The following is a 56,858-nucleotide window of genomic DNA, read 5'->3' as shown; positions in this document are numbered from 1 at the left end:
ATGACACCGCCGCCCAGGATGATGGCGGACTTCGGCACGCGGTCCAGGACCAGGGCGTGGTCGGAGGAGATGATGCGGTTGCCGTCGATCTCCAGGCCCGGCAGGGACTTCGGCACGGAGCCGGTCGCCAGCAGGATGTGGCGGCCCTGGATCCGCTGGCCGTTCACGTCGACGGAGGTGGGGGAGGACAGCCGGCCCTCACCCTCGATGTACGTCACCTTGCGCGAGGCGATCAGACCCTGCAGACCCTTGTACAGGCCCGAGATGACCTCGTCCTTGTACTTGTGGACGGCCGGGACGTCGATGCCCTCGAAGGAGGCCTTGACGCCGAACTGCTCGCTCTCGCGGGCCTGGTCGGCGATCTCGCCCGCGTGGAGCAGAGCCTTGGTGGGGATGCAACCCTTGTGCAGGCAGGTGCCGCCGACCTTGTCCTTCTCGATCAGGGCGACGTCCAGGCCCAGCTGAGCCCCGCGCAGGGCCGCGGCGTAACCACCGCTACCACCGCCGAGGATCACTAGGTCGAAAACGGTGCTGGCGTCGTTCGCCACGTCACGTCCTCCATGCATGTGCGCCGTGCGCCGGTCGGCGATGACCGGCAGGCGGCTGGTGTCCGGCCGCTTGATGCTTCGGCCCTTCGGTGGGGGCCCTGTCCTGCCGGGCTCCATCTTTGCACTTGTCGGACGGGATCGAGACGCCGGGCCGGTGTGTGAGACGTCCCACGTTCGGCACCCGAAGGGGCGCGGGGAACCGGACGGCCGGCCCCCCGCGCCCCGAACCGGGCCCGCGGGCGCCCTCAGCCGAGGTCGCCCTCGGCCGTGAGCTCGGCCAGCCGGACCAGCGTTCGCACCGCGGAGCCCGTGCCGCCCTTCGGGGTGTACCCGAACGGGCCGCCCTCGTTGAACGCCGGCCCGGCGATGTCCAGGTGCGCCCAGGTGATGCCCTCGCCCACGAACTCGCGCAGGAACAGGCCGGCCACCAGCCCGCCGCCCCAGCGCTCGCCCATGTTCGCGATGTCGGCCACCTGCGAGTCCATGCCCTTGCGCAGGTGCTCCGGCAGCGGCATCGGCCAGGCCGGCTCGCCGACCTCCTCGGCCGCCTCGTGCACCGCGGAGCGGAACGCCTCGTCGTTGGCCATGACACCGAACGTCCGGGTACCGAGCGCCAGCATCATCGCGCCGGTCAGCGTGGCGACGTCCACGATCGCGTCCGGGTTCTCCTGCGAGGCCGCCCACAGCGCGTCGGCGAGCACCAGCCGGCCCTCGGCGTCGGTGTTGAGCACCTCGACCGTCTTGCCGCTGTACATGCGCAGCACGTCACCCGGGCGGACGGCGGAGCCGGACGGCATGTTCTCGGCCAGCGCCAGCCAGCCGGTGACGTCGACCTCCAGGCCGAGCCGGGCGGCGGCGACGACCGCGGCGAACACGGCGGCGGCACCGCTCATGTCGCACTTCATCGTCTCGTTGTGCCCGGCCGGCTTCAGGGAGATGCCGCCCGAGTCGTAGGTGATGCCCTTGCCGACGAACGCCAGGTGCTTGTCCGCCTTCGGGTGCTTGTACGACAGCTTGACCAGGCGCGGGGTGGCCGCCGAGCCGCCGCCGACGCCGAGGATGCCGCCGTAGCCGCCCTTGACCAGGGCCTTGTCGTCGAGCACCTGCACCTTGATGCCGTGCTCCTTGGCCGCGGTCTGCGCGAGCGCGGCGAAGGCGGCGGGGGTGAGGTCGTTCGGCGGCATGTTGACCAGGTCGCGGGCGCGGTTCAGCTCCTCGCTGACCGCGACCGCGCGGGCGAGCGCGCCCTTGTGGGCGGCGTCGCGCGGCTTGCCGCCGAGCAGCGCGGCCTCGGCCAGCGGCGCCTTGCCGTTCTTGGCCTTGGCGTTCTTGGCGTCCTGGGCGCCGCCCTTGTAGGCGTCGAAGGAGTAGGCGCCGAGCAGGACGCCCTCGCCGATGGCGCCGATCGCGCCGGGGCCGTCCACGGGCAGCGCGAACGCGGCCTTCCGGGACCCGGAGAGCGCGCGGGCGGCCACACCGGCGGCCTTGCGCAGCGCCTCGGCGTCGTAACCGGCGTCCTCGTCCGCGGGCTCCGCGCCCAGGCCCACCGCCACCACGAGCGGGGCCTTGAAGCCGGCCGGCGCGGGCAGCTTCGTCAGCTCGCCCTCGGCACCCGAGGCACCGAGGGTCTCCAGGACGCCGGCCAGCTTGCCGTCGTACGCCTTGTCCACGGCCTCGGCGCCCGGCGCGACGACGGGCCCCTGGGCACCCTTGGCGACACCGATCACGATCGCGTCGGCCCGCAGGCCGGGCGCCGCGGCGGTGCTGAGAGTCAGAGCAGTCACGGTGGTGAGTTCTCGCTTCCGATGTGAAGTTGCAGTGGCCGAAATGGGGTGGGTCGACCGGGCCCGACAGCCGACCCTAGGTCCAGGCCTGGGGACAGGTGGCAACCGGGGCCTTCACCCTGTCGGCGAACACCCGGGACGAGCCTACGCGCGTGGGTGCGGTCGATCATTCCTTCGGGTGGTCCCCCGCGTGTGGCGTCGCGACCGGGCCGGGCTGCCCGCCGCATGTCAGCGGCCCAGCGAGAGCACCACGAGCGCGGCCGTCGCCGCCGTCTCCGCGAGCGCGCCGAACACGTCGCCGGTGACCCCGCCGAACCGGCGTACGCACCGCCGCAGCAGCGGTTCGGCGACCGCGAGCGCGGCGGCCACCGCGAGGGCGGTGCGCGCGCCGTCGTACCAGCCGAGGCAGGCGCCCGCCGCCCCGGCCGCCGCCGTCACCGCGGCCGCGGCCCCCAGCGCGGCGGGCACCGGCACCACCCCGGCCACGGCCGCGCCCAGCCCCTCCGGGCGGGCGGCCGGCACGGTGGTGCGGGCGGCCAGGGTGAGCGCCAGCCGGGCGGTGACCGCCGAGACCACGGCCGCCAGGGCGCCCCGCGCCCAGGAGCCGCCGTAGAGCTGGGCCAGTACGGCCACCTGGGCCAGCAGCACCAGGACGAGGGTGAGCACTCCGAACGGTCCGATGTCCGACTGCTTCATGATGCGCAGCGCGTCCTCGGCGGGCTTGCCGCTGCCCAGCCCGTCGGCGGTGTCGGCCAGCCCGTCCAGGTGCAGTCCGCGGGTCAGCGCGGCGGGTACGGCGACCGAGGCGACGGCGGCGAGCGGCGCACCGGCGCCGAGCAGGAGCAGCAGCAGGCCGAGCCCGGCCGCGCAGCCGCCGACGACCAGCCCGGCCAGCGGGGCGCACAGCATCCCGCCGCGCGCCGCCGCCCGGTCCCACCGGCGCACCCGCACGGGCAGCACGGTGAGCGTCCCGAAGGCGAACCGCAGACCGTCGGAGACGGAGGACGGGGGAGAGGCGGGCGGCGGGGACGACGAGGAGGACGAAGAGGACGAGGGGGACGAAGACGAGGACGAGGAGGACGACGTGGACACCGGCGCAGGGTACCGGTCGGTTCCGGACCCCCGGGGCGGATGGGCGGGCGGTCCGGGCCCCGGGCCATGTGAGCGGGCGGTCTCGGCTGCCGGGGCGCGCGGGTGGATGGTTCGGGTGGTGCCGGGCCCTCTCGGGCCGCGCGGGCCGGTGGTTCCGGGTCCCGGGGGCGCGTCGGTGGGCGGTTCGGGATGCCGGGCTGCGCCGGCGGGCGGTGTCGGACCCCCGGGCTGCGCGGCCGGGTGGCCTTCCGGGGCCCCGCGCCATCCGGGCGGGCCGGGCAACCGTCCGGCGAGCGGGCTTCGGGCCCGGGCCGGTGGCGGGTGCGTCCCTCGCCCGGTCGGCTCCTCCGGCCTTCCCGCTTGGCCGGTCTTCCGGTGACGGGCCCGGAGCCGGCCTCAGGTCCGGACCGGTGGGGTGCCCGGGTCCCGGCCGGGCCGGCCGGCCGGGCCGCGGTGCGGGCGGGGGCGGTCCGGGTCGCGGTGCCGCAGGGCCGCCAGCAGGCACAGCAGGCCCACCGCGGTGAGCGCGGCCAGGTGTTCCTTGCCCGCCAGGTTCTCCTTCAGCAGCACCTCGGCGACCATCGCCAGGGTCACCGCGCCCGCCGTCGCGTAGGCGCCGTACCGCCAGCCCACGTACACCGCGAGTCCCACGACCGCCGCCGACGGGCCGGTGTCCACCACCTGCGCGTCGGTCCAAGGCAGCCCGAACGGGGCGTGCGCGCCGAGGGTGACGCCGAGGCGCGCGTACAGGGTCCCGGCGAGCGTGGCGGCGTAGGCGATGGCCAGCGTCCGCCACCGGCCCAGGCACAGCTCCGCGATCCCGAACACCAGCAGGATCTGCGCCAGCGCCCCCCACACCGGCAGGTCCGGCGCGGGCACGAACAGCGACAGCGGGGTGCGCAGCAGGGCCGGCCACAGCGGGTCGTCGGCCCGTACGGCGCCCAGGTTCCGCACCAACGGGTCTCCCCACGGCTGGTTCTGCGCGTAGTGGAGGAACGCCGTCAGGCCCACCGCGGCCGCGGTCAGCGGCAGCGCGGACGGCCCCCGCCGGCGCAGCGGGCCGCGCACCGCGGCGTACAGCGGGCCCCACTCGGCCCGGGCCCAGCGGGCGAGCGTTCTCCTCATGTGCTCCTCATCCCCGTACGGTCGTCGGTGCGTCGCGCAGCTGCCTCCGGCGCGGCCACCCGGGCGGTCCCGGCGCCTCCAGGAACCCCTCCGCGCGGGCCGAGGCGAGGCCGATGCGCGGCAGGTCGGCGGTCTTCTCGAAGAGCAGGAACCGCGGTTCCCAGATGGGCCGGTACTTGGCGTTGGCGCGGTACAGCGACTCGATCTGCCACCAGCGGGAGAAGAAGGCGAGCAGCGACCGCCACAGCCTCAGCACCGGCCCGGCGCCGAGGCGCGCGCCACGTTCGAAGACCGAGCGGAACATCGCGAAGTTGAGCGAGACCTGCGTGATGCCGATCTCGCGGGCGCGCCGCAGCAGCTCGATGACCATGAACTCCATCAGCCCGTTGGCGTGGCCGTCGACGTCCCGTTCCCGCCGCATGAGGTCCAGCGACAGCCCGTGCGGGCCCCACGGCACGAAGGACAGCAGCGCCCGCAGCCGCCCCTCGGCGTCCACGCACTCCAGCATCACGCACCGGCCGTCGCGGGAGTCCCCGAGCCGGCCCAGCGCCATGCTGAAGCCGCGCTCGGTCGCGCCGTCCCGCCAGTCGTCGGCGCGCTCGACGAGGTACGCCATCTCGGCCGCCGGGATGTCCTCGTGGCGCCGGACGCGCACCCGGTACCCGGCCCGCCGCATCCGGTTGTACGCCTGCCGGACGGTGCGCATGGCCCGCCCCTCCAGCGTGAACCCGTCGACCTCCACGACCGCCTCGTCCCCGAGTTCCAGCGCGTCCAGGCCGTGCCGGGCGTAGACCGTGCCGGCCTCCTCGCTCGCGCCCATCACCGCCGGGATCCAGCCGTGCGCCCGCGCCTCGGCCAGCCACGGCGCGATCGCCCCCGGCCAGGCCTCCGGGTCCCCGAGCGGATCCCCGGACGCCAGGCTCACCCCGCCGACGACGCGGTAGGCGACGGCGGCCTTCCCGGTCGGGGACCACACGACGCTCTTCTCCCGGCGCAGCGCGAAGTAGCCGAGGGAGTCCCTTTCACCGTGCCGCTCCAGCAGTTCCCGCAGCCGTTTCTCGTCGTCCTCGGTGAGCGGGTCGACGGCGCGCCGGGAGCGGAAGGCGGCGTACAGCACGGCCAGGAGCAGGGCGGTGCTGAGCACGTTGACGGTCACGTTCGCCCAGTTGGGCGGGTCGAGGCCGGGGAAGCGGGACTCCTCGGCGGCCACCGACACCAGTCGCAGGGTGCCGTAGTACCAGCGTTCGGGGAACGTCGAGCGGGCCGCGTCCGGCGCCTGGTTGGTGACCGTCACCAGCAGCCCGGCCAGCAGGCTCGCGGCCAGGCCGCCGCCGACGGCCACGGTCGCCGCGAGCCGGGGGTTGGAGCGGTCGCCCTTGGCGTAGAACTCCCGGCGGCCGATGAGCAGCGCGACCGTGAAGGCGGCCGTCAGCGCCAGGGAGACCCAGTTCTGGGCGTACCGGCGGATCTCCGGGAAGGTCATGGCGAACGCGAGCAGGGCCAGGAAGAGCCCGCTCAGCACCAGGTTCAGGATCCAGGCGGCCCGTTTGCGGCGGCGCATGGTGATGGCCAGGAAGGCGGTGAACACACCGGAGGCGAAGCCGGCCGTCAGCAGGTAGGGCGTGAAGAAGTCGTCCTGGTTGTGCCGGCGCACGTCCTGGCCGAGCGAGACCCACACCGCGCTGAGGAAGTTGACGAACGCGACGGTCCGCAGATACCAGACGGCGCACGCGGCGGCCCGCCGGGAAGCCCCGGCGGCCCACCGCGCCTCCGCGCGCCGCGCCAGGACGATTCGGGCGTCTCCCATAAAGGGTGATCATATGGGCGCGATTGCGGTAAATCGCACTTTTCGCGCCCCTGTCCGCCCGTGGCAGCGGCGGCGGCATCAGTCCATGGACTGTTCCTTCTCCGCCGTCTCCTCCGCCGGCTCCTCCGCCGGCTCCTTCTCGGGCAGCTCCGCGGCCAGCGCGGCGGCGGCCCGCACCAGCGGCAGCGCCAGCAGCGCGCCCACGCCCTCGCCGACCTTCACCCCCTGCTCCAGCAGCGGCTCCAGGGCCATCCGGTCCAGCGCCTTGGCCTGTCCCGGCTCCCCGCTCGCGTGCCCGGCCAGCCACCAGTCCGGCGCCCGGAAGGCGATCCGCTGGGCGACCAGCGCGCACGCGGTGGCCACGACCCCGTCGAGGATCACCGGCAGCCTGCGCACCGCGCACTGCAACAGGAACCCGGTCATCGCCGCCAGATCCGCCCCGCCCACGGCCGCCAGCAGCTGGAGCTGGTCGCCGAGCACCGGCCGGGCCCGCCGGAGCGCGTCCCGGATCGCCGCGCACTTGCGCATCCACGTCAGGTCGTCGATCGCGAGCCCGCCGCGCCCGGTCACCACGGACGCGTCGGTGCCGCACAGCGCGGCGATCAGCACCGCCGCCGGCGTGGTCCCGCCCACGCTGACATCGCCGAGAACCACCAGATCGGTGCCCGAGTCGGCCTCCTCGTCGGCGACCGCGACCCCGGCCCGCAGCGCGGCCTCGGTCTCCTCCAGGGTGAGCGCGTCCTCGACGTCGATACGGCCGCTGCCGCGCCGTACCCGGTGCCGCACCACATCCGGCGGGAAGGCGTCCAGCGGGCAGTCCAGGGCCATGTCCACGACCCGTACCGGCACCTCCAGCCGGCGGGCGAGCACCGAGACGGGGCTCGCGCCCTCCAGCACCGCCCGCACCAGCTGTTCCGCGCCGCCCGCCGGCCGCGCGGAGACACCCAGCCGGGCGACACCGTGGTCACCGGCGAAGAGCACCACCCGCGGCCGTTCGACCGGCCGCACCGGCACCTCGCCCCGCGCGGCGGCCAGCCACTCGCCCAGCTCGTCGAGGCGGCCCAGCGCCCCGGGCGGCACGATCTGGCGCTCCCGCCGGGTCTCGGCGTCACGGCGTACGCCCCCGTCCGGGCGCTCGATCAGATCGGTGAAATCGTCCAGATTAAGGCTGCTCATTCGCCGAACAGTACCGCCCGGCCGCGAACCGCCCGGCGCCACATCGCCACCACACCCCCACGATGTCTTTGCACCTCGGATCGGCATCCCATACGTTCCGCTTTGCCGCGGAATGTCGCACAGGGAGCCGCCCATGCCGACCACGCCCCTCACCCCGCAGTTCACCACCCCCTACGACCCCTTCCTGGAGCCGCGCCGCGAGGACTGCCCCTGGTGCGGCTCCCGGCGCCTGCGCACTCGGCTGCGCGCCCCCGACCCGCTGCGCCACCGGGCCGGCACCTTCACCGTCGACGCCTGCGGCGACTGCGGCCACGCCTTCCAGAACCCCCGGCTCGGCGCGGAGGGACTCGCCTTCTTCCACCGGGACTCCTACGAGCGGCAGCTGGAGGAGCTCGCCGCCCGGGTGCTGTCCGCCCGCGCGGTCCGGCGCCGGCACCGGGACACCGCCTGGCGCCTGTCGGCCCTCGGCGAACCCGAGAGCTGGCTGGACGTCGGCACCGGGCACGCCCGCTTTCCCGAGGCGGCGAAGGAGTTCTTCCCGTACACCAGCTTCGACGGGCTCGACCCCACGGCGCGGGTCGAACAGGCGCTGCTGGAGGGCCGGGTGGAGGAGGCGCACCGCGGCTATCTGACGACCCCCGGGATGGCGGCCCGGCTGCGCGCCCGCTACGACGTGGTCACCATGTTCCGCCATCTGGAGCACACCCCCGACCCGCGCGCCGAACTCCGCGCCGCGCTGACCGTGCTGCGTCCCGGCGGCCACCTGGTCGTCGAAGTCCCGGACCCGGCGTGCGTGTTCGCCGCGCTGCTGGGCCGGTGGTGGTTCCCCTACGGGCAGCCGCGCCATCTGCACCTGGTGCCGCGGGCCAACCTGTGCGCGGAGCTGGCCGGCCTGGGCTGCGCGATCCTCGTCGTGGACCGCAAGGCCCCGCACATCCCCTACGACCTGTCGGCGGCCGTCGCCCTGTCCCTGGCCCACGCCCACCCGGCGCTCCACCTGGCCGCCGCGCCGGCGCTGGCGCTGGCCTCGGCCGTGGATCGCGGGGGCGCTCCGCTGTTCCGGCGGACCCGGTTCTCCAACGCGTACCGGGTGGTGGTGCGGAAGGACAGGGGGTAGCAGGGCCCGCCTCACCCCCGCAGCACCACCGCCTGGCCCGCCACCACCAGGACCACCTGTTCGCACTCGTTCGCGAACGCCGCGTTCACCCGGCCGAGTTCGTCGCGGTAGCGGCGGCCGGAGGGGGTCGCGGGGACGATGCCCGAGCCGACCTCGTTGGACACCGCGACCACGGTCCGCCGGGTGGCGCGCACCGCGTCGGTCAGCTCCCGTACGCGCTCCCGCAGCAGCTTCTCGCCCCCGCCCGCCCACTCCGCGTCGTCCCACGCCCCCACGGAATCCATCACGTCCGTCAGCCACAGCGACAGGCAGTCGATCAGCACCGGCGGCCCGTCCTCGGCCAGCAGCGGCACCAGGTCGGTGGTCTCCGCCGTACGCCACGACCCCGGCCGCCGCTCCCGGTGCGCGGCCACCCGTGCCGCCCACTCGGTGTCCCCGCCGCGCGTGCCGCCCGTCGCCACGTACAGCACGTCCGGGAACGTCTCCAGCCGCCGCTCCGCCTCCACCGACTTGCCCGAGCGGGCCCCGCCCAGCACCAGCGTCCGGCGCGGCACGTCCGGCACCTCCTCGTACGCCCCGACCACCAGCGTCGTACCGTCCGGCACCGCCCGCGCCCCGGCCGCCGCGAGCCGGCGCCGCAGCTCCGGGCCGGCCGGCACATCGTGGTCCAGGTGGACGGCGACCACGTCGGTCGTGGGGCCCGCCGAGCCCACCGCCCGGAGCCGGGCGAGCGCGTCCGGGCGGCCCACGACGTCCGCGAGGACCATGTCGTAGGACTGCGCGGTGGCCTGCTCCAGACCGGCCGGTGCCGCGCCCGGCGGCAGGTACAGCAGCCGCTCCCCCTCCGGCCCGGTCACCGCGTACCCGGTGCCGCCCGCGTCCATCGCCACCGCCCGCACCCGATGCCCCGTCAGCAGCGCCAGCTCCCGCCCGTCCGGGACCCGGCCGGGCTGCGGCAGCCCGGCCGGCACCTCCACCGCCGGGCCGTCGTGCGGATGCGACAGCAGCACCTGCCGTACCCCGCCGAGCGAATGCCCGGCGCGCGCCGCCGCGAACGCCGCGCCCGGCGTGAGGTCGAGCAGCAGCGCGTCGTCCACGAGCACCGCGGTCGCGGCCCGCGCGTTCGGCCCTAGCGCGCTCGCGCAGACGGCGCAGGAACAGTCGGGACGAGGCAGTCCGGCGGGGGCACCGGTACCGAGCAGAGTGATTTCCACGGACCGATTTTCGCCCCTCCCGGTGGGTCTTGCGCTTCCGGCTAGGCTGCCAGCAGGTGTTGGAACGAAGGAGGCCTGTATGACGGCATGGACGTGGCGGTTCGAGAAGGCCGACGGGACGGAGGTCCAGCCCGCCGTCCGGCCCGAGGAGTTCACCACGCAGGGCGATGCCGAGTCCTGGATCGGCGAGAACTGGAAGGCGCTGCTGGAGGGCGGGGCCGACCAGGTGCGGCTGTTCGAGGAGGGGACCGAGATCTACGGGCCGATGAGCCTGCGCGCCGACGCCCCGGCCTGACCGGACCGGCACGGGCGGTGGGGAGGGGCCCGCTCTCCCGGAAGGGCCACGCTCTGCCGGAGGGGCCCGCTTCGCTGCAGGGGCCCTCTCCTCACTGCTCGCCCAGCGTCACCTGTGCCGTGCGCTCGTCGCCGTCGCGCAGGTACGTCACCGTCGTCCGCCGGCCCGGCCGGGCCGTGGCCAGCGCCTCGGCGAGCGAGGTGATGGTGGAGATCCGCCGGCCGCCCAGCCTGGTGAGGATGTCACCGGGCCTGAGCCCCGCCCGGTCGGCGGCGCCGCCGGGGCGGGCGGTGACCACCGCCACCCCGACCGGCTGGTAGCGGTCGTCGACGACGGTCCGCGCGGTGATGTCGAGGGCCGCCCGCCCGGAGTCGACGACCTTGCCCTCCTTGACGATCTGGTCGGCGACCGTCTTCACCATCGTCGCCGGGATGGCGAACCCGATGCCCGGCGCCGCGCCGCCGCCGAGGCTCTGGTCGACGGCCGCCAGCGTCGGGATGCCGATCACCCGCCCGTCCAGGTCGACCAGGGCGCCGCCGCTGTTGCCCGGGTTGATCGCGGCCGAGGTCTGCACCATGTTGGCGATGGTCGCGCCCGTGCCGCCGCCCGAGTCGCCCTCGCTGACGGTCCGCCCGGTCGCCGAGACGATGCCCTGGGTCACGCTGGACGACAGCCCCAGCGGCGACCCCATGGCCAGCACGATCTGGCCCACCGCCACCTTCCCGGAGTCCCCGAACACCGCCGGCCGCAGCCCGTCCGGCACCTTTTCCAGCCGGATCACGGCGAGATCCTGCTCGGGGTAGGAGTAGACCAGGCGCGCGGTGAGCGGCTCCTCGTTGTTGGCCGTGGTCACCTGGAACGTCGTCTCCGAGCCGACCACGTGCGCGTTGGTGACGATGTGCCCGTCGCCGTCGTACACCACCCCGGAGCCCAGGTCCCGGCTCGCCTGGATCTGCACGACCGAGGGCAGCACCTCCTTGATGACGCGCAGATACCGGCTCTGCAGATCGTCCGCGGCCATCGGCACGGCCGCCCCGGGGCTCGCCGGGGTGTCCCGCCCGGCCGGGGCGGCGGGGGTGGTGCAGCCGGCGGCGAGGGCCGCGCAGCACGCCAGCGCGGCGGCGAGGACGGCGGTACGGGGGGAACGCGCGCGGATACGGGAAGCGTCCATGTCCCGAGTGTCACCGCACGGTGATCAGCCGTCCCGTGCGCTTGCCCCGAACGGGCTCAGCCCCGTACCCCGCACAGATGCAGCAGCGCCGCCACCCCGCGGTAGGGGTCCGTGCGCCCGGCCCGCTCCTCGACCGCGAGCAGCGTCGGCAGGTCCTGGGGCAGCGCCGCGTTGTGCGCCGCCGTGTCCGTGAACACCCGCACGCCGTACCAGGCCTGCAACGGGGCGGCGATCCCGGCGAGCGTGGCGGTCAGCGCGGACAGCCGGTCGGCGCGCACGTCCAGGCCCAGCCGGTTGCGGTAGGTGGTGGTGTCGAAGGCGGCGAGGGCGCCCGCCCAGTCACCGCCGAGGCCCGGCCGCATGGCGAGCGCGTCGCCGTTGCGCACCAGCAGGGAGAGCAGGCCACCGGGGGCGAGCATCCGGGCCAGGCCCGCCACCAGCGGATCGGGGTCCTCCACGTACATCAGTACGGCGTGGCACAGCACCACGTCGAAGCTGCCGGGCCGGAAGTGCACCCCGGTGTCCCGGCCGTCGCCCTGCACCAGCCGCACCCGCTGCCGGATGCCCTCCGGCTCCAGGGCCAGGTTCGCGCGGGCGGCGGCGATCATCCTGGGGTCCCGTTCGACCCCGGTCACCTCGTGGCCGAGCCGGGCCAGCCGAAGCGCCTGCGCGCCCTGGCCCATCCCCACGTCGAGCACCCGCAGCCGCCGCCCGACCGGGAACCGCCCGGCTATCTGTTCGTCCAGCTGCCGGGTCACCAGCTCCTGGGACACGAGGTCGCGCAGCCCGCCCAGCTCGTGCGGCCGGGCCGGCGACGTCCCCCCGGTGAACGCGTCGGCGCTCAGGGCCGCTCTCCGCGCTTGACCCGCGGCTTCGGCAGGCGCAGCCGGCGCATCTGGAGGGACCGCATCAGCGCGTAGGCGACCGCGCCGCGGGTGTTCTCGTCCGGGAAGCGCTCCGCGAGCCGCTTCTTCAGCCGGAAGCCGCTCACCGCCGCGTCCAGCACGATCAGCACGATCACGATCAGCCACAGCAGCAGCGCGAGACTCTGGATCGCCCCGACCCGCACCACGCTCAGCACCAGGATGACCACGGCGAGCGGCAGGAAGAACTCCGCCACGTTGAACCGCGAGTCGACCCAGTCCCGGGCGAACCGGCGGACCGGGCCCTTGTCCCGGGCGGGCAGATAGCGCTCGTCCCCGTTGGCGAGCGCCTGGCGCTGCCGTTCCAGGGCCTGCCGCCGCTCCTCGCGCTGGCGCTTCGCGGCCTCCTTGCGGTTCGTCGGCGTATGGGCGACGCTGCGGCGCTGGGTACGGGCCTCACTGCGCTTGGGCGTGGGCCTGCCCTTGGGGGCCTGCGGGTCACGGGGCTGCTTGGAGTCGGTCACCGCCGCCTTGGTGGCGGGGGCCTTCTCTTCCTTGGCACGGCTACGGAACACAAATCCCAAGGGTAAGGGCTGCACCGGCATGGACCCAGCCCGGTGGGGAACGATCCGGCAACGCCGTACGTCTGGAGAGGACAGAGGGAGACACGGGGAGACACGGGAAGACACGGAAAGGGCGGAGGGGGACCGGGGAGTGGGATCACCTACTCCTTGAGCCGGAGCGGAGCGGTCCGCAGTCGTCCTCGGGGAGGAGCGCATCGCCCCGCGAACAGTGCGGTAATGGAGACAGGGCCCGTACTGTGGGTCTTGTCGCAGGATCGGTGAGCTGGAGTCCGTCAGAAGGGGGCGCGCGAAGCCCATGAGCGGTGTCATGAAGCGTATGGGGATGATCTTCCGCGCGAAGGCGAACAAGGCCCTGGACCGGGCCGAGGACCCGCGCGAGACCCTCGACTACTCGTACCAGAAGCAGCTGGAACTGCTGCAGAAGGTGCGGCGCGGCGTCGCCGACGTGGCGACCAGCCGCAAGCGCCTGGAGCTCCAGCTCGGCCAGCTCCAGCAGCAGTCCGCCAAGCTGGAGGACCAGGGCCGCAAGGCGCTCGCGCTCGGCCGGGAGGACCTGGCCCGCGAGGCGCTGTCCCGCAAGGCCGCGCTCCAGCAGCAGGTCACCGATCTGGAGACGCAGCACGCCACCCTCCAGGGCGAGGAGGAGAAGCTGACCCTGGCGGCCCAGCGCCTCCAGGCCAAGGTGGACGCCTTCCGCACGAAGAAGGAGACCCTGAAGGCCACCTACACCGCCGCCCAGGCCCAGACCCGCATCGGCGAGGCGTTCTCCGGCATCTCCGAGGAGATGGGCGACGTCGGCCTCGCCATCCAGCGCGCCGAGGACAAGACCGCCCAGATGCAGGCCCGGGCCGGCGCCATCGACGAGCTGCTCGCCTCCGGCGCCCTGGACGACCCCTCCGGGATGCGCAAGGACGACATCCAGGCCGAGCTGGACCGGCTCTCCGGTGGTACGGATGTAGAGCTGGAACTGCAGCGCATGAAGGCCGAGCTGGCCGGAGGCGCCCCGCAGCAGGCCATCGAGGGCGGCGCCGGTCAGGGGCAGTCCCAGCAGCAGCCGCAGGACACCCCGCGCTTCGACAAGCAGTAGCCGGCGCCGGGGCCCGAGCCGAGGAGGCCGACATGATCGTACGGATCATGGGGGAGGGCCAGGTGCGGGTGGAAGACGCCCACCTCGCCGAACTGAACAGGCTGGACGACGAACTGCTCGCCGAGATGGAGAGCGGCGACGAGGACGGCTTCCGCCGCACGCTCACCGCGCTGCTGGACGCCGTCCGCCGCCTCGGCACCCCGCTTCCGGACGATGCGCTGGAACCGTCCGACCTGATCCTGCCGTCGCCGGACGCGACCCTGGAGGAGGTCCGGGAACTCCTGACCGACGACGGCCTCATCCCGGGTTGACCGGGTCCGGCCGGGGCTAGGACGTGTACCGGGTCTCCAGGTACCGGGTGTACTCGCTCCTCTCCAGGTGCCCGTCGCCGTCGGCGTCGATCTCCATGAACTCCGCCAGGGCCTCCTGAGCGGGCAGTCCCTTGGCCTGCTGCCACGCCAGCCACTCGGTCACCGAGACCTTGCCGTCACCGTCCTCGTCGGACATCTCCAGCACGGCCACCTCGAAGGGGACGGCGGTCCGCTCCAGGAACTCGGGGCGCCGGTAGGCGGTGACGAACTCGCGGGCCGAGACCGTGCCGTTCCCGTCGCTGTCCAGGCCGGCGCGCAGATCGTCCCAGAGCCGGTTGCCGAGGTCGGTGATCCGCCGCCAGCGCTCGCTGCCCGGGACGGCGCCGGACCGCAGCAGCGTGCCCTGCACCAGCTGGTCGAGGTCCACCTGCGCGATCGTGCCGTCCCCGTCGGTGTCGAGCTGCCGGAACAGCGTCTGGAAGTAGTCCCGCTCGGCCTTGGTCACCATGGGTCTCACCCGTCCTCATACGTCTCGCCGGTCACGTGTGCCCTCAGACTGCCGAAGGAGCCGGGCGCCGGAACGGACGTTCACCAGGTGATCACCCGAACGGGCGACCCAGTGTCCTCCGGCCCGGTCCACGGCGTCCGAGGGGCGCCGTACTGTTCCCGGGTGAGCACTCTCGAACGCGCCTGGTGCGGCCTGAAGGCCCACCCCCTCGCCCTGGACGCGGCCCTGGCCGCCGGCGTCCTGGTGTGCATGGTCGCCGGCTCCTTCGCGGTGCCGAGGGACGGGCACGGCGTCACCTGGGGCGTGCGCACCCCGGACACCCTCAGCCTGCTCCTGATGCTGCTCGGCGCCGTCGCGCTGGTCTTCCGCCGCCGCCGGCCCCGCGCCGTGCTCGCCGTCACCGGCACGCTCTCCGTGGTCGAGTGCGTCACCGGCGACCCGCGCGCCCCGGTCGCGATGTCCGCCGTCGTCGCCCTGTACACCGTCGCCGCGACCACCGACCGCCCCACCACCTGGCGGCTCGGCCTGCTCACCATGACCGTGCTGACGGCCGCCGCCATGCTCGCCGGCCCGCTGCCCTGGTACGCCCAGGAGAACCTGGGCGTGCTCGCCTGGACCGGCATCGGCGCCACCGCCGGGGACGCCGTACGCAGCCGCCGCGCCGTCGTGCAGGCCATCCGGGACCGCGCCGAACGCGCCGAACGCACCCGGGAGGAGGAGGCCCGCCGAAGGGTCGCCGAGGAACGGCTGCGCATCGCCCGCGATCTGCACGACGTCGTCGCCCACCACATCGCCCTGGTGAACGTGCAGGCCGGGGTCGCCGCCCACGTCATGGACAAGCGGCCCGACCAGGCCAAGGAGGCCCTCGCCCACGTCCGCGAGGCCGGCCGCAGCGCGCTGAACGAACTGCGCGCCACCGTCGGCCTGCTGCGCCAGTCCGACGACCCGGAGGCCCCCACCGAGCCCGCCCCCGGCCTGAGCCGCCTGGCCGAGCTGGCGGCCACCTTCCGCAACGCCGGCCTGCCCGTGGAGGTGGCCTGCGCCGACCGGCCCGGCGACCTGCCCGCCGCCGTCGACCTGGCCGCCTACCGGATCGTGCAGGAGGCCCTGACCAACGTGCGCAAGCACGCAGGACCCGCGGCCCGGGCGGAGGTGAGCGTCGTACGCGTCGGACCCGACCTGGAGGTCACCGTGCTGGACGACGGGGAGGGCGGGCCCGGCACGCCCGAGGACGGCGGCGGGCACGGGCTGCTCGGCATGCGCGAGCGGGTCACCGCCCTCGGCGGCACCCTGACCACCGGACCCCGCTACGGCGGCGGCTTCCGCGTCCATGCGATCCTGCCGGTCCACCCGACGACCGCCCAGGGGGAGCCCGTATGACCATCCGTGTCCTGCTCGCCGACGACCAGGCACTGCTGCGCAGCGCGTTCCGGGTGCTGGTCGACTCCGAGCCCGGCATGGAGGTGGTGGGGGAGGCGTCCGACGGCGCGGAGGCGGTCCGGCTGGCCCGCGAGCACACCCCCGACGTCGTCCTGATGGACATCCGGATGCCCGGCACCGACGGCCTCGCCGCCACCCGGGAGATCGGCGCCGACCCCGCCCTGGCCCGGGTCCGCGTGGTCATCCTGACCACCTTCGAGGTGGACGACTACGTGGTCCAGGCGCTGCGCGCCGGCGCTTCCGGCTTCCTCGGCAAGGGCAGCGAGCCGGAGGAGCTGCTGACCGCCATCCGGGTCGCGGCCGGCGGGGAGGCCCTGCTCTCCCCGGCCGCCACCAAGGGCCTGATCGCCCGCTTCCTCGCCCAGGGCGACACCGGCGCCGTGCCCGACCCCGCCCGCGCCGAGCGGCTCGCCACGCTCACCGGCCGGGAGCGGGAAGTGCTCGTCCAGGTGGCCGGCGGTCACTCCAACGACGAGATCGCCGAGCGCCTCGCGGTCAGCCCGCTGACGGTGAAGACGCACGTCAACCGGGCCATGGCCAAGCTGGGCGCGCGGGACCGGGCGCAGCTGGTCGTCATCGCGTACGAGTCGGGGCTGGTCCGTCCGAGGAGGGACTGATCTCCACCCGCGTGTACTGCGCGCGGAGTAGGGGCCCGGCGGGGAACGGGACCTGGGGCCTACGGCGGGGCCGTCCGGGATGGCTCAGGGTGGTGGAGACCTGTGCCGTCCCCGGGATGAGAGAACCTGATCCATGTCCTGGCTGTCCCGCTTCAGCCTCGCGCAACGGGCCCTCGTCGGGCTCGTGTCGCTGGTCGCGCTCGCCTTCGGGCTGATCGCGATACCCCAGATCAAACAGCAGCTGCTGCCCACCATAGAACTGCCCATGGTGTCGGTGATCGCGCCGTACCAGGGCGCCTCGCCCGACGTGGTCGAGAAGCAGGTCGTCGAGCCCCTCGAGGACAACCTCCAGGGCGTCGACGGCGTCACCGGTGTCACCTCCACCGCGAGCGAGGGCAACGCCGTGATCATGGCGTCCTTCGACTACGGCAACGACACCGCGCGGATCGTCGCCGACGTCCAGCAGGCGGTGAACCGGGCCCGCAACCAGCTCCCGGACGACGTCGACCCCCAGGTGGTCTCCGGGTCCACCGACGACCTGCCGACCGTGGTCCTCGCCGTCACCTCCGACAAGGACCAGCAGGCGCTCGCGGACCAGCTCGACACCACGGTGGTCCCGGCCCTGAAGGACATCGACGGCGTCGGCCGCGTGCAGGTCATGGGCGTCCGCGACCGCCAGGTCACCGTCACCCCGGACGACGCGAAGCTCGCGCGCGCCGGTCTCACCGCCGCCGACCTCGGCCAGGCCCTCCAGGCGGGCGGCGCCACCGTCCCGGCCGGCTCCTTCGACGAGGACGGCGCCAACCGCACCGTCCAGGTCGGCGGCGGCTTCACCTCGCTGAAGCAGATCCAGGACCTGATGGTCACCGGCAAGGGCGAGCCGGTCCGCCTCGGCGACGTGGCGACCGTCGAGGAGCGCCCGGCCCCGGCCGACTCCCTCGCCCGCACCGACGGCCGGCCCAGCCTCGCCGTCAACGTCACGATGGCCCACGACGGCAGCGCGGTCTCCATCTCCAACGCGGTCAAGGACAAGCTGCCCGCACTGCGCGCGGACCTCGGCTCCGGCGCCGAGCTGACGGTCGTCAGCGACCAGGGTCCGGCCGTGTCCAAGTCCATCAAGGGCCTGACCACCGAGGGCGCGCTCGGTCTGCTCTTCGCGGTCGTGGTGATCCTGTTCTTCCTGGCGTCGGTCCGCTCGACCCTGGTCACGGCGGTGTCCATCCCGCTGTCCGTGGTCCTCGCCCTGCTGGTGCTGTGGACCCGCGGCCTGTCGCTGAACATGCTCACCCTCGGCGCGCTGACCATCGCCGTCGGCCGGGTCGTGGACGACTCGATCGTGGTCCTGGAGAACATCAAGCGGCACCTCGGCTACGGCGAGGAGCGCAAGGAGGCCATCCTCACCGCCGTGCGCGAGGTGGCCGGCGCGGTCACCTCCTCCACCCTCACCACGGTCGCCGTGTTCCTGCCGATCGGCCTGGTCGGCGGCATGGTGGGCGCCCTGTTCGGCTCGTTCAGCATCACCGTGACGGCGGCCCTGCTGGCCTCCCTGCTGGTGTCGCTGACGGTCGTGCCGGTGCTGTCGTACTGGTTCCTGCGCGCCCCCAAGGGCACCCCCGACGACGCCGCGGAGGCCCGCCGCAAGGCCGAGGAGAAGGAGGCCGACAGCCGTCTGCAGCGCGCCTACGTCCCCGTACTGCGGTTCGCCACCCGGCGCCGGCTCACCAGCGTGCTCATCGCGCTCGTCGTCCTGGTCGTCACCTTCGGCATGTCCGGCCTGCTGAAGACGAACTTCTTCGACCAGGGCGAGCAGGAGGTCCTCACGATCAAGCAGAAGCTGAAGCCCGGCACCAGCCTGGCGGCCACCGACACGCAGGCCCGGCGGGTGGAGAAGTTGCTGGCCTCCACCGAGGGAGTGAAGGACTACCAGGTCACCGTCGGCTCCTCCGGCCTCCTGGCGGCCTTCGGCGGCGGCACCGACACCAACCAGGCGTCGTACCAGGTCATGCTGGAGGACTCCGCCTCCTACGACGAGGTGCGGCGGCACCTGGAGGACGGGCTGAAGAAGCTCGACGGCATCGGTACGACCACCGTCTCGGCCGGTGACGGCTTCGGCAGCCAGGACCTGAGCGTGGTGGTCAAGGCATCCGACCCGAAGGCGCTGCGGACGGCGGCGGAGCAGGTCCGCGCCACTGTCGCCGGCCTCGACCACGTCACGGACGTCACCAGCGACCTCGCGCAGAGCGTGCCGCGGATCTCGGTCAGGGCCAACGCGAAGGCGGCGGCCGCCGGGTTCGACGACCAGAAGCTCGGCGCGGCGGTCGCGCAGGCGGTGCGCGGCACGACGGCGGCCAAGGCGGTCCTGGACGACACCGAGCGGGACGTCGTCGTACGGCCGGCCGAGCCCGCGACCACCCTGGATCGGCTGAAGGACCTGCGCCTCGGCCCGGTGAAGCTCGGCGACATCGCCACGGTGAAGCTGGTCGACGGCCCCGTGTCCATGACCCGCATCGACGGGCAGCGCGCGGCCACCGTCACGGCCCGGCCGACGGGCGACAACACGGGCGCGATCAGCGGCAAGCTCCAGTCGAGGATCAAGGCGCTGAAGCTCCCGGCGGGCGCCACGGCCGAGATCGGCGGTGTCTCCTCCGACCAGGACGACGCGTTCAAGAACCTGGGCCTGGCCATGCTGGCGGCCATCGCGATCGTCTTCGTGCTGCTGGTCGCGACGTTCCGCTCGCTCGCCCAGCCGCTGATCCTGCTGGTCTCCGTCCCCTTCGCGGCGACCGGCGCGATCGGCCTGCTGGTGGCCACCGGCACCCCGATGGGCGTGCCCGCGATGATCGGCATGCTGATGCTGATCGGCATCGTGGTGACCAACGCGATCGTGCTGATCGACCTGATCAACCAGTACCGGGCACAGGGCCACGGCGTGGTGGACGCCGTGATCGAGGGCGGCCGGCACCGGCTCCGCCCGATCCTGATGACGGCGCTGGCGACCATCTTCGCCCTGCTCCCGATGGCCCTGGGCGTCACCGGCGAGGGCGGCTTCATCGCCCAGCCCCTCGCCGTGGTCGTCATCGGCGGCCTGATCACCTCCACCCTGCTGACCCTCCTCCTCGTCCCGACGCTCTACGCGATGCTGGAGCTGCGCAAGGAGCGCCGGGCGAAGAAGCGGGCGGCGAAGCGGCGGCCGGACACGGAACGGACGCCGGAGCCGGCCGGGGTCTAGCCACGGCGGAAAGCAGGAAGGGGCCGCACCCGAGGGTGCGGCCCCTTCCTCACGTCGTACCGCCGGGGGCTACGGCAGCGCCAGCATCCGCTCCAGCGCCAGCTTGGCGAACGCCTCCGTCTCCTTGTCGACCTCGATCCGGTTGACCAGGTTGCCCTCGGCCAGCGACTCCAGCGCCCAGACCAGGTGGGGCAGGTCGATGCGGTTCATGGTCGAGCAGAAGCAGACCGTACGGTCGAGGAAGACGATCTCCTTGCCCTCGGGCGCGAAACGGTTCGCCAGCCGCCGGACCAGGTTCAGCTCGGTGCCGATGGCCCACTTGGAACCGGCCGGGGCGGCCTCCAGGGCCTTGATGATGTACTCGGTCGAGCCGACGTAGTCCGCCGCCGCGACGACCTCGTGCCGGCACTCCGGGTGGACCAGGACGTTCACCCTGGGGATGCGGGCACGCACGTCGTTGACCGAGTCCAGGCTGAACCGGCCGTGCACCGAGCAGTGGCCGCGCCAAAGGATCATCTTCGCGGCCCGCAGCTCCTCGGCGGTCAGGCCGCCGTTCGGCTTGTGCGGGTTGTAGACCACGCAGTCGTCCAGGGACATCCCCATGTCCCGGACGGCGGTGTTGCGCCCCAGGTGCTGGTCCGGCAGGAACAGCACCTTCTCGCCCTGCTCGAACGCCCAGTCGAGCGCCCGCTTGGCGTTGGAGGAGGTGCAGATCGTGCCGCCGTGCTTGCCGGTGAACGCCTTGATGTCGGCGGAGGAGTTCATGTACGAGACGGGGACGACCTGCTCGGCGATCCCGGCCTCGGTCAGCACGTCCCAGCACTCGGCGACCTGCTCGGCCGTCGCCATGTCCGCCATGGAGCAGCCGGCGGCCAGGTCGGGCAGGACCACCTTCTGGTCGTCGGACGTCAGGATGTCCGCCGACTCGGCCATGAAGTGCACACCGCAGAAGACGATGTACTCGGCCTCCGGGCGCGCGGCGGCGTCCCGGGCCAGCTTGAAGGAGTCACCCGTGACATCGGCGAACTGGATGACCTCGTCGCGCTGGTAGTGGTGGCCGAGCACGAAGACCTTGTCGCCGAGCTTCTCCTTGGCCGCGCGGGCGCGTTCGACCAGGTCGGGGTCGGACGGCGACGGCAGGTCGCCGGGACACTCGACGCCCCGCTCGCTCTTCGGGTCGGCCTCACGGCCGAGCAGCAGCAGGGCGAGCGGACTCGGCTGCACGTCGAGCTCCGGGGTCTGGGCGGTGGTCACGACACGCACCCTTTCTACTTTTCGTCTAACTGACGCTATTATCATAACCGCTTCATGTCACTTTGACGATGGCCATAGCGTCGATGTGACGTGAATCCCGCCGGGGCCCTTCTCCGAGCCGCTGTCCCCCCGACGGGCCATGTGCGAGCATGAGGAAGCGACACAAAAACGCGACAACGCGACAGCGCGATCGCCCGGCCCGGAATGAAACCGCGGCAGCGCCGGTTGCATACGTCGGCAAGCAGTCTCCGTACAACCCGGGAGAGATGTAGATGTCCGTATCGGACGAGACCACCACCGTCACCGACGGCATCATCCTGACCGACGCCGCCGCGGCCAAGGTCAAGGCCCTGCTCGACCAGGAAGGCCGCGACGACCTCGCGCTGCGTGTCGCCGTCCAGCCCGGCGGCTGCTCCGGCCTGCGCTACCAGCTCTTCTTCGACGAGCGCTCGCTCGACGGCGACGTCGTGAAGGACTTCGGCGGGGTCAAGGTCGTCACGGACCGCATGAGCGCTCCGTACCTGGGCGGCGCCACCGTCGACTTCGTGGACACGATCGAGAAGCAGGGCTTCACGATCGACAACCCGAACGCGACCGGCTCCTGCGCCTGCGGCGACTCCTTCAGCTGAGCCCAGACGGCACCGGACGGTGAAGGCGGCGGTCCCCTCCACGGGGGCCGCCGCCTTCGTCTGTCGCCAACCGGCGGGCCTTCGTCCGCCGGTGACCCGCCGGCCGGGTCAGGAACCAGCGGGCCGGTTCAGCGCGGCCGTGCCGACGCGTCCGGCCGCAGCGCGCCCGGCGCGGCCTCGGGGATCTCCCGGCCGTCCGCGCCGGTCACCGTCCGCCCGGCCGGCGGCGCGTCCAGCGTCACGGTCTTCACGTACTCCTTGGCGATCAGCACGCACACCCGGTCCGGCCAGGGCGTCTCGGTGACCGTCACCGTCACCCGGTCGCCGCTCTCCCGCGCCGAGACCCGGTAGTCGGCGCACACCCCGCCGGAGAACCCCACCCGCAGCATCCGCCCGTCGGCCGAGTACGAGGTCACCGGCACGCTCCGGCTCCTCCCGGACGGCACCGGCGCGGGGGACGCGGACGCGGAGGCGGGCGTCAGATACGCCGGGTCGACCGCCGGATACGTCACCGTGAACGCCTCGCCCCCGCCGGCCCCCCGCACCCGGAACAGCCAGGACGGCACCAGCGTCTGCCGCCCGCCCACCGAGTGCGCGGCCAACCCGAACACCGCCTTGTCCACGGAGAGCGTCTCCCGCGCCCGCTTCGGCACCCCCGTGGACGCCCCGCACGGCGCCTCCAGCCGGTCCTTCAGCGGCACCGGGCTCGCGCACCCGCCGATCCCCATCCGGTGGCCGCCCCCGGCCGCCCCGTTCATCAGCTCCAGCGTGCGCGCCGCGCCCAGCACGGGATACGTGTCGCCCTTCACCGGCGCGGCCAGCAGCCCGTGGCCGCCGACCAGTTCACCCCCGCGGCCGACGGTCAGGCCGGTCGTCCAGCCGTACGTGGGCAGCCCGCCCACCACCGGATCGGCGTCCACCACCCGCTGGGCGCCCGTCACCCGGCTCGCGTCGGTCCTCGCGCCCTCCAGCCCGGCCGCCTCCAGCACCGGCGCGGCCGCCCGCTCGGCGTCGGCCACGCCCACCGGATCGCCGGCCGGGGCGCCCGGGCCGGGGGAGCAGACGGTCACCTTGCGGCAGTCGTCGGTGCCGGGCGCGTACCGGCTGTACGACCAGCTGCCCGGCGCGTCCCGGTGCACCGTCAGGGCCGGTCCGGAGCCGTCCCGGCCGCCGACCCGCCAGATCCGGCCCTCGGCCACCGGGGTCCCGTCCATGCCGAGCGCCCGCGCCAGCCGCGCCACCCGCTCCCGGCCGGCCTCGGCCCCCGGCCCGTACACCGGTGCCGAGCCGGGTCCGTCCGGCAGTTCGCCGGCGGCCACGTACCGGGCACCGGACGGATCGGGCTCGCCGGGCGCGACACCGCCGGTGCCGGTGCCGGAACCGGTCCAGCCGTCCAGGGCGAGCGGCGGGGGAGTGCGGGCCCCCGCGGGCGCGGCCGGGGCGTCCGTGGACGCGCTCTGGCCGCCGGCCGCCAGGTAGGCCCCGCCGCCGCCGACGAGCAGCACGGCGGCGGTGGCGACGGAGACGACGAGCGCGGTGGGGCGCCGCCTCGTCCGTCCGGTCCCGTGGCGCTCCGGGGCGCCGGAGTCCTCAGGGTGCTCGGTGTTCACCGCATCGCTCCTCGCTGGTCGTGCCCCGCGCTCCCCGCGCGGGGGACGGCGATGGGACGCGGGAGGGCGGCGCGCGGTTCCCGGTCACGTCCTCCCGGTCAGTCGCCGTACTCCGACATCGCGTCCAGCAGCCGTGCCGACCGCGCCGGCACGGACACCCCGTGGATCCGGGACGGGGACACCGGACGGGACTCGGCCCGCTCCGGGGCCGCCCAGTGCGGAACCATCCGGGCGCAGTCGCCCCACAGCGAGGCGAGGCCGCCGTCGGGCTCGGCCGGGGGGCGGGAGAAGACCTCGGGGTTCGTCATGGGCGCACCGTACGCACGGCACGGGCCGCGAAGAAAGATCTACTATCGGGTAGTTTCGTCAGCTTCAGTGCGGGCGGCCGAACCGGTAGCGTGAACTGTCAATCCAGCCTCCCCAGGAGAATCCCCGTCGTGCGCATCGCAGTCACCGGCTCCATCGCCACCGACCACCTCATGACCTTCCCCGGCCGCTTCGCCGACCAGTTCGTCGCGGACCAGCTGCACACGGTTTCGCTCTCCTTCCTGGTCGACAACCTCGACGTCCGCCGCGGCGGCGTCGCCGCCAACATCGCCTTCGGCATGGGCCAGCTCGGCACCCGCCCGATCCTGGTCGGCGCCGCCGGCTTCGACTTCGACGAGTACCGGGCGTGGCTCGACCGGCACGGCGTGGACACGGACTCGGTCCGCATCTCCGAGACGCTGCACACCGCCCGCTTCGTGTGCACCACCGACGCCGACCACAACCAGATCGGCTCCTTCTACACCGGCGCGATGAGCGAGGCCCGCCTCATCGAGCTGAAGACCGTCGCGGACCGCGTGGGCGGCCTCGACCTGGTCCTCATCGGCGCCGACGACCCCGAGGCGATGCTCCGCCACACCGAGGAGTGCCGCTCCCGGAACATCCCGTTCGCCGCCGACTTCTCCCAGCAGATCGCCCGGATGGAGGGCGAGGAGATCCGGATACTGCTGGACGGCGCGACCTACCTCTTCTCCAACGAGTACGAGAAGGGCCTCATCGAGTCCAAGACCGGCTGGAGCGACGCGGAGATCCTGTCCAAGGTCGGCCACCGGGTCACCACCCTCGGCTCGCGGGGCGTGCGCATCGAGCGGACCGGCGCGGACCCGATCGAGGTCGGCTGCCCGGAGGAGGACCGCAAGGCCGACCCCACCGGCGTCGGCGACGCCTTCCGCGCGGGTTTCCTGTCCGGGCTGGCCTGGGGCGTCTCGCTGGAGCGCGCGGCGCAGATCGGGTGCATGCTCGCCACCCTGGTCATCGAGACCGTGGGGACGCAGGAGTACCAGCTGCGGCGGACCCACTTCATGGAGCGGTTCGTGAAGGCGTACGGCGAAGAGGCGGGCGAGGAGGTCCGCACCCACCTGAGCTGAGGTCCGCGGGGCGTTCAGCTCACCCGGCGGACCAGGTACGCCGTTCCCCGTTCCGCCGGTTCCTCGCCCACGTACTCCTGCCCCCGCATCTGGCACCACGCCGGGATGTCCAGGCGGGCGGCCTCGTCGTCCGACAGGACCCGTACGAGGCCGCCCACCGGGACCCCGCCGAACACCTTCGCCAGCTCGATGACCGGGATCGGGCAGCGCTTGCCCAGGGAGTCGACGACCAGCTCCCGAGCCCGGACGGCCGTCGCCGGCGCCGGTGCGCCCAGCTTCTCCCGCACCCCGGCCACCGTCCCCGGCAGCACCTCCAGGAACCGCTCCACGTCCTCCTCCGCCGTGCCGGGCGGCAGCGACACCCGGACGTTGCCCTCGCTCAGCACCCCCATCGCCTTCAGCACATGGCTGGGCGTCAGCGTGCTGGACGTGCACGAGGAGCCGGAGGAGACCGAGAAGCCGGCCCGGTCCAGCTCGTGCAACAGGGCCTCGCCGTCCACGTAGAGGCAGGAGAAGGTGACGATCCCGGGCAGCCGGCGCCCGGCGTCGCCGACCACCTCCACGTCCGGTACCAGCTGAGGCACCCGGACCCGGATCCGCTCCGTCAGCTCCCGCAGCCGTACCGCCTCCCGGGCCGCCTCGGCCCGTACCGCGCGCAGCGAGGCCACCGCCGCCACGATGGCCGGGATGTTCTCGAAACCGGGCGCCCGGCCCGACTCCCGCTCGTCCACCGGCCCTTGGGCGGCGAACCGCACCCCCTTGCGGACGACGAGCAGCCCGACCCCCGAGGGCCCGCCCCACTTGTGCGCGCTGGCCGTCAGCAGCGACCAGTCACCCCCGACCGGCCCCCAGCCCAGCGACTGCGCCGCGTCCACCAGCAGCGGCACCCCGGCGGCCCGGCACACCTCGGCCACCTCGGCCACCGGCTGCTCGGTGCCCACCTCGTGGTTGGCCGACTGCAGGCAGGCCAGCGCGGTGTCCGCCCGGAGCGCCTCCGCGTACCCCGAAGGGTCGACGGCTCCCGCCCGGTTGACGGCCACCTGGGTGACGCTCCCGCCGTCCGCCTCCCACGCCTCAGCCGAATGGAGTACGGAGGAGTGTTCGACGGCAGACACGATCAGGTGGCGTCCCACCCGCCGCCGCCCGGCCAACGCCCCCGCGATCCCGGTGTGTACGGCCCGCGTCCCGGACGGCGTGAACACCACCTCGTCGGCCCGGCAGCCGACGGCCTCCGCGGCCGCCTCCCGAGCCGCGTCCACCAACACCCGAGCCTTCCGCCCCTCCCGGTACAACCGCGCGGGATCGGCCCACCCCTCGTCCAGAGAGGCCAACAGAGCCTGTCGGGCAACCGGGTGGAGAGGAACGGCGGAGGCAGCGTCAAAGTAGGCCATACGGCAACGTTAAGACCCCGGCGGAGGCAGCCAACCCAGGGGCGCGGGGAACTGCGCGACCAGCCACGACACGCCCGCAGCCGCCAATTAAGCGAACCACTCCACTCAGTAGGCCCCCCTCCCCGCGAACCCTCGGAGAGCGTCGGCTAGGGTTTGGTCCGCATAAACATCCAAACCCCTGCCCGACGCAGGGCGGCGACCGACCAGCGAGAAGGCCGCAGCCGACCGCGCGGGCGAGACTCTCGGGAAGGCGCTACGTGAGTCCCAACGGCTCCGACCGCTCGCCGCGGCGCCCGATGCGGCGGAAGCTGCTGCAGGCACTGACCGCGGGCCTGGTCCTGGCGACCGCAACCGGTTGCACATACAAGGACTTCCCCCGCCTTGGCATGCCCACCCCGACCACGGAAGAGGCTCCGCGGATCCTCTCCCTGTGGCAGGGTTCCTGGGCTGCCGCGCTCGCCGTCGGCGTGCTGGTGTGGGGCCTGATCCTGTGGAGTGCTTTCTTCCACCGGCGCAGCCGCACCAAGGTCGAGGTTCCTCCGCAGACCCGGTACAACATGCCGATCGAGGCCCTGTACACCGTGGTCCCGATCATCATCATCTCGGTGCTCTTCTACTTCACGGCCCGGGACGAGTCGAAGCTCCTGGACACCTCCAAGAAGCCCGACGTCACGGTCAACGTGGTCGGCTTCCAGTGGAGCTGGGGCTTCAACTACATCGAGAACGTCCCCGGTTCCACCGGCGATGCCAAGACCGACAAGAACCTGGACGCCATTCCGGACCGGTTCAAGGACCAGTTCCCGGCGAACGCCGGCGGTGTCTACGACGTCGGTACGCCCGGCACGCGGAACCCGCAGACGAACAACCCCGGTCCGACGCTCTGGCTCCCCAAGGGCAAGACGGTCCGCTTCGTCCTGACCTCGCGTGACGTCATCCACTCCTTCTGGGTGGTGCCGTTCCTCATGAAGCAGGACGTCATTCCGGGCCACACCAACGCCTTCCAGGTGACCCCCAACAAGGAGGGCACCTTCCTCGGCAAGTGCGCCGAGCTCTGCGGCGTCGACCACTCCCGGATGCTGTTCAACGTGAAGGTCGTCTCCCCCGAGCGTTACGAGCAGCACCTCAAGGACCTCGCCAAGAAGGGGCAGACCGGTTACATTCCCGCCGGCATCGCGCAGACGAGCCACGAGAAGAACCGGGAGACGAACAACCTGTGAGCATCCTCAACGAACCCCAGGGTGCCGCGGCAGCTGAAGGCTCGTACGCCGACGAGCTGCCGGTCAGGCGCAAGCAACCCGGCAATGTCGTGGTGAAGTGGCTGACGACCACCGACCACAAGACGATCGGCACGCTGTATCTGGCGACGTCGTTCGCGTTCTTCCTGATCGGCGGCGTGATGGCGCTCATCATGCGCGCCGAGCTGGCCCGTCCGGGCCTGCAGATCATGTCGAACGAGCAGTTCAACCAGGCGTTCACGATGCACGGCACGATCATGCTGCTGATGTTCGCGACGCCGCTGTTCGCCGGTTTCGCGAACTGGATCATGCCGCTGCAGATCGGCGCGCCCGACGTGGCGTTCCCGCGGCTGAACATGTTCGCCTACTGGCTGTACCTGTTCGGCTCGCTCATCGCGGTGGCCGGCTTCCTCACCCCGCAGGGTGCGGCCGACTTCGGCTGGTTCGCCTACTCCCCGCTGTCGGACGCGGTCCGCTCGCCGGGCGTCGGCGCCGACATGTGGATCATGGGTCTGGCCTTCTCCGGCTTCGGCACGATCCTCGGCTCGGTCAACTTCATCACCACGATCATCTGCATGCGTGCCCCGGGCATGACCATGTTCCGGATGCCGATCTTCGTGTGGAACGTGCTGCTGACCGGTGTGCTGGTCCTGCTGGCCTTCCCGGTGCTGGCCGCCGCGCTGTTCGCCCTGGAGGCGGACCGCAAGTTCGGCGCCCACATCTTCGACGCGGCCAACGGCGGCGCACTGCTGTGGCAACACCTCTTCTGGTTCTTCGGACACCCAGAGGTGTACATCATCGCCCTGCCGTTCTTCGGCATCATCTCCGAAGTCATCCCGGTGTTCTCCCGTAAGCCGATGTTCGGCTACATGGGTCTGATCGCCGCGACGATCGCGATCGCCGGTCTGTCCGTGACCGTGTGGGCCCACCACATGTACGTCACCGGCGGGGTGCTGCTGCCGTTCTTCTCCTTCATGACCTTCCTGATCGCCGTGCCGACCGGTGTGAAGTTCTTCAACTGGATCGGCACGATGTGGAAGGGCTCGCTCTCCTTCGAGACGCCGATGCTCTGGGCCACCGGCTTCCTGATCACCTTCACGTTCGGTGGTCTGACCGGTGTCATCCTGGCCTCGCCGCCGATGGACTTCCACGTCTCCGACTCGTACTTCGTGGTGGCCCACTTCCACTACGTGGTCTTCGGTACGGTCGTCTTCGCCATGTTCTCCGGCTTCCACTTCTGGTGGCCGAAGTGGACCGGCAAGATGCTGGACGAGCGCCTCGGCAAGATCACCTTCTGGACGCTGTTCATCGGCTTCCACGGCACCTTCCTGGTCCAGCACTGGCTGGGCGCCGAGGGCATGCCGCGCCGGTACGCCGACTACCTGAACGCCGACGGCTTCACCGCGCTGAACACGGTGTCGACCATCAGCTCCTTCCTGCTCGGCCTGTCGATCCTGCCGTTCCTCTACAACGTGTGGAAGACGGCCAAGTACGGCAAGCCGGTCGGCGTGGACGACCCGTGGGGCTACGGCCGCTCCCTGGAGTGGGCGACCTCCTGCCCGCCGCCGCGGCACAACTTCCTCACCCTGCCGCGGATCCGCAGCGAATCCCCGGCGTTCGATCTGCACCACCCGGAGATCGCCGCGCTCGAACAGCTCGAGCACGCCGGTCACGGCACCGCCGTCGCGGGCAGCAAGGAGGCCGGCAAGTGAAGATCCAGGGTCGGATGTTCATCTGGCTGAGCGTCTTCATCCTGATCATGGCCATCGTGTATGGCGTGTGGTCGAAGGAGCCGGCCGGTACCACCGCGCTCTTCCTGGCCTTCGGCCTGGCCGTCATGATCGGCTTCTACCTGGGCTTCACCGCCCGGCGGGTCGACGCGGGCGCCCAGGACGACAAGGAGGCCGACGTCGCGGACGACGCGGGCGAGCTGGGCTTCTTCAGCCCGCACAGCTGGCAGCCGCTCATGCTGGGCTTCGGCGGTGCGATCGCCTTCCTCAGCATCGCGGTCGGCTGGTGGCTGATCTACTTCTCCGCCCCGTTCATCGTGATCGGCCTGTTCGGTTGGGTGTTCGAGTACTACCACGGTGAGAACCGGACCCAGTAGGGCATCGGACGCACCGGGAGCCCGGACCTTCCTCACGGAGGGTCCGGGCTCCACTCGTTTGCCGGAGCATCGTTCGCTCGGATGAGTGATCCGTCGCGCCGGTAATCATTTGATCTCATAGCGTGACCATATGAACCACACTGTGCGGACTCGTACCGTCGTCGGCTGCACCCTGCTGGTGACCGCCCTCGGTGCGGGCGTCACCGCTTGCGGTTCGGACGGCAACCCCCTGTCGGCCAGGCCGTACGACGCAGCGGACCTGATCTCCTTCAACGGCCCCACCGAAGCGGGCAGGCGAGCCGACCCGGACAAGCCCCTGGAGGTCACCGTCAACAGCGGTGAGGGCCGGATCACGGACGTCACCGCCCGGGACTCCACAGGGCGCTATGTGACGGGCGAACTGGCCGCCGACGGCAGCCGCTGGCACAGCACCTCCCCGCTGGCCGCGGGCGCCCACTACACGGTCACGGTGAGCACCGAGGACGAGGACGGCGCGCCCGGCCGCAAGACCCTCGCGTTCGACACCGGCAAGCCCGCCGGCAAGAAGCGCCTGGCCGTCACCTTCGGGCCGGGCACGGGCACCTACGGCGTCGGACAGCCCATCACCGCCCAACTGGACCAGGGGATCAAGGACAAGGCGCAGCGTGCCGTCGTGGAGCGGGCCCTGCGGGTGGAGTCCGTGCCGGCCGTGCCGGGCTCCTGGTACTGGGTGAACGACAAGGAGCTCCACTACCGGCCCAAGGAGTACTGGCCGGCCCACGCGACCATCCGGGTGCACAGCAACCTGGACGGCGTCCGTGTCAACGACCGGCTGTGGGGCGGGAAGTCCAAGCCGCTGAAGCTCACCACGGGGGACAAGGTCGAGGTCGTCACGGACGCCGCCGCGCACCAGCTGACGTACTACAAGAACGGCCAGCCCGTCGAGCAGATCCCGGTCACCACCGGCAAGCCCGGCTTCGAGACCCGCAACGGTGTCAAGGTCGTACTGGAGAAGCAGTACTTCGTACGGATGCGCGGCACCACCGTCGGCATCGCCGAGGGCACCTCGGACTCCTACGACCTGCCGGTGTACTACGCCACCCGGGTCACCTGGTCCGGCGAGTACGTCCACGCCGCGCCCTGGTCCGTCGGCTCGCAGGGCTACGAGAACGTCAGCCACGGCTGCGTCGGGATGAGCACGTCCAACGCCGAGTGGCTCTACGACAACATCCGCGAGGGCGACATCGTCAAGGTCGTCAACTCCCAGGGCCAGACCATGGAGCCCTTCGGCAACGGCTTCGGCGACTGGAACGTCGACTGGAAGAAGTGGCGCACGGGCAGCGCCCTGACGAACAGGACCCCGGACACCCCGGCACCGGCGGAGGCGGTACGCCTACAGCCGAGGGCCGCGTAAGCGCCCCGGAAGGGGCGCGGGACTGTGTCGAGATGCGGCTGCCGCCGCGTGGGCGCGAGAAGACCCTACCGGGCCGCACTCGCGCACGCTCCCCGCGCCCCGGGCTCCTACGCGCCCACAAGCCTCTTCTGACGCAGCAGAGAGGCCAGCGCGGCGGCGAACTCCACCGGATCCACCGGCAGCGTCACAGCCGCGTCCGCACGGCTCCACGTGGCCAGCCAGGCGTCCTGCGGCCGTCCCATGAGCAGCAGCACCGGCGGGCAGCCGAACACCTCGTCCTTGATCTGCCGGCACACGCCCATGCCGCCCATCGGCACGGCCTCGCCGTCCAGCACGCAGACGTCGATGCCCCCCTTGTCCAGCTCCCGCACCACCGCGGCCGGGGTGGCGCACTCCACGAACTCCACCAGGGGGACGTCCGGGGCGGGCCGGCGTCCGGCGGCCAGCCGTACTTGCTCGCGAGTGGTGGAGTCGTCGCTATAGACCAGCACCGTGGCGGTCGGCTGCATTGTTCCTCCGGGACGTCGGCGTCGTACGGACGGGACGGGCAGGGCCGTCTGGGCGGATGCTACTCCCCCGAACACCACGTCAGCACCGGTTCGGGGGGCGGCAACACTCCGAACGGCACCCCCCGGAGTGAGCGCGAGATAAGCGACCGACATAATGTCGGTCGTGGCGACAGCAACGACAGTAGAAACAGGGCACGCGCACCCGTCGGTCAATCGGCCGAACCTCACCAGCGTCGGAACCATCATCTGGCTGAGTTCCGAGCTGATGTTCTTCGCGGCCCTCTTCGCGATGTACTTCACCCTCCGGTCGGTGACCGGACCGGATCACTGGAAGGAGATGGCGCACGCGCTCAACGTGCCCTTCTCCGCGACGAACACCACGATCCTGGTGCTCTCCTCCCTCACCTGCCAGCTCGGCGTGTTCGCCGCCGAGCGCGGCGATGTGAAGAAGCTCCGTGGCTGGTTCATCCTCACCTTCATCATGGGTGCGATCTTCATCGGCGGTCAGATCTACGAGTACACCGAGCTGGTGAAGAAGGACGGCATCTCGCTGTCCTCGGACCCGTACGGCTCGGTGTTCTACCTGACCACCGGCTTCCACGGCCTGCACGTGACGGGCGGCCTCATCGCCTTCCTGCTGGTCCTCGGCCGTACCTACATGGCCAAGAGGTTCACCCACGAGCAGGCGACCGCCGCCATCGTCGTGTCCTACTACTGGCACTTCGTCGATGTCGTCTGGATCGGCCTCTTCGCCACGATCTACCTGATCAAGTAGCCGGGATCGCTCCCGCACATCCAGAAGCACCGACGCAGAAGATCCTGACACCGGGGTAATCCGTGAAAAAGCTCTCCGCACGACGACGCCATCCGCTGGCGGCGGTCGTCGTCCTACTCCTCGCGCTGGCGGCCACTGGGGGGCTGTACGCCGCGTTCGCGCCCGCGGGCAAGGCACAGGCCGATGAATCCTCCCAGTCCCTGACCATCAAGGAGGGCAAGAAGCTCTACGAGGTCGGCTGCGCCAGCTGCCACGGCACCGGTGGCCAGGGCTCCTCCGACGGCCCGAGCCTCGTCGGCGTCGGCGCCGCGGCCGTCGACTTCCAGGTCGGCACCGGCCGTATGCCCGCCGCGACCTCGCAGGGCGCCCAGGTCCCGCGCAAGAAGCCCACCTACACGCAGGCCCAGATCGACCAGCTCGCCGCGTACGTCGCGTCGCTGGGCGCCGGCCCGAGCGTGCCCACCAAGCAGCAGTACGGCCCCGACGGCGCGGACATCGCCAAGGGCGGCGAGCTGTTCCGCACCAACTGCGCGCAGTGCCACAACTTCACCGGCAAGGGCGGTGCCCTGACCAAGGGCAAGTTCGCCCCCACGCTGGAGGGTGTCGCTCCGAAGCACATCTACGAGGCCATGCAGACCGGCCCGCAGAACATGCCGTCCTTCCCCGACACCACGATGTCGGAGAAGAACAAGAAGGACATCATCGCGTACCTGAACGCGGTCAACGGTGACAAGACGGAGAACCCGGGTGGTCTGGAGCTGGGCGGCCTCGGGCCGGTCAGTGAGGGTCTGTTCGGCTGGATCTTCGGCCTCGGCACGCTGATCGCGGTCGCCGTCTGGGTCGCCGCTCGGACCGCAAAGGCCAAGAAGTCATGAGTAGCCAAGACATTCCTGAAGAGAACCTGCCCGCTGAGCAGGACCACGCACACGGCGCGGTAGCGACCGCGGACGAGGAGAACCCGTTCGCGGACCCGGGGCTGCCGCCGCACGAACACCGGATCCAGGACATCGACGAGCGGGCCGCCAAGCGGTCCGAGCGCGCGGTGGCGTTCCTGTTCACGGTGTCGATGCTGGCCACCATCGGCTTCATCGTCTCGTACCTGGCGATCCCGAACGACAAGTCGATCTTCGTCTTCCCGATCGGGCACCTGAGCGCGATGAACTTCGCGCTGGGCCTGACGCTGGGCGTGGCGCTGTTCTGCATCGGCGCGGGCGCGGTCCACTGGGCGCGCACCCTGATGTCGGACGTGGAGATCGCCGACGACCGGCACCCGATCGAGGCCTCGCCGGAGGTGCGGGCCAAGGTCCACGCGGACTTCCGCCAGGGTGCCGCGGAGTCCGGGTTCGGCCGCCGCAAGCTGATCCGCAACACCATGTTCGGCGCGATGGCGCTGGTGCCGCTCTCCGGCGTGATGCTGCTGGGCGGTCTGGGTCCGGCGCCGAAGACGAAGCTGCGGCACACGATGTGGGCCAAGGGCAAGCGCCTGGTCAACATGAACACCGGCCAGCCGCTGCGTCCGGAGGACGTGGCCGTCGGCTCGCTGACCTTCGCCATGCCCGACGGGATGTCGGAGCACGACGAGGACTTCCAGAACGAGATCGCCAAGGCGGCCCTGATGATCGTGCGGCTCCAGCCGGACGACATCAAGGACAAGCGCGAGCTCGACTGGTCGCACCAGGGCGTCGTCGCCTACTCGAAGATCTGCACCCACGTGGGCTGCCCGATCTCGCTGTACGAGCAGCAGACGCACCACGTGCTCTGCCCGTGCCACCAGTCCACCTTCGACCTCACCGACGGCGCCCGAGTGATCTTCGGTCCCGCCGGCCACGCTCTGCCGCAGCTGCGGATCGGCGTGGACAGTGAGGGTTACCTCCAGGCGCTCGGCGACTTCGAGGAGCCCGTCGGTCCTGCTTTCTGGGAGCGCGGATGAGTACTGCACCGAACGAACAGTCCCGCTCTCGCGGGAAGGCACCGGCCGGCGAGCGCGTCGCCGACTGGGCCGACGGCCGGCTCGGGATCTACTCCCTGGCCAAGGCCAACATGCGCAAGATCTTCCCCGACCACTGGTCGTTCATGTTGGGCGAAGTGTGCATGTACAGCTTCATCATCATCATCCTGACGGGTGTCTATCTGACGCTGTTCTTCCACCCGTCGATGAACGAGGTGGAGTACCACGGCTCTTACGTCCCGATGCAGGGACAGCTGATGTCGGAGGCGTTCAACTCGACCCTGCACATCTCCTTCGATGTGCGCGGTGGTCTGCTCATCCGGCAGATCCACCACTGGGGCGCGGTGGTCTTCCTCGCCGGCATGTTCGTGCACATGATGCGCGTGTTCTTCACCGGCGCGTTCCGCAAGCCGCGTGAGGTCAACTGGCTGTTCGGCTTCCTGCTGTTCGTCCTCGGCATGTTCACCGGTTTCACCGGTTACTCGCTCCCGGACGACCTGCTCTCCGGCACCGGTGTGCGCATCGCCGAGGGCCTGGTGCTGTCCGTGCCGATCGTCGGCACGTACATCTCCTTCTTCCTCTTCGGCGGCGAGTTCCCCGGTCACGACTTCGTGGCCCGGTTCTACTCGATCCACATCCTGCTGCTGCCGGGCATCATGCTGGGCCTGATGGTGGCCCACCTGATCCTGGTCTTCTACCACAAGCACACGCAGTTCGCGGGTCCCGGCAAGACCGAGAAGAACGTCGTCGGCATGCCGCTGCTGCCGGTCTACATGGCCAAGGCCGGAGGCTTCTTCTTCCTGGTCTTCGGTGTCCTGGCGGTGCTGGCCGCGGTCGCGCAGATCAACCCGATCTGGGCGATGGGCCCCTACCGCCCGGACCAGGTGTCCACCGGCGCCCAGCCCGACTGGTACATGGGCTTCTCCGAGGGCTTCGTGCGTGTGATGCCGGGCTGGGAGATCAACGTCGCGGGCCACACCCTGGTCCTCGGTGTGCTCATCCCGCTGATCGTCTTCGGTCTGATGCTGGTCTCGATCGCGGTCTACCCGTTCATCGAGTCCTGGATCACCGGCGACAAGCGCGAGCACCACATCCTGGACCGCCCGCGCAACGCCCCGACGCGCACCGCTCTCGGTGTCGCCTGGCTGACGTTCTTCGCGATGGCCATGGTGGGTGGCGGCAACGACCTGTGGGCGACGCACTTCCACCTGTCGGTCAACTCCGTCACCTACTTCGTCCGGATCTTCCTGTTCGCCGGTCCGGTCATCGCGTACATCGTCACCAAGCGGATCTGCCTCGGCCTGCAGCGCCGGGACCGCGAGAAGGTGCTGCACGGCCGCGAGACCGGCATCATCAAGCGGCTGCCGCACGGTGAGTTCATCGAGGTGCACGAGCCGCTCAGCCAGGAGCAGCTGCACACCCTCACCGCGCACGAGCAGTACACGCCGGCCGAGATCGGCCCGACGGTCGACGAGAACGGTGTGGAGCGCAAGGTCCCGGCCTCGCAGAAGCTGCGGGCGAAGCTGTCCAACGCCTACTACGGCGAGCACGCCCAGATCCCGAAGCCGAGGGCGGAGGAGTACAAGGAGATCACGAGCGGCCACGGCCACCACTGATCCGCCGTTACTGATCGCCACGAGGGCGGCCCCACGGACCCGGTCCGTGGGGCCGCCCTTTTGTGTACGGGACGTGTCGGAGGTTACCGATCCGTTATCCAGCCGTCGCCGGATCGACGCTATGATCACACTGTCGTGATCTTGAGCCGGGGCCAGAAGCCCGCACGGGCCGCCCACGGCGTGATAATGGGGGAGTCACTGATGGCAGAACCTGCCGAGCCCGAATTCTTCTTCGATCCGACCGACCCCGCTTTCCGTCGGAACCCCTACCCGGTCTACGCGAAACTCCGGGACGAGCACCCCCTCCTGGCGGGCCCGCTCAACTCCTGGGTGGTCAGCCGCTACGAGGACGTCGAGGCCCTGCTGCGTGACCGCCGGCTCGGCAAGGACCTCGGGGGCACCCAGTTCTTCGCCCAGGTGGCCGGCGCCGGCCCCGACGAGGAGCCGCCGCCGTTCCTCGGCCTCGGCCTCGACGGCTGGGACGCCAACCTCTTCCGGCTGCTGGACCCGCCGGACCACACCAAGCTGCGCAACCTCGTCGCCGCGCCGTTCACCCCGTCCGCGGTGGAGGCGCTGATCAAGTCCGTCACCGCGGTCGTGGACGAGCTGCTGGCGGACCTCCCCGAGCGGTTCGACGTCATGGAGGTGCTGGCCTCCCAGCTGCCCGTGCGCGTGCTCGGCGACATGATGGGCATCGACCGCGAGGACCAGAAGCTCCTCGCCGCCTGGTCGACGGAGATCGCGCACATCCTCGAGCTGGGCGCCGCGCCCTCGGAGGACGTGGCGATCGCCTGCCAGCGCGCGGTGGCGCAGTGCACCGAGTACTTCGTCAAGGTGCTCCGGGAGCGCGAGGGCGGTGACGGCACCGACCTGATCACCGAGCTGACCCGGGCCGGCGAGACCATCGAGGGCCTGACGATCCACCAGGTCGCCGCGGTGTGCGTGCTGCTCATCGTGCCCGGCCTGGACACCTTCGCCAACCTCATCGGCAACGCCGCGGTCATCCTGGCCGAGCACCCGGACGTGCTGGAGCGGCTCGCCGCCGACTCCTCCCTCGCCGACGACGTGCTGGACGAGGTGCTGCGCCTGGAGCCGCCCACGCACGCCTCCTGGCGCGTGGTCAACGAGCCGATCACCCTGCACGGGCGGACCATGGAGGCCGGCGCCGTGGTGCTGCTGATGCTGGCCGCGGCCAACCGGGACGAGCGGGCCTTCGAGAACCCCGACACCCTGGCGCTCGGCAAGCACGGCCGCAAGCACCTGTCGTTCGGCCGCGGTATCCACTACTGCCTCGGCGACAACCTCTCCCGGCTGATGGCCAAGGAGGCGCTGATCGGTCTCGCCAGGCGCTGTGCCTCCATCAAGCCGGACGACGACGAGGTGGCGCTGAAGCCCGGCCTGTGGCTGCGCGGCCCGGCCCGGCTCCCCGTCACCACGACCCCGAGGGTTGGCTGATCCGATGACCACGGAAACCTCCGGCAGCCCCGCGGCGGAGCCGATCCTGCTCGAACTCGTCGACGAGGAGGGCCGGACGATCGGTGTCGCCGAGAAGCTCTCGGCGCACCAGGCGCCCGGCCATCTGCACCGCGCCTTCTCGGTGTTCCTGTTCGACACCGAGGGACGCATGCTGCTCCAGCAGCGGGCGCTGACGAAGTACCACTCGCCGGGCGTGTGGTCCAACACCTGCTGCGGGCATCCGTACCCGGACGAGCCCGCGCAGCAGGCGGCGGCCCGCCGCGTCGGCGAGGAGCTGGGTCTGCACGGGATCCCGCTGGAGCCGGCCGGCACGGTCACCTACGAGCACCCGGACGAGATCTCCGGCCTGGTCGAGAAGGAGTACAACCATCTCTTCGTCGGCCTGGTGAAGGACACCCCGGAGCCGGACCCCGCCGAGATCCACGACTACCGGTTCGTGACCTCGGGGGAGCTGGCCGCGCTGCGGGCCGAGACCAGCTTCTCGGCCTGGTTCCCCACCGTGCTGGAGGCGGCCCTGCCGGGCGTACGGCGCGTCGCGCCGGGCGGCGGCTGGTGACCACGCCCTGACACACGCAAGAGCCGCTGCCCACGGGGAGACCGTGGGCAGCGGCTCTTTCGCGTGAGCGGCTAGGCCAGGGCGCGCAGGACGCTGTCGTTGGCGTCGGTGTCGCCGACGGTGACGCGGACGCCCTCGCCGGCGTAGAAGCGGGCCTGGACGCCCTCGCCCTCCAGGGCCAGGCGGATGTCCTCGGTACGCTCCGGCTCGTCCAGCCACAGGAAGTTGGTGTGGCTCGGCAGCACCTTCCAGCCGCCGCGGACCAGCCCGCCGGACAGCCGCTCGCGCTCGCCGACGATGACGGCGATCCGCTCCTCGAGCTCCGGCTGGGCCCCCAGGGACGTCTCCACCGCCACCGCCGACAGGGTGCTCAGGGCGTACGGCAGCTGGTACCGGCCGATCCTCTCGGCCCACCCGGGGGACGTCACGCCGTACCCGACGCGCATGTTGGCCAGCCCCCACGCCTTGGAGAAGGTGCGCAGCACCAGCAGGTTCGGGAACTGACGGATCCAGCCCAGCGAGTCCGTACGGCCGGACGGGGCGACGAACTCGATGTACGCCTCGTCCAGGACCACCAGGACGTGCTCGGGGACCCGGGCGATGAACTCCTTCAGCTCGTCGCCGGGGACCAGTTGGCCGGTCGGGTTGTGCGGGTTGCACACGATGACCGCGTCCGCGTCCTGGACCGCCTTCGCCAGCGCGTCGAGGTCCTGGTGCCCGCCCGGGAGCAGGGGCACCTCGACGCGGCGCGCCCCCACCATGTCGGCGAGCAGGGGATAGGCGTCGAAGTTGCGCCATCCGTATGCCAGCCCCCCGCCGGCGGACACACTCGCCTGGAGCGCCTGGAGCGCGACGCCCACGGATCCCGCGCCGAGCACGACCTGCTCGCCCGGCATCCCCAGCCAGTCGGCGACGATCCCGCGCAGCCGCTCGGGATAGAACTCCGGGTACCGGTTGACCGAGGCGGCGTGCCTGGCGATCTCGGCGGCGACGGAGTCGAGCGGCGGCAGCGGGTGTTCGTTGAGGGTGAGCCGATGCGGCTGGGGCATCAGCCGACGCCCACCGAGGTCAGCAGGTCGCGCGCGTCCTGGAGCGTGGAGTCGGCGCCGAGCTCGTTGCCGTTCAGCGTCGGGGTGCCGAACTGCCGCTCCAGGGCCACGATGAACTCGACGACCCCCATCGAGTCCATGCCGGCGTCTTTGAACGACGCGCCCTCGAAGAGGCGGTCGGTGGACTGGGGGAACCGCTCGTCGAGCAGCGCCTTCAGGTTCTGGTCGATGGTGTTCATGATTCTCTTCTCTGTGGAGGGTGCCGTCAGCCGTCGATCACCGTGAGGCCGCCGGGCCAGGTGAGCAGTGCCGAGCCCCAGGTCAGACCGCCGCCGAAGCCGGTGAGGACCACCGGGTCGCCCGCCCGCAGCCGCCCGTCGGCCGCACCCGCGGCGAGCGCGAGCGGGATGGAGGCGGCCACGGTGTTGCCGACCCGGTCGATGTTCTTCACGACGCGCTCGGCGGGCAGCCCGAGTTCCCGGGCGCAGGTGTCGAGGATCCTGACGTTCGCCTGGTGCGGGACCAGGTGGGCGAGGTCCTCGGGGGCCAGCGCGGCGGCGTCCAGGACCTTGCGCACCGACCCGGTCATGTACCGGACGGCACGGGTGAAGACCTGCGGGCCGTCCATGTGGAACCAGCCGTCGCCCGGGGCGGCCTCGGCCCCGCTCAGCCGCTGTTCGGAGCCCCCGCCGGGCACCGTGATGAGGTCCACGCCCGTGCCGTCGCTGCCCAGGTCGAAGCCGCGCAGGGCGCCTTCCTCGGAAGGGTCGCCAGCGCGCAGTACGGCCGCGCCGGCGCCGTCGCCGAAGATCACCCGGGTGGTGCGGTCGTGCGGGTCGAGGATGGTGGAGAAGGTGTCCGCGCCGATCACCAGGGCGCTGTCCGCGACCTGACCGGTGATCAGTCCCGCCGCGGTGGCCAGCGCGTACACGAAGCCCGTGCACACCGCGGCCACGTCGAAGGCGCCGGTCCCGGTCAGCCCGAGCGAGGAGGCGACCACCGGGGCGGTCGCGGGGCAGGGGCGGTCCGGGGTGCTCGTGGCGACGATGACGACGTCCACGCGGTCGGTGCCGGCCGACTTCAGCGCCCGGCGCGCCGCCTCGGTGGCGAGGTGACCGGTGCTCATGCCCGGCGACGCGATGTGCCGCCGGGCGATGCCGGTGCGGGTCCGGATCCACTCGTCGGAGGTGTCCAGTTCCGACGAGAGCATGTCGTTGGTGACCACCCGCGGCGGGAGCCAGGTGCCCAGGCCGCTCAGGATCGCCCCGCGGGTCATGCCCCGGTGCCCCGGTACGGCGGCCGGATGCGGTAGCCGGCGCGGGTGGCCTGCTGGCTGGCCTTGCGGGCGCGGGCGATGGCCTTGGCCGTGCGCGGGATCATCCGGCCCGAGACGAAGTCGATGCCGCGCCGGGGGTTCTTGAAGAACGCGTAGTCGTCCTTGATCATCTCCGGGAACATGGAGTCGTGCGTCTGGATGTCGGTCTCCATGAAGATCCGCGCCGTCGGGTGCAGCGTCTGCGGCCATGAGCGGCCGGCGTCCAGGTGCTTCCGGGCGATGTCGATCTCGAACTGGATCAGCTCGCGCAGCGAGTCGCTGATGTAGCCGCTGCCGATCTGGCGGTCCAGGTCCGCCCGGGTCAGGCCGAAGCGGGCGAGGTGGTCCAGCGGGAGGTACAGCCGGCCCAGGTCCAGGTCCTCGCGCAGGTCCCAGATGAAGTCCAGCAGCTGGAAGGCCGTGATGGTGTGCCGGCACAGCTCCTCGGCGTCCTCGCTCAGCGGCTCGAAGATCTGGTTGATCCAGATCGCGGGCAGCAGCGTGACCGTCTCCAGGAAGTCGTCCAGCTCCTCCTCGTTCGCGTACTCGTACGTCGTCAGCGCCTTGCGGTGGCCGTCGACGAACTCGGGCACGCGCAGGTAGGGCAGGTCCCAGGTGCGCAGGGTGTGGACCAGGGCGCGGGCGAGGGCGGCGTCCGTCTGCTCCGACAGCGACAGCGGGTGGTCGCTCTTCACTTCCTCGCCCTTGGCGATGGCCAGGTAGGTCTGCTGCCACTCGTCCAGCCGGCGGGCCCGGACGTCGACGCTGAGGTTGATGTCGTCGGCCAGGTCGTCGATGTAGCAGACGAAGGAGAAGAAGGTGTCGAAGTAGGGCCGCTTGGCCGGGTGCATCATGTAGCGGCCGAGGAAGCGGCCCCGCCCGATCTTGCGGAACAGCTGGGAGCTCGCGATGTAGTCGGCGCGCAGCCCGGAGTCCGTGATTCCTGCGAGGTCCAGCTCTTGCACTGTCATGTGAGTTCTTTCCGATGGGGTCCGCGCGTCCCCGCGGCCCCGCTCGGCCGGATGCGGCGGCGGGGTGCGTCACGGGGAACGGCGGACGAAGGCGTACGGAGGGCGACGCGTCAGAGGGCGCTGCCGGTCATCTCGTACGAGACGGCGGCCTGTCGTTGCCGGGGCACCGGCACGGTGGGGGCGTCGGCGGGCAGGAAGGAGGCGAAGGGCGGCTCCTCCTCCACGGTGAGCCTCAGTTCGAGGACCCCGGGCAGATGCGCGTGGCGCCGGTACGCGTCCAGCTGCCGGGTCAGCTCGGCGGCGGTGCCGGCGCTGCCGACCCACAGCCGGTCCGCGGTGCCGAGGCCCCGCGCCACCGTGCACACGTCGACGGGTGTGTAGTCCACGGTGGTGATCCGGGAGTCGAAGAACCGCTGCTGGCGTGTGGCGCACATGCCGTGCATGCCGTTGTTGAAGACGACGTACAGGATGGGCAGGCCCAGTTCCACGGCGGTGTGCGTCTCCAGGCCGCTCATCAGGAACGCCCCGTCACCGCAGAACACCACGGTCCGGGTGCCCTCCGGGGAGCCCAGCTGGGCGCCGACGGCCGCCCCGACGCTGTAGCCCATGCCGCCCATGCCCAGCGCGATGGTGGAGGAGGAGCCGGCCGGGACCGACCCGTAGTGCATGGCGGCGACGGCGCAGTTCCCCGCGTCGTAGAGCAGGTGGCCGTCCTGCGGCAGGTGTTCCTGGAGCAGCCGGACGGCCTCGCTCTGCAGCAGCGCGTCCTCGTCCCGCTCGCCGGTGCGCCCCGGGACGGGCACGGCGGGCCGGGCCACGAAGCGGGTCTGCTCGTAGCCGGTGACCGGCGGGGCCGTGAAGGGGCGCTCCGCGCGCAGCCGTTCCAGCAGCCGGAACACCTCGCCGATGTCCCCGCGGACCGTGGTGTCCGCCAGGCCCGAGCGCTCGATCTCACCGAGGTCGATGTTGACCGCGCCGGCCCGTGCCGGGTCCCAGTCGCCGAGCGCCCGCCGGGTCATCATGGCCAGTCCGGTGCCCACCAGGACCACGAAGTCCGACTTGGCCACGTACTCGGCGGCCGAGGGGTGGCCGCCCTCGCCGACGACGCCCAGGTACAGGTCGCTGTCGTTGGGGAACTCGCCGCGCGCGCCCATGGTGGTCACCACGGGTATCCGGGTGCGCTCGGCGAAGACGCGCACCGCCTCGGGGTCGCAGGAGCGGCGGTTGCCGTGTCCGAGCAGCAGCACCGGGGCACTGGCCTCGCGCAGCCGGCCGAGGAGGGCGGACACCTCCTGCTCGGGCAGCGGTTCGGGCTCGATGAAGGCGCCGAGGTGGTCCGGCCAGTCGGCCGGGACGTCACCGACCTCGAGTTCGTAGACGTCCCGGGGCAGCAGCAGGGCCACCGGGCCCTTGCGGCCGCTCAGGCAGGTGGAGACGGCGTCGCGCAGCAGGTCCCAGAAGCCCTCCGCCCCGGTGACCCGGACGGTCTTCTTGGTGATGGCCTCCAGCAGGGCCTGGCCGTCCACGGTCCGGCCGATCCCGGAGGAGTCCTGGAAGGAGCCCCGGCCGTCCAGGGCGGCCGGCGGCTGCCCGACCAGCGCGAGGACCGGCACCGACTCCGCGTGGGACTCGGCCAGTCCGGCGACCAGGTTCATCATCCCGCCGCCGGAGGTCGAACAGCACACCCCCAGGGTGCGGTGCACCCGGGCGCGGGCGTCCGCCATGTTCGCCGCCCCGTCCTCCCGCTTCGCCAGCACGGACGTCAGACGGCCCTGGCCGAGCCTGTCGATCGCATCGTGGACGTGTTCGATGTTCGCGCCACTGACGCCGAAAACGTATCCGGTGTCCAGATCGCGCAGAACCGTGACCAAGGCATCGGCCAGCCGCATTAATCCCCCATGTGTGGCGTGTGCTTCGTCGTGGTGCGAGGCGGGGCGGCCGGGGCCGCCCCGCGGCGGGCCTCAGGCCTTGTCGGCGCCGAAGCGGTGCTCCAGGATCCGCTTGAGGTTGCCCATCTCGATGCTGTGGCCGGCGTGGAAGACGGGCCAGATGTCACCGACCCAGACGCGGTCGGTGCGCGCCCGGCCCTCGGCGATGTAGTCCGGGACGTTCTCCGTCGTACGGTCGTAGTACGGGTGCTTGCAGTTGGTCCACAGCACCACGGTGCCCGGCTTGTTCAGCACCTTCGACGAGTCGATGATCGTCATGTAGTAGCGCATCCACAGCTCGTGGCCCTGGTCCCAGGCGCACGGGTAGACCACGAGACCGTGCTCGGGGCCCTTCTGGGCGTCGGCGCGGATGTAGATGTCCGTGTTCGGCTGGATCATCTCGTCCGCGCGGTACAGACCGCCGCCGAGGTGCTTCATGTTGCGGATGCTGTACGTCCACTCCTCCAGGGAGCGGGCGTTGGCCGCGTACTCGAAGACGATGTCGTAGGGGACGTTGATGTGCTCGGCGAGGGAGCAGTACTGACCGAAGATCTCGCCGTGGTCGTACGTCTCCTTCGTCTTGCTCTCCATGAGCTTCATCATGTCGTCCATGCCGGTGTTCTCGTTCCACACCAGGTCCAGGCCCTCGAGATCCGACCGGTCCAGGACGTAGTTCTGGGCCAGACCCGACTCGTCGGGAACGCGCTGGGACATACTTCTCCTCATGCAGTGGTAAAAGAATGAACGAAATGAAGGGAAGGGGAGGGGAACGGGCAGGCGGGGATGCCCCGGAAAGTCAGTTCCAGCGCCAGACCATGGAACCGACGAGTTCTCCGCCGTGCGAGAAGGTCGCGAACGCGATGAGGTCGCCGGGCGCGATCATCTTCTTGTCGAGGGCATCGGCGAACGTCACCGGAAGAGTGCCCTGGAACATGTTGCCGTAGGTGCCGAGGGTGTCATGCGCCCGGGAATCGTCGAATCCGCAGCGCTTGCGCCACTCCGCGACGTATTTCTCGTTCGGCTGGTGGGTGATCAGGAAAGAGATGTCCTTGTTCTCCACACCGGCCTTCTCCAGCGCGATGTCGACCGCCTGGGGAAGCTGTTCCATGGTGATGGTGTACAGACGCGCCAGCATGGACTGGTCGAACTTCACGGTGAGCGCGCCGGAGCCGGCCGACCAGTAGGGGATCTCCATGCCGTCGACGGTGTCCGGCTCGACCTTGAGCGCTCCCCAGTTCTCCCCGAAGGCCTGCTCGTGGATGGAGAGGATGGTCGGTTCGTCGCCGGCCGTGACGAGGGTGGCGGACGCGCCGTCACCGAGGACCCGGGACTCGGGCGCCTTCTGGAACTCCTCGAGGCGGGAGACGAAGTTGGTGACCGTGACCACCGCGACCGTACGGTACTGGCCCGAGTCGATGAAGGCCCGGGCCGTGTTGATGGAGGAGATCCAGGAGCAGCAGCCGTTGTCCACCTGGAGCACGGCCGCCTTGGTGGCGCCGACCGCGTACTGGATGGCCGTGCCCGTGCCGGGTGAGAAGGCGTCGTTCAGCTGGGAGGCGCAGATGATGAGATCGACGTCGGCCGCCGGTACGCCGTTGCGCTCCAGGAGCTTCTCGAGTGCCTTGGCGCCCAGCTGGGCTGATGTGTAGTCGGGCCAGGCGAAGCGCCGCTCGTGCACGCCCGCGAAGAAAGCGTGGTCGCTGAGGTCGCCGCCCTCGCTCGGCAGCTCGCTGTTACTGACCACCCGCTCCGGCATGAAATTAACCACGTCGACAATGCGAGTTTGTGACACGAATTTTTCCCCGTCTTTGTGCTGATGCTGCCCGCGGAAATGCCGATCGGACATACCTCGGGGCCCCGGGAGAACAATGAGAAATATCGTTGGCCGGCCCCGCTTCCCCCGTCGTGTGCGCCGGCGACGGAGGGGAATTCCCTTGCGCGGTGAGAACGAAAGTCACCTTATGATCACGGTGATAACGGATCGATACCGGCGAGGTAACCAGATGATAACGTTCGGTTGGCTGTTTGACCTAATCCCGCCATACCGCAGCGAGTTGATGAGCCGTCGGGTTCCGCGGTACGGGCGATTTACCGCAGCGGGCCGCTAAACGTGAGCTTCCTAACGCCGATTCACGGTTGGCCGGATTGCGGGGTGATGAACGGGGCCCGGCCGAACAGCGCCGGCCCGGCCGTCCGGCGGTGCGCGCGCCCTTCCGGCCGGGCGGGCGCGGTCCTTCCGGCCGAGGGGGCCGACGGGCGGTTCCGGCCCTTGTGTTCGAAACACCCCCGGCCGGAGTAATGGCCCGGCTATCCGGACAATCTGCGTAGTACGGTGTGAATACACCAAACCACGGCGGTCTGGAGCACTATGGGAAACCGGGACATGCCGGAAGGGCGTCCGCGTGCCGAGCAGCCCGCCGGCGACGGTGTGCACGGTGCCGTCTCCGTGGCCGACGAGGAGAATCCGTTCGCGGACCCCGGACTACCGCCGCACGAGCACCGGATCCAGGACATCGACGAGCGGGCCGCCAAGCGGTCCGAGCGCGCGGTGGCGTTCCTGTTCACGGTGTCGATGCTGGCCACCATCGGCTTCATCGTCGCCTACCTGCTGATTCCCGACGACAAGTCGATTTTCGTCTTCCCCCTCGGCCACCTGAGCGCGATGAACTTCGCGCTGGGGCTCACGCTGGGCGTGGCGCTGTTCTGCATCGGCGCGGGCGCGGTCCACTGGGCGCGCACCCTGATGTCGGACGTGGAGATCGCCGACGACCGGCACCCCATCGAGGCGTCCCCCGACGTGCGGGCCAAGGTCCACGCGGACTTCCGCCAGGGTGCCGCGGAGTCCGGGTTCGGCCGCCGCAAGCTGATCCGCAACACCCTGCTCGGCGCGATGGCGCTGGTGCCGCTGACCGGTCTGATGCTGCTCGGCGGCCTCGGACCGGCACCCGGCACCAAGCTGCGCCACACCCTGTGGGCCAAGGGCAAGCGCCTGGTCAACATGAACACCGGCCAGCCGCTGCGCCCGGAGGACGTGGCCGTCGGCTCGCTGACCTTCGCCAAGCCCGACGGCCTCGCGGAACACGACGAGGACTTCCAGAACGAGATCGCCAAGGCCGCCCTGATGGTCATCCGGCTCCAGCCGGACGACATCAAGGACAAGCGCGAACTCGACTGGTCGCACCAGGGCATCGTCGCCTACTCGAAGATCTGCACCCACGTGGGCTGCCCGATCTCGCTGTACGAGCAGCAGACGCACCACGTGCTGTGCCCCTGCCACCAGTCCACCTTCGACCTCACCGACGGCGCCCGAGTGATCTTCGGCCCCGCCGGCCACGCCCTTCCGCAACTGCGCATCGGCGTGGACAGCGAGGGCTACCTCCAGGCGCTCGGCGACTTCGAGGAGCCCGTCGGTCCTGCTTTCTGGGAGCGCGGATGAGTACTGCACCGAACGAAACCCCTCGGCCCGGCGCGGCCGGCCGCCCTCGCGGGACGGCACCGGCCGGCGAGCGCCTCGCCGACTGGGCCGACGGACGGCTGGGGCTCTACAGCCTGGCCAAGGCCAACATGCGCAAGATCTTCCCCGACCACTGGTCGTTCATGCTGGGCGAGATCTGCCTCTACTCGTTTCTGATCATCATCCTGACGGGTGTCTATCTGACGCTGTTCTTCCACCCGTCGATGAACGAGGTGGAATACCACGGCGGCTACGTCCCGCTCCAGGGACAGATGATGTCCGAGGCGTTCAGCTCGACCCTGCACATCTCCTTCGACGTGCGCGGCGGCCTGCTCGTGCGGCAGATCCACCACTGGGGCGCGGTCGTCTTCATCGCCGGGATGTTCGTGCACATGATGCGCGTGTTCTTCTCCGGCGCGTTCCGCAAGCCGCGCGAGCTGAACTGGCTGTTCGGCTTCCTGCTGTTCGTCCTCGGCATGTTCACCGGCTTCACCGGCTACTCGCTCCCGGACGACCTGCTCTCCGGCACCGGTGTCCGCTTCATGGAGGGCGCGATCCTGTCCGTGCCGATCGTCGGCACGTACCTGTCGTTCTTCCTCTTCGGCGGGGAGTTCCCCGGCCACGAGTTCGTGGCCCGGTTCTACACCATCCACATCCTGCTGCTGCCGGGCATCATGCTGGGCCTCGTGGTGGCCCACCTGATCCTCGTCTTCTACCACAAGCACACCCAGTTCGCGGGCCCCGGAAAAACCGAGACCAACGTCGTCGGCATGCCCCTGCTGCCGGTCTACATGGCCAAGGCCGGAGGCTTCTTCTTCCTGGTCTTCGGCGCCCTCGCGGCCCTGGCCGCCGTCGCCCAGATCAACCCGATCTGGGCCATCGGCCCCTACCGCCCCGACCAGGTCTCCACCGGCGCCCAGCCCGACTGGTACATGGGCATGGCCGAGGGCCTCATCCGCGCCATGCCGGGCTGGGAGATCAACTTCTGGGGCCACACCCTCGTCCTCGGCGTGTTCATCCCGCTGGTCGTGTTCGGCCTGATCCTCGTGGCCATCGCGGTCTACCCGTTCGTGGAGGCGTGGATCGCCGGCGACCGGCGCGAGCACCACATCCTGGACCGCCCGCGCAACGCAGCCACCCGCACCGCGTTCGGCGTCGCCTGGCTGACCGTGTACTTCGTGATGCTGATCGGCGGCGGCAACGACATCGTCGCCACCCACTTCCACCTGTCGATCAACGCCGTCACCTGGTTCGTCCGGATCGCCTACTTCGTCGGCCCGGTCATCACCTTCCTCATCACCAAGCGGATCTGCCTCGGCCTGCAGCGCCGGGACCGCGACAAGGTGCTGCACGGCCGCGAGACCGGCATCATCAAGCGGCTCCCGCACGGCGAGTACATCGAGGTGCACGAGCCGCTCAGCCAGGAGCAGCTGCACACCCTCACCTCGCACAAGCAGTACACGCCGGCCGAGATCGGCCCGACCGTCGACGAGAACGGCGTCGAGCGCAAGGTCCCGGCCTCGGAGAAGCTGCGCGTGAAGCTGTCCCACGCCTACTACGGCGAGGAGAGCCAGATCCCCAAGCCGACCGTCGACGAGTACAAGGAGATCGCGAGCGGCCACGGCCACCACTGATCCCGGCGCGCCGAGGGGCCCCGTCCGCGACCCGGACGGGGCCCCTCGGCGCGCGTCCGGCTGGATAGGGTGGTGTACGACGAGCAGGCAACCGGACAAGGAGCGGCTGATGAGCGCTGTGACCCCCGCTGGAGGCGACACCGCGGCGGGCCGCTCCTGGCCCGCCCTGCTGAACGGTCTGCTGGAGGGCCGGGACCTCTCCGCGGACGACACCGCCTGGGCGATGGACAAGATCATGCGCGGCGAGGCGACCGACGCGCAGATCGCCGGGTTCGCGGTGGCCCTGCGGGCGAAGGGACAGACGGTCGAGGAGATCACCGGTCTGGTCCGCACGATGTACCGGCACGCGAACGTGATCGAGGTGCCCGGCCGCACCGTCGACATCGTCGGCACCGGCGGCGACGGCGCCAAGACGGTGAACATCTCCACGATGGCCTCGCTCGTCGTCGCCGGCACGGGCGCGAAGGTGGTCAAGCACGGCAACCGGGCCGCGTCCTCGGCGTCCGGCTCCTCCGACGTGCTGGAGCGGCTCGGGGTCAACCTCGATCTCACGCCCCGCCGGGTGGCCGAGGTCGCGGAGGAGGCCGGCATCACCTTCTGCTTCGCGGTGAAGTTCCACCCGGCGCTGCGTCATGTCGGCGCAGCGCGCGGCCAGTTGGGCATCCGGACGGTGTTCAACCTGCTCGGTCCGCTGACCAACCCGGCGCAGGTGCGGGCCCAGGCGGTCGGCGTGGCCGTCGCCCGCGAGGCGCCGATCGTCGCCGGCGTGCTCGCCGAACGCGGCAACTCCTCGCTGGTCTTCCGCGGTGACGACGGGCTGGACGAACTGACCACGACCGCCACCTCCCGGGTGTGGGTGGTGCGCGACGGCAAGGTCACCGAGGAGTCCTTCGACCCCCGGGACGTCGGCATCGACCTGGTCCCGGTGGAGGCCCTGAGCGGCGGCGACCCGGCCTACAACGCGGAGGTCGCCCGCAGGCTGCTGGACGGCGAGCGCGGTGCCGTACGGGACGCCGTGGAACTGAACGCGGCGGCGGCGCTGGTGGCCCTCGACCCGACGGACGAGCCGCTCGCCGACCAGATCCGCGCGGGGCTCGCGAAGGCCGCCGAGTCCATCGACTCCGGGGCGGCCCGGCGGGCGCTGGAGCGGTGGGTGGCCGCCAGCAACGCCTGACCGGCCCGGCAGGGCAGGCCGTCCCGCGATCCGGACACCGGGTTGCGGGGCGGCGATCACTTCACGTACGTTCCTGTACCAGGTCATGAGTGACAGTCATGAGGCCCCGGCCGACTGTCCGGCAACCCTCCGTCCGTGGCGGGGTGCCCCGGGTGAAGACCAGGCCGTGGACAGCAAGGTCCACGGCAAGCGCGGATCCCTCGTGCCACCAGGGATCCTGGTCGTCGAGGAGTCTTCCGTGAGCAAGCGAATGCGTTAGGGCCGCAGAGCCCCGCCTCCGCACACCCTTTCTCCAGCTTCCTTCAGCTTTCCTCGTATTCCGTCACGGGAGTCCGTCATGTCTGTCTCCACCGCTGCCGCCGACCAGTCGCTTTGCACCCCTCTGTCCGTTCTGGGGCGGGATGTCACCGTCCCGCTGGTCACCGGCGGCGAGGTCACCTACGCGGCCCTCGACTACGCGGCCAGCGCCCCCGCCCTCCAGCGCGTCTGGGACGACGTCGCCGCCTACGCCCCGTACTACGGCAGCGTCCACCGCGGGGCCGGCTACCTCTCCCAGCTCTCCACCGACCTGTTCGAGAACGCCCGCGGGACGGTCGCCGAGTTCCTCGGCTGCCGGGCCGGCGACCAGGTGGTCTTCACCCGCTCCACCACCGACTCCCTGAACCTGCTGGCCCGGGCGATCCCGGCCGGCTGCCAGGTCTTCGTCTTCGAGACCGAGCACCACGCCTCCCTGCTGCCCTGGCAGCACGCGGACGTCACCTACCTCGACGCCCCGCGCACCCCCGGCCAGGCCGTGGAGATCCTGGAACGGGCCCTGGCCGGCCGCGACCCGTACGGCCCCGCCCTGGTCTGTGTCACCGGCGCCTCCAATGTCACCGGCGAGCTGTGGCCGGTGCGCGAACTGGCCGCCGCCGCGCACGCCCACGGCGCCCGGATCGTCCTGGACGCCGCCCAACTCGCCCCGCACCACCCGGTGTCCGTCGCGGACCTCGACGTCGACTGGATCGCCTTCTCCGGCCACAAGCTGTACGCCCCCTTCGGCTCCGGCGTCCTGGCCGGCCGCGCCGACTGGCTCCAGGCGGCCGAGCCCTACCTCGCGGGCGGCGGCGCCAGCCGTCGGGTGACCCGGCGCGAGGACGGCGGGGTGGCCGTCGAGTGGCACGAGAGCGCGGCCCGCCACGAGGCCGGCTCCCCGAACGTCATCGGCGCCTACGCCATCGCCGCCGCCTGCAAGGCCCTCACCGAGGCCGGCTGGGACACCCTGGTCGCCCGCGAGCAGCACCTGATCGCCAAGGTCCGCGCGGGTCTGGCCGAGGTGCCCGAGGTGCGCGTGCTGTCCCTGTTCGGTGACGACGCCCCGCGCGTCGGCGTCCTCTCCTTCGTCGTCGACGGCTGGAACAGCTCCCACTTCGCCGCCGCGCTCTCCGCCGAGTACGGCATCGGCGTCCGCGACGGCCTCTTCTGCGCCCACCCGCTGGTGCGCACCCTGCTCGGCAGTGACCCGGGGACCCAGGGCGAGTGCGGCGCCCCCGAGGCGGCCCCCGGCGAGAAGTCCCTCAACGCCATCCGCGTCAGCTTCGGCGCGGGCACCCCCGACGAGCACGTGGACCGCTTCGTGAACGCCGTCCGGGAACTGGTCCGGGACGGCGCGAAGTGGCAGTACCGCACGGAGGAGGGCCGCTGCGTGCCGGCGGTCTGAGCAGCGCCCCGCGGGGAGCCGTCCGGTGGTCCGCCGTGGCCCCGGGCCCTCGGCGGCCGGGACTACGCCGTCCCGCCGGCGCTCGACGCGAACCCGCCGGCCCACGCCGACGGCACGGACGCCGGCGGGTCGTCCCGGTGTGCCGGTGAGGGCGGTGGGGAGGGGCCGGTGAGGGCCCCGGCCCCACCGCTCGTCGGGGACGGCGCGATCGGCACCGGCAGCCTCGGCGACGCCCGGGCGACGCCGGACGGGCGGGCCGGCTCCGGGAAGAGGCCGGTGCCCGCGGGGCCCGAGGTACGGGCCGTCGCCCTTGGGAAGCGGCTGGTTCCGCAGGCCCCGGCGCCGGGCCGTCGCCCTGCCTGAGCAGCACCCTGTTCGCGGACGTCCCCGCCGCACGCCGAGGTCTCCGGACCGGGGACGGACGGCGGCTGTGGCCTCCGGGAGAACGATTCCGGGACGCCCCGGCGGCCCGGCGCCGGACCTCGGCGCGGGCTCGGGCACGGTGTGCGGGCGGGGGACCGGGGATGCGCCCCGGGCGTGATCGGCGGGGAGCGCCGGGGTGCGACGCCCGGCCGGGGGCGGGCGACGGCCCGGGGCGCACCGGCCGTCCGCGGCGGCCGCCGCCACGTGCCCTCGGGCGCAGGCGTCGCGAGCGTGGAGACCCTAGCTGTCCAGGCCGATCGCGAACGCGGCCTCCAGGTCGTGCTGGGAGTAGGTGCGGAACGCGACGTGCGTGTCCGTGGCCTGCACGCCGGGGATCTTGCTGATGCGGCCGGGGATGACCTCGGCGAGGTCCTCGTGCCGGGCGACCCGGACCATGGCGATCAGGTCGTAGGTGCCGGTGACCGAGAAGACCTCGCTCACGCTCTCCAGCCCGGCGATCCGTTCGGCGATCTCGGGGATCCGGTCCACGCTGGTCTTGATCAGGACGATCGCGGTGATCACGGTTGTCTCTCTCCCTCGGTGACCGGAGCCGGTGCGCCCTTCACTCTAGTCGCCCGCCCGTCGCCCACCACCGCCCCGCCTGCGCCGCCCCTCGTGCCCTTCCGCCTTCCGTAGCGCACCCACGCGTAGCCGAAGCCCAGGCCGAAACCCACCAGGTGGGCGAGGTAGGCCACCCCGGGCCCGTCGGGGGCGCGCTCGGCCGCCAGCCACTGCAGGGCCGCCCAGCAGGGCAGCACGACCCAGGCCGGGAAGCGCAGCGGCAGGAAGAACAGGAACGGCAGCAGACTGGTCACCCGCGCACGGGGGAACAGGTACAGGAAGGCCCCGAGGACCGCCGAGACCGCACCGGAGGCGCCGACCAGCGACTGTCCGGAGGCGGCGTTGGCCACCGCGTAGCCGAGCAGGGCGCCACAGCCGCAGCCGACGTAGAAGAGGGTGAACTCCACCCGGCCCATCCGTTCCTCGGTCATCGCTCCGAAGACGAAGAGGAAGAGCATGTTGCCGAGCAGGTGCACCCAGCTGCCGTGCACGAACAGCGCGGTGGCCGGGGTGAGCGCGGCCCCGGCCGGCCCGTCGAACAGCTCGGCCGGTACCACCCCCCAGCGCCGGAAGTACGCCCGCTGCGCGGCGAGCAGCGCGTCCCCGGTGCCGTACCCCGGTACCAGCCCGGAGGCCGGGCCGAGGGCGAAGAGCACACAGCACAGGGCGATGAGGCCGTATGTCACCGGCGCCGGGGTGTCCCGGACCGCTCTGAGGGTCCTGCCGGCCGCCGTGCTCCTGGAGCTGATCATGACTACAGAGCATGACGTAACGGGACGCAACCTGACAGACCGCCTCGCCGCCCGGAACGGACGGGCGGCGAGCAGCCGCCAGGCCGTAGGGTTACGAGCCACACGCGTCGGGGAGCGGCGCGGACCGACACGAGAAGGAAGCGAACCAGCGCGATGACGGTTCCCCTGCCGACCGACACGACCCGGTGGCGCTGCACCCTCTGCGGCAACCTCACCCGTTTCGACGTGACCCGCTCGTCGAAGGTCGTCGAGTACCTGCACCTGGACCTGGCCGGTGAGCCGACGGTGGAGGAGCGCGAGGTGGTCAGTGAGACCATCGAGTCGGTGCGCTGTCGCTGGTGCAACGCGGTGGACCAGGTGGAACTCGTGGACAGGCCGGGCGCCGGCTCCTGAGCGGAGCGGCCCCCGGAGGGACTTTTTCGGTATTGGGGTGTGTGACGGATGGTGGAGACCGCAGGCGGGGGGCCGGGCGACGGCACCGCTGAGGTGCTTGACCGTCCGCTGCCCGACGGCGTGCGCCGGCGGGTCGTACAGATCGTGTCGGACGGCTTCGGCGGGCTGACCCTGGCGGAACTGCCCGCCCAGCTGAGGCAGTACGCCAGGTTCGCCCCGAATCGCCGGGCGAAGTTCGCCGGGAACGCGATGGCGGCGGCGCTGGAGACCGACGCGCTGTTCCGGCAGCGGATCGGCGAGCGGTTCCGGGAGGCGCAGCCGGAACTCGCCGGAGCCCTCGACGCGGGCTCCCCGCCCCCGGCCGCCGACCCGCTCGACGTGGCGGCCGCGGCCTATGTGCTGCGCCCGGCGGGCTGGGTGAAGCTGGTCACCGCGGCCGGCGAGGAGGCCCAGCGCGCGGACGCCGAGCGGGCCGGCGAGGAGAGCCGGGCCGAGCTGGAGCGGCTGCGCGCCGAGCTGGCGCAGGCCCGCGAGCACACCCGGACCGAGACCGAACGGCTGCGCACGGAGCTGGAGTCGGCGCGGAGGGAAGCGGAGTCGCTGCACCGCAAGCTGCGCGCCGCGCTCAGCGACGTCAAGCGGGGCGAGGCCGCGCTGCGCAAGGCGCACGGCGAGATCGACGCCGTACGCGCGGAGGCGCACGCGCAGGTGTCGGCCGCGGAGAGCGAGTCCCGGCGGCTCAAGGCCCGCCTCGGTGAGGCCGAGGCCGCGCTGGAGGCCACCCGCCGGGCGGCCCGGGAGGGCCGCAGCGTGGAGGACATGCGGGTACGGCTGCTGCTCGACACCCTGCTGGACGCCACCCAGGGGCTCAGGCGTGAACTCGCCCTGCCGCCGGTGTCGGTGCGCCCGGCCGAGACGGTCGACGCGGTGGAGCCGGGCCGGATGACCCCGAAGGACATCGCGGCGCGCGCCCTGTCGGAGAACGACCCGGCCATTCTCGACCAGTTGCTGGCGCTGCCGCAGGTGCATCTGGTCGTCGACGGCTACAACGTGACCAAGACCGGCTATCCGCAGATGCCGCTGGAGAAGCAGCGGCTGCGGCTGCTGGGCCAGCTCTCGGCGCTCGCCGCGCAGACCGGCGCCGAGGTGACCTGTGTCTTCGACGGCGCCGAACTGGCCGCGCCGGTACTGCTCGCGCCGCCGCGCGGGGTGCGGGTTCTGTTCTCGAAGCCGGGCGTGACCGCCGACGAGCTGATCCGGCAGCTGGTGCGCGCCGAGCCGCCGGGACGCCCGGTCATCGTCGCCTCCACCGACCGCGAGGTGGCCGACGGGGTGGCCAAGGCGGGTGCCCGGCCGGTGGCTTCCGCGGTGCTTCTGAAGCGGTTGACCTGACAGTGTCCCGAAGGTCCAACAGGCGCCGGTAACGCCCGAATTGGCCTGGTCGTCACGCGACGTAGGGTCAGTCGTGCCTCACTGCACGTGAGTTGTGTGCAAAGAATGCATGGCGTGACGGGTTTTTTTGCCGTGAGGATTTGAACTGATCACAACTAGGTCACTAGGGTCTGGCTCGAACCTCCGAACGGGTGATCGCTCTCAAGAAGGAGTTCCCCCTCCGTGGCGTCCCATCGTCGACCCAAGCAGCCGAGTCGCACCCGCGTGACCGTGCTGACCACCGCAGCCGCCGCTGCCGTCGCGCTCAGCGCGAACGCCGCCAACGCCGCCCCCAGCGAGAAGCTGAGCAAGGACGAGGTGAAGGCGAAGGTCGACAAGCTCTACGAGCAGGCCGAGCAGGCGACCGAGAAGTACAACGGCGCCAAGGAGAAGCAGCAGAAGCTGCAGAAGGAAATCTCCACCATCCAGGACAAGGTCGCCCGCGGCCAGGAGGAGCTCAACAAGCTCCGTGACGGCCTGGGCTCGCTGGCCACCGCCCAGTACCGCTCCGGCGGCATCGACGCCTCGGTCCAGCTGTTCCTGTCCTCGGACCCGGACGACTACCTCGACAAGGCGTCCACGCTCGACCAGTTGAGCAGCCAGCAGGTCGACGCGCTGAAGAAGATCCAGGACAAGCAGCGCGAACTCGCCCAGGAGCGGGCCGAGGCCACCGAGAAGCTCAAGGACCTCTCCGCCACCCGCACCGAACTGGGCAACAAGAAGAAGGAAGTCCAGGCCAAGCTCGGCGAGGCCCAGCGGCTGCTGAACACCCTGACCGCCAAGGAGAAGCAGCAGCTCGCCGAACAGGAGCAGAAGCGCGCCCAGGAGAGCCAGGAGCGCGCCAGCCGCTCCACCGGCGGCAGCGAGCGTCCCGACCTCGGCGGGTCCGTGCCCGCCTCCAACCGTGCCCAGGCGGCCTTCTCCGCCGCCCAGACCAGGCTCGGCTCGCCGTACGTCTACGGCGCCACCGGCCCCTCCTCCTTCGACTGCTCGGGCCTGACCTCCTGGGCCTACGCCCAGGCCAACGTCTCCATCCCGCGCACCTCCGAGGCGCAGTCCCAGATCGGCACGCGGATCACCTCCGTCAGCGATCTGAAGGTCGGCGACCTGGTCTTCTTCTTCAACGACCTGCACCACGTCGGCCTGTACGCGGGCAACGGCCAGGTCCTGCACGCCCCGCGCACCGGCACGGTCGTCCGGTACGAGTCGATGAACACCATCGGTGGTCCGTTCATGTGGGGCGTGCGCGTCTGACACCCCCGCGACACACGGACCCGGTGGCGCCCGAACGGGCGAATCACCGGAACCGGAACTGACCCCACGCCCCGCCGGTGACCTGCGTCAGCGGCGGGGCGTCAGCATGTGTTGACGCCGAGGTCTTTGGTCCGGACCCCCGCGCGCGGCTACTGTCTGCCGCGTTTCCCGGCGCCGGGGCCTCCCCGTCCCCGGCGCCGGGGCAACGGGTCAGACGTCCGCCAGCAGAAGGACTGCCGTGGGGTCCCATCGCCGCCTTGCACCGTCCGGATTCGACCGGGGCGCCGCCGCCCTGTGCGTGCTGTCGGCCGCGGCGGCACTCGGCGCCGTACCGGCACACGCGGCGCCGGACACCGGCGGCCGAGCCGAGCTGGACCGGCTGTACGCGGAGGCCGAGAAGGCCACCCAGGCCTACGACGAGGCCGACGAGCGCGCCGGTGAACTGCGCCGGCGGCTGCGCGTCACCCGGGACCACCTGGCCCGGCAGCAGCAGCGCGTCAACGACCTGCGGGAACAGCTCGGTTCGCTGGCCGGCGCGCAGTACCGGTCCGGCGGCCTCGACCCGGCCGTGGCCCTGTTCTTCTCCGCCGGGCCCGAGGACTACCTGGACAAGGCGGCCCTGCTCGACCGCCTCGGGGCCCGGCAGGCCGGCCGGCTGCGGGAGTTGCGGTCCGCGCTGCGCGAACTCGCCCAGGAGCGCGCGGAGGCCGCCGACGCCCTCGCCGAACTGGAGCGCAGCCGCCGGGCCGTGGCCGCCCACAAGCGGACCGTGGAGCGCAAGCTCGCCCGGGCCCGGCAGCTGATCGACGCCATGTCCGCCGGTGAACGCGCCGCCTTGGCCCGGGCCTCGCGCGGCAGCCGCCCGGACCTGCCCGCCCCGGCCGGTGCCGACGCCCCCGACGGCCGGGCCGCCGCCGCCCTGGCCGCCGCCCGCGCCGCGC

At 71.7% G+C, this 56,858-nt stretch carries 52 protein-coding genes and 1 riboswitch (2 of these 53 only partly in view); of the genes, 27 read left to right on the top strand and 25 right to left on the bottom strand.

Translation table 11 applies throughout. The features are described 5' to 3' along the window. The 6 genes from lpdA to cobT form a co-directional block, all read right to left on the bottom strand. Nucleotides 1-548: the start of a dihydrolipoyl dehydrogenase gene (gene lpdA, locus IE251_RS09950; protein ID WP_030783177.1), read on the bottom strand. It extends 841 nt beyond the left edge of the window; only the first 548 of its 1,389 coding nucleotides appear in the window; the start codon lies at nt 546-548; its stop codon lies off the left edge, out of view. Nucleotides 549-793: 245 nt separating this feature from the next. After that, nucleotides 794-2,332, bottom strand: a complete 1,539-nt coding sequence (locus IE251_RS09945; protein WP_189752530.1) for a leucyl aminopeptidase — start codon at nt 2,330-2,332, stop codon at nt 794-796. 228 nt (nt 2,333-2,560) lie between these two features. Then, nucleotides 2,561-3,319 carry an adenosylcobinamide-GDP ribazoletransferase gene (locus IE251_RS09940; RefSeq protein WP_229896683.1) on the bottom strand — a complete coding sequence of 253 codons (759 nt, stop codon included), beginning with the start codon at nt 3,317-3,319 and terminating at the stop codon, nt 2,561-2,563. 501 nt (nt 3,320-3,820) lie between these two features. Next, nucleotides 3,821-4,549, bottom strand: coding sequence for a hypothetical protein (locus IE251_RS09935; RefSeq protein ID WP_229896676.1), 729 nt, complete (start codon nt 4,547-4,549; stop codon nt 3,821-3,823). Between the two features lie 7 nt (nt 4,550-4,556). Further along, nucleotides 4,557-6,356: a phosphatidylglycerol lysyltransferase domain-containing protein gene (locus IE251_RS09930; protein WP_189752528.1), complete on the bottom strand. Its 1,800-nt coding sequence runs from the start codon at nt 6,354-6,356 to the stop codon at nt 4,557-4,559. 78 nt (nt 6,357-6,434) lie between these two features. Beyond that, the gene (gene cobT / locus IE251_RS09925) at nt 6,435-7,532 is read right to left on the bottom strand and encodes a nicotinate-nucleotide--dimethylbenzimidazole phosphoribosyltransferase (protein ID WP_189752527.1); all 1,098 of its coding nucleotides are present in this window, start codon (nt 7,530-7,532) and stop codon (nt 6,435-6,437) included. 133 nt (nt 7,533-7,665) lie between these two features. On the opposite strand from cobT, the gene IE251_RS09920 reads away from it, so the two are divergent. Continuing rightward, nucleotides 7,666-8,649 carry a class I SAM-dependent methyltransferase gene (locus IE251_RS09920; RefSeq protein WP_189752526.1) on the top strand — a complete coding sequence of 328 codons (984 nt, stop codon included), beginning with the start codon at nt 7,666-7,668 and terminating at the stop codon, nt 8,647-8,649. Between the two features lie 11 nt (nt 8,650-8,660). On the opposite strand, the gene IE251_RS09915 is transcribed toward IE251_RS09920, so the two are convergent. Continuing rightward, entirely contained in the window at nt 8,661-9,863 is a 1,203-nt protein-coding gene (locus IE251_RS09915; protein ID WP_189752525.1) for a bifunctional adenosylcobinamide kinase/adenosylcobinamide-phosphate guanylyltransferase, read from the bottom strand. Nucleotides 9,864-9,942: 79 nt separating this feature from the next. On the opposite strand from IE251_RS09915, the gene IE251_RS09910 reads away from it, so the two are divergent. Then, nucleotides 9,943-10,158, top strand: coding sequence for a hypothetical protein (locus IE251_RS09910; RefSeq protein ID WP_030783198.1), 216 nt, complete (start codon nt 9,943-9,945; stop codon nt 10,156-10,158). Between the two features lie 91 nt (nt 10,159-10,249). Here IE251_RS09910 and IE251_RS09905 read toward each other — a convergent pair whose 3' ends face one another. The 3 genes from IE251_RS09905 to IE251_RS09895 all read right to left on the bottom strand — a co-directional run bounded on the left by IE251_RS09905 (nt 10,250) and on the right by IE251_RS09895 (nt 12,767). Next, the gene (locus IE251_RS09905; protein ID WP_189752524.1) at nt 10,250-11,329 is read right to left on the bottom strand and encodes a S1C family serine protease; all 1,080 of its coding nucleotides are present in this window, start codon (nt 11,327-11,329) and stop codon (nt 10,250-10,252) included. A gap of 56 nt (nt 11,330-11,385) precedes the next feature. Then, nucleotides 11,386-12,087 carry a class I SAM-dependent methyltransferase gene (locus IE251_RS09900; RefSeq protein WP_189752523.1) on the bottom strand — a complete coding sequence of 234 codons (702 nt, stop codon included), beginning with the start codon at nt 12,085-12,087 and terminating at the stop codon, nt 11,386-11,388. An 83-nt stretch (nt 12,088-12,170) separates the two neighbouring features. Further along, nucleotides 12,171-12,767: a DUF3043 domain-containing protein gene (locus IE251_RS09895; protein WP_030783206.1), complete on the bottom strand. Its 597-nt coding sequence runs from the start codon at nt 12,765-12,767 to the stop codon at nt 12,171-12,173. A gap of 304 nt (nt 12,768-13,071) precedes the next feature. Here IE251_RS09895 and IE251_RS09890 point away from each other — a divergent pair, with 304 nt between their 5' ends. Continuing rightward, nucleotides 13,072-13,863: a PspA/IM30 family protein gene (locus IE251_RS09890; protein ID WP_189752521.1), complete on the top strand. Its 792-nt coding sequence runs from the start codon at nt 13,072-13,074 to the stop codon at nt 13,861-13,863. 32 nt (nt 13,864-13,895) lie between these two features. Further along, nucleotides 13,896-14,174 carry a PspA-associated protein PspAA gene (gene pspAA, locus IE251_RS09885; protein ID WP_189752520.1) on the top strand — a complete coding sequence of 93 codons (279 nt, stop codon included), beginning with the start codon at nt 13,896-13,898 and terminating at the stop codon, nt 14,172-14,174. Between the two features lie 16 nt (nt 14,175-14,190). Here the strand turns inward: pspAA and IE251_RS09880 are convergent, their stop codons facing one another. Beyond that, on the bottom strand, nt 14,191-14,682 hold the full coding sequence (locus IE251_RS09880; protein ID WP_189752595.1) for an EF-hand domain-containing protein: 492 nt from the start codon (nt 14,680-14,682) through the stop codon (nt 14,191-14,193). A gap of 162 nt (nt 14,683-14,844) precedes the next feature. On the opposite strand from IE251_RS09880, the gene IE251_RS09875 reads away from it, so the two are divergent. The 3 genes from IE251_RS09875 to IE251_RS09865 all read left to right on the top strand — a co-directional run bounded on the left by IE251_RS09875 (nt 14,845) and on the right by IE251_RS09865 (nt 19,968). Continuing rightward, a complete protein-coding gene (locus tag IE251_RS09875) occupies nt 14,845-16,062 on the top strand; it encodes a sensor histidine kinase (RefSeq protein ID WP_189752519.1) in 1,218 nt (405 codons plus the stop codon). Then, the gene (locus IE251_RS09870; RefSeq protein ID WP_189752518.1) at nt 16,059-16,739 is read left to right on the top strand and encodes a response regulator; all 681 of its coding nucleotides are present in this window, start codon (nt 16,059-16,061) and stop codon (nt 16,737-16,739) included. Before IE251_RS09875 ends, IE251_RS09870 begins: the two co-directional genes overlap by 4 nt. Nucleotides 16,740-16,872: 133 nt before the next feature. Next, nucleotides 16,873-19,968, top strand: a complete 3,096-nt coding sequence (locus IE251_RS09865) for an efflux RND transporter permease subunit (RefSeq protein WP_189752517.1) — start codon at nt 16,873-16,875, stop codon at nt 19,966-19,968. Between the two features lie 69 nt (nt 19,969-20,037). Here the strand turns inward: IE251_RS09865 and nadA are convergent, their stop codons facing one another. Continuing rightward, on the bottom strand, nt 20,038-21,222 hold the full coding sequence (gene nadA / locus IE251_RS09860; protein ID WP_189752516.1) for a quinolinate synthase NadA: 1,185 nt from the start codon (nt 21,220-21,222) through the stop codon (nt 20,038-20,040). A gap of 272 nt (nt 21,223-21,494) precedes the next feature. Between nadA and IE251_RS09855 the strand changes: the two genes are divergently transcribed. Then, complete coding sequence (locus IE251_RS09855; protein WP_030340884.1) at nt 21,495-21,851, top strand: iron-sulfur cluster assembly accessory protein; 357 nt, start codon at nt 21,495-21,497, stop codon at nt 21,849-21,851. Nucleotides 21,852-21,979: 128 nt separating this feature from the next. Here IE251_RS09855 and IE251_RS09850 read toward each other — a convergent pair whose 3' ends face one another. Next, the gene (locus IE251_RS09850) at nt 21,980-23,461 is read right to left on the bottom strand and encodes a hypothetical protein (protein ID WP_229896675.1); all 1,482 of its coding nucleotides are present in this window, start codon (nt 23,459-23,461) and stop codon (nt 21,980-21,982) included. Nucleotides 23,462-23,559: 98 nt separating this feature from the next. Continuing rightward, nucleotides 23,560-23,769 (bottom strand): hypothetical protein, encoded by a 210-nt coding sequence (locus IE251_RS09845; protein ID WP_189752515.1) that lies wholly within the window; start codon nt 23,767-23,769, stop codon nt 23,560-23,562. Nucleotides 23,770-23,898: 129 nt separating this feature from the next. On the opposite strand from IE251_RS09845, the gene IE251_RS09840 reads away from it, so the two are divergent. Beyond that, a complete protein-coding gene (locus IE251_RS09840; RefSeq protein ID WP_189752514.1) occupies nt 23,899-24,873 on the top strand; it encodes a carbohydrate kinase family protein in 975 nt (324 codons plus the stop codon). Nucleotides 24,874-24,887: 14 nt separating this feature from the next. Here IE251_RS09840 and IE251_RS09835 read toward each other — a convergent pair whose 3' ends face one another. Next, complete coding sequence (locus IE251_RS09835; RefSeq protein ID WP_189752513.1) at nt 24,888-26,264, bottom strand: cysteine desulfurase/sulfurtransferase TusA family protein; 1,377 nt, start codon at nt 26,262-26,264, stop codon at nt 24,888-24,890. A gap of 257 nt (nt 26,265-26,521) precedes the next feature. Between IE251_RS09835 and ctaC the strand changes: the two genes are divergently transcribed. The 4 genes from ctaC to IE251_RS09815 all read left to right on the top strand — a co-directional run bounded on the left by ctaC (nt 26,522) and on the right by IE251_RS09815 (nt 30,999). Beyond that, entirely contained in the window at nt 26,522-27,481 is a 960-nt protein-coding gene (gene ctaC / locus IE251_RS09830) for an aa3-type cytochrome oxidase subunit II (RefSeq protein WP_030616660.1), read from the top strand. After that, on the top strand, nt 27,478-29,211 hold the full coding sequence (gene ctaD / locus IE251_RS09825) for an aa3-type cytochrome oxidase subunit I (protein WP_030616657.1): 1,734 nt from the start codon (nt 27,478-27,480) through the stop codon (nt 29,209-29,211). Before ctaC ends, ctaD begins: the two co-directional genes overlap by 4 nt. Next, entirely contained in the window at nt 29,208-29,606 is a 399-nt protein-coding gene (locus IE251_RS09820; RefSeq protein ID WP_189752512.1) for a cytochrome c oxidase subunit 4, read from the top strand. Before ctaD ends, IE251_RS09820 begins: the two co-directional genes overlap by 4 nt. Before the next feature lie 130 nt (nt 29,607-29,736). Then, a complete protein-coding gene (locus IE251_RS09815) occupies nt 29,737-30,999 on the top strand; it encodes a L,D-transpeptidase (RefSeq protein ID WP_189752511.1) in 1,263 nt (420 codons plus the stop codon). Between the two features lie 107 nt (nt 31,000-31,106). On the opposite strand, the gene IE251_RS09810 is transcribed toward IE251_RS09815, so the two are convergent. Further along, nucleotides 31,107-31,508 (bottom strand): response regulator, encoded by a 402-nt coding sequence (locus tag IE251_RS09810; RefSeq protein WP_189752510.1) that lies wholly within the window; start codon nt 31,506-31,508, stop codon nt 31,107-31,109. Between the two features lie 154 nt (nt 31,509-31,662). Here IE251_RS09810 and ctaE point away from each other — a divergent pair, with 154 nt between their 5' ends. From ctaE to idi, 6 genes are all read left to right on the top strand, one after another. Further along, a complete protein-coding gene (gene ctaE, locus IE251_RS09805; protein ID WP_030616646.1) occupies nt 31,663-32,283 on the top strand; it encodes an aa3-type cytochrome oxidase subunit III in 621 nt (206 codons plus the stop codon). Nucleotides 32,284-32,345: 62 nt separating this feature from the next. Further along, complete coding sequence (gene qcrC / locus IE251_RS09800; protein ID WP_189752509.1) at nt 32,346-33,158, top strand: cytochrome bc1 complex diheme cytochrome c subunit; 813 nt, start codon at nt 32,346-32,348, stop codon at nt 33,156-33,158. Then, a complete protein-coding gene (gene qcrA / locus IE251_RS09795; RefSeq protein WP_167512970.1) occupies nt 33,155-34,213 on the top strand; it encodes a cytochrome bc1 complex Rieske iron-sulfur subunit in 1,059 nt (352 codons plus the stop codon). Before qcrC ends, qcrA (IE251_RS09795) begins: the two co-directional genes overlap by 4 nt. Further along, entirely contained in the window at nt 34,210-35,847 is a 1,638-nt protein-coding gene (qcrB, locus tag IE251_RS09790; RefSeq protein WP_189752508.1) for a cytochrome bc1 complex cytochrome b subunit, read from the top strand. The genes qcrA (IE251_RS09795) and qcrB (IE251_RS09790) overlap by 4 nt, the downstream gene beginning before the upstream one ends. 201 nt (nt 35,848-36,048) lie before the next feature. Further along, nucleotides 36,049-37,302, top strand: a complete 1,254-nt coding sequence (locus tag IE251_RS09785) for a cytochrome P450 (RefSeq protein WP_189752507.1) — start codon at nt 36,049-36,051, stop codon at nt 37,300-37,302. A gap of 4 nt (nt 37,303-37,306) precedes the next feature. Then, nucleotides 37,307-37,879 (top strand): isopentenyl-diphosphate Delta-isomerase, encoded by a 573-nt coding sequence (gene idi / locus IE251_RS09780; RefSeq protein ID WP_189752506.1) that lies wholly within the window; start codon nt 37,307-37,309, stop codon nt 37,877-37,879. A gap of 71 nt (nt 37,880-37,950) precedes the next feature. Here idi and IE251_RS09775 read toward each other — a convergent pair whose 3' ends face one another. From IE251_RS09775 to IE251_RS09745, 7 genes are all read right to left on the bottom strand, one after another. Next, a complete protein-coding gene (locus IE251_RS09775) occupies nt 37,951-38,928 on the bottom strand; it encodes an aminotransferase class I/II-fold pyridoxal phosphate-dependent enzyme (RefSeq protein WP_189752505.1) in 978 nt (325 codons plus the stop codon). After that, nucleotides 38,928-39,167, bottom strand: a complete 240-nt coding sequence (locus IE251_RS09770; protein WP_030783257.1) for an acyl carrier protein — start codon at nt 39,165-39,167, stop codon at nt 38,928-38,930. Before IE251_RS09770 ends, IE251_RS09775 begins: the two co-directional genes overlap by 1 nt. A gap of 26 nt (nt 39,168-39,193) precedes the next feature. After that, entirely contained in the window at nt 39,194-40,204 is a 1,011-nt protein-coding gene (locus IE251_RS09765; protein ID WP_189752504.1) for a beta-ketoacyl-ACP synthase III, read from the bottom strand. Continuing rightward, nucleotides 40,201-41,214 carry a phytoene/squalene synthase family protein gene (locus IE251_RS09760; RefSeq protein ID WP_189752503.1) on the bottom strand — a complete coding sequence of 338 codons (1,014 nt, stop codon included), beginning with the start codon at nt 41,212-41,214 and terminating at the stop codon, nt 40,201-40,203. The genes IE251_RS09765 and IE251_RS09760 overlap by 4 nt, the downstream gene beginning before the upstream one ends. 110 nt (nt 41,215-41,324) lie before the next feature. After that, nucleotides 41,325-43,103 (bottom strand): thiamine pyrophosphate-binding protein, encoded by a 1,779-nt coding sequence (locus IE251_RS09755; protein ID WP_189752502.1) that lies wholly within the window; start codon nt 43,101-43,103, stop codon nt 41,325-41,327. Nucleotides 43,104-43,175: 72 nt separating this feature from the next. After that, on the bottom strand, nt 43,176-43,856 hold the full coding sequence (locus IE251_RS09750; protein ID WP_229896674.1) for a hypothetical protein: 681 nt from the start codon (nt 43,854-43,856) through the stop codon (nt 43,176-43,178). A gap of 82 nt (nt 43,857-43,938) precedes the next feature. Beyond that, nucleotides 43,939-44,898, bottom strand: a complete 960-nt coding sequence (locus IE251_RS09745) for a 3-oxoacyl-ACP synthase III family protein (protein ID WP_229896673.1) — start codon at nt 44,896-44,898, stop codon at nt 43,939-43,941. 612 nt (nt 44,899-45,510) lie between these two features. On the opposite strand from IE251_RS09745, the gene qcrA (IE251_RS09740) reads away from it, so the two are divergent. The 4 genes from qcrA (IE251_RS09740) to IE251_RS09725 all read left to right on the top strand — a co-directional run bounded on the left by qcrA (IE251_RS09740) (nt 45,511) and on the right by IE251_RS09725 (nt 51,103). Next, complete coding sequence (gene qcrA / locus IE251_RS09740) at nt 45,511-46,578, top strand: cytochrome bc1 complex Rieske iron-sulfur subunit (protein WP_189752500.1); 1,068 nt, start codon at nt 45,511-45,513, stop codon at nt 46,576-46,578. Next, nucleotides 46,575-48,230 (top strand): cytochrome bc1 complex cytochrome b subunit, encoded by a 1,656-nt coding sequence (gene qcrB, locus IE251_RS09735; RefSeq protein ID WP_189752499.1) that lies wholly within the window; start codon nt 46,575-46,577, stop codon nt 48,228-48,230. Before qcrA (IE251_RS09740) ends, qcrB (IE251_RS09735) begins: the two co-directional genes overlap by 4 nt. A 109-nt stretch (nt 48,231-48,339) precedes the next feature. Beyond that, on the top strand, nt 48,340-49,404 hold the full coding sequence (gene trpD, locus IE251_RS09730; protein WP_189752498.1) for an anthranilate phosphoribosyltransferase: 1,065 nt from the start codon (nt 48,340-48,342) through the stop codon (nt 49,402-49,404). An 81-nt stretch (nt 49,405-49,485) separates the two neighbouring features. Beyond that, nucleotides 49,486-49,602, top strand: a riboswitch (SAM riboswitch). Between the two features lie 139 nt (nt 49,603-49,741). Continuing rightward, a complete protein-coding gene (locus IE251_RS09725; protein WP_189752497.1) occupies nt 49,742-51,103 on the top strand; it encodes an aminotransferase class V-fold PLP-dependent enzyme in 1,362 nt (453 codons plus the stop codon). Nucleotides 51,104-51,766: 663 nt separating this feature from the next. On the opposite strand, the gene IE251_RS09720 is transcribed toward IE251_RS09725, so the two are convergent. Together IE251_RS09720 and IE251_RS09715 are read right to left on the bottom strand one after the other, a co-directional pair. Continuing rightward, on the bottom strand, nt 51,767-52,048 hold the full coding sequence (locus IE251_RS09720; protein WP_189752496.1) for an Lrp/AsnC family transcriptional regulator: 282 nt from the start codon (nt 52,046-52,048) through the stop codon (nt 51,767-51,769). After that, nucleotides 52,045-52,839 carry a rhomboid family intramembrane serine protease gene (locus IE251_RS09715; protein ID WP_189752495.1) on the bottom strand — a complete coding sequence of 265 codons (795 nt, stop codon included), beginning with the start codon at nt 52,837-52,839 and terminating at the stop codon, nt 52,045-52,047. Before IE251_RS09715 ends, IE251_RS09720 begins: the two co-directional genes overlap by 4 nt. A 153-nt stretch (nt 52,840-52,992) precedes the next feature. Here IE251_RS09715 and IE251_RS09710 point away from each other — a divergent pair, with 153 nt between their 5' ends. The 4 genes from IE251_RS09710 to IE251_RS09695 form a co-directional block, all read left to right on the top strand. After that, the gene (locus IE251_RS09710; RefSeq protein WP_189752494.1) at nt 52,993-53,232 is read left to right on the top strand and encodes a hypothetical protein; all 240 of its coding nucleotides are present in this window, start codon (nt 52,993-52,995) and stop codon (nt 53,230-53,232) included. 48 nt (nt 53,233-53,280) lie between these two features. Beyond that, nucleotides 53,281-54,624, top strand: a complete 1,344-nt coding sequence (locus IE251_RS09705) for an NYN domain-containing protein (protein WP_189752493.1) — start codon at nt 53,281-53,283, stop codon at nt 54,622-54,624. 222 nt (nt 54,625-54,846) lie between these two features. Then, a complete protein-coding gene (locus tag IE251_RS09700; RefSeq protein ID WP_189752492.1) occupies nt 54,847-55,917 on the top strand; it encodes a C40 family peptidase in 1,071 nt (356 codons plus the stop codon). Between the two features lie 238 nt (nt 55,918-56,155). Continuing rightward, nucleotides 56,156-56,858: the 5' portion of a C40 family peptidase gene (locus IE251_RS09695; protein ID WP_189752491.1), read on the top strand. Its footprint extends 305 nt past the window's final position; the window shows 703 of its 1,008 coding nt (coding positions 1-703); its start codon is at nt 56,156-56,158; its stop codon lies beyond the right edge, outside the window.

The sequence above is a fragment of the Streptomyces eurythermus genome, from assembly GCF_014649115.1.
GTDB classification, from domain to species: Bacteria; Actinomycetota; Actinomycetes; order Streptomycetales; family Streptomycetaceae; genus Streptomyces; species Streptomyces eurythermus.
The sequence above is the reverse complement of the archived record's forward strand: the minus strand, read 5'-3'. Positions and strand labels throughout refer to the sequence as shown.

Bases quoted from the DNA above. Each gene is read 5' to 3' on its own strand.
- IE251_RS09935 (WP_229896676.1), bottom strand. From the start codon at position 4,549: ATGAGGAGAACGCTCGCCCGCTGGGCCCGGGCCGAGTGGGGCCCGCTG.
- IE251_RS09930 (WP_189752528.1), bottom strand. From the start codon at position 6,356: ATGGGAGACGCCCGAATCGTCCTGGCGCGGCGCGCGGAGGCGCGGTGG.
- cobT (WP_189752527.1), bottom strand. From the start codon at position 7,532: ATGAGCAGCCTTAATCTGGACGATTTCACCGATCTGATCGAGCGCCCG.
- IE251_RS09920 (WP_189752526.1), top strand. From the start codon at position 7,666: ATGCCGACCACGCCCCTCACCCCGCAGTTCACCACCCCCTACGACCCC.
- IE251_RS09910 (WP_030783198.1), top strand. From the start codon at position 9,943: ATGACGGCATGGACGTGGCGGTTCGAGAAGGCCGACGGGACGGAGGTC.
- IE251_RS09905 (WP_189752524.1), bottom strand. From the start codon at position 11,329: ATGGACGCTTCCCGTATCCGCGCGCGTTCCCCCCGTACCGCCGTCCTC.
- IE251_RS09890 (WP_189752521.1), top strand. From the start codon at position 13,072: ATGAGCGGTGTCATGAAGCGTATGGGGATGATCTTCCGCGCGAAGGCG.
- pspAA (WP_189752520.1), top strand. From the start codon at position 13,896: ATGATCGTACGGATCATGGGGGAGGGCCAGGTGCGGGTGGAAGACGCC.
- IE251_RS09880 (WP_189752595.1), bottom strand. From the start codon at position 14,682: ATGGTGACCAAGGCCGAGCGGGACTACTTCCAGACGCTGTTCCGGCAG.
- IE251_RS09870 (WP_189752518.1), top strand. From the start codon at position 16,059: ATGACCATCCGTGTCCTGCTCGCCGACGACCAGGCACTGCTGCGCAGC.
- IE251_RS09865 (WP_189752517.1), top strand. From the start codon at position 16,873: ATGTCCTGGCTGTCCCGCTTCAGCCTCGCGCAACGGGCCCTCGTCGGG.
- IE251_RS09855 (WP_030340884.1), top strand. From the start codon at position 21,495: ATGTCCGTATCGGACGAGACCACCACCGTCACCGACGGCATCATCCTG.
- IE251_RS09845 (WP_189752515.1), bottom strand. From the start codon at position 23,769: ATGACGAACCCCGAGGTCTTCTCCCGCCCCCCGGCCGAGCCCGACGGC.
- IE251_RS09835 (WP_189752513.1), bottom strand. From the start codon at position 26,264: ATGGCCTACTTTGACGCTGCCTCCGCCGTTCCTCTCCACCCGGTTGCC.
- IE251_RS09815 (WP_189752511.1), top strand. From the start codon at position 29,737: ATGAACCACACTGTGCGGACTCGTACCGTCGTCGGCTGCACCCTGCTG.
- IE251_RS09810 (WP_189752510.1), bottom strand. From the start codon at position 31,508: ATGCAGCCGACCGCCACGGTGCTGGTCTATAGCGACGACTCCACCACT.
- ctaE (WP_030616646.1), top strand. From the start codon at position 31,663: ATGTCGGTCGTGGCGACAGCAACGACAGTAGAAACAGGGCACGCGCAC.
- qcrA (WP_167512970.1), top strand. From the start codon at position 33,155: ATGAGTAGCCAAGACATTCCTGAAGAGAACCTGCCCGCTGAGCAGGAC.
- qcrB (WP_189752508.1), top strand. From the start codon at position 34,210: ATGAGTACTGCACCGAACGAACAGTCCCGCTCTCGCGGGAAGGCACCG.
- IE251_RS09785 (WP_189752507.1), top strand. From the start codon at position 36,049: ATGGCAGAACCTGCCGAGCCCGAATTCTTCTTCGATCCGACCGACCCC.
- idi (WP_189752506.1), top strand. From the start codon at position 37,307: ATGACCACGGAAACCTCCGGCAGCCCCGCGGCGGAGCCGATCCTGCTC.
- IE251_RS09775 (WP_189752505.1), bottom strand. From the start codon at position 38,928: ATGCCCCAGCCGCATCGGCTCACCCTCAACGAACACCCGCTGCCGCCG.
- IE251_RS09770 (WP_030783257.1), bottom strand. From the start codon at position 39,167: ATGAACACCATCGACCAGAACCTGAAGGCGCTGCTCGACGAGCGGTTC.
- IE251_RS09765 (WP_189752504.1), bottom strand. From the start codon at position 40,204: ATGACCCGCGGGGCGATCCTGAGCGGCCTGGGCACCTGGCTCCCGCCG.
- IE251_RS09760 (WP_189752503.1), bottom strand. From the start codon at position 41,214: ATGACAGTGCAAGAGCTGGACCTCGCAGGAATCACGGACTCCGGGCTG.
- IE251_RS09755 (WP_189752502.1), bottom strand. From the start codon at position 43,103: ATGCGGCTGGCCGATGCCTTGGTCACGGTTCTGCGCGATCTGGACACC.
- IE251_RS09750 (WP_229896674.1), bottom strand. From the start codon at position 43,856: ATGTCCCAGCGCGTTCCCGACGAGTCGGGTCTGGCCCAGAACTACGTC.
- IE251_RS09745 (WP_229896673.1), bottom strand. From the start codon at position 44,898: ATGCCGGAGCGGGTGGTCAGTAACAGCGAGCTGCCGAGCGAGGGCGGC.
- qcrA (WP_189752500.1), top strand. From the start codon at position 45,511: ATGGGAAACCGGGACATGCCGGAAGGGCGTCCGCGTGCCGAGCAGCCC.
- qcrB (WP_189752499.1), top strand. From the start codon at position 46,575: ATGAGTACTGCACCGAACGAAACCCCTCGGCCCGGCGCGGCCGGCCGC.
- trpD (WP_189752498.1), top strand. From the start codon at position 48,340: ATGAGCGCTGTGACCCCCGCTGGAGGCGACACCGCGGCGGGCCGCTCC.
- IE251_RS09725 (WP_189752497.1), top strand. From the start codon at position 49,742: ATGTCTGTCTCCACCGCTGCCGCCGACCAGTCGCTTTGCACCCCTCTG.
- IE251_RS09715 (WP_189752495.1), bottom strand. From the start codon at position 52,839: ATGATCAGCTCCAGGAGCACGGCGGCCGGCAGGACCCTCAGAGCGGTC.
- IE251_RS09710 (WP_189752494.1), top strand. From the start codon at position 52,993: ATGACGGTTCCCCTGCCGACCGACACGACCCGGTGGCGCTGCACCCTC.
- IE251_RS09705 (WP_189752493.1), top strand. From the start codon at position 53,281: ATGGTGGAGACCGCAGGCGGGGGGCCGGGCGACGGCACCGCTGAGGTG.